The 56504-nt window shown below is 72.5% G+C and carries 52 protein-coding genes and 2 pseudogenes (2 of these 54 cut by a window edge); 10 read left to right on the forward strand and 44 right to left on the reverse strand.

Annotated elements, in window-relative coordinates; translation table 11 throughout:
* The 3 genes in view from ABD946_RS21925 to ABD946_RS21935 are tightly spaced (each overlapping or abutting the next) and all read left to right on the forward strand, a layout consistent with a single transcriptional unit that may run on beyond the window.
* Positions 1–196, forward strand: partial view of a phosphatase PAP2 family protein gene (locus ABD946_RS21925; RefSeq protein ID WP_345286121.1) — the 3' end only. The gene continues 341 nt to the left of window position 1, outside the view; the window shows 196 of its 537 coding nt (coding positions 342–537); its start codon lies off the left edge, out of view; it ends in the stop codon at positions 194–196.
* Positions 189–1154: a decaprenyl-phosphate phosphoribosyltransferase gene (locus ABD946_RS21930; protein WP_345286123.1), complete on the forward strand. Its 966-nt coding sequence runs from the start codon at positions 189–191 to the stop codon at positions 1152–1154. Before ABD946_RS21925 ends, ABD946_RS21930 begins: the two co-directional genes overlap by 8 nt.
* Entirely contained in the window at positions 1154–1606 is a 453-nt protein-coding gene (locus ABD946_RS21935; RefSeq protein WP_345286125.1) for a GtrA family protein, read from the forward strand. Before ABD946_RS21930 ends, ABD946_RS21935 begins: the two co-directional genes overlap by 1 nt.
* Before the next feature lie 90 nt (positions 1607–1696).
* Here ABD946_RS21935 and ABD946_RS21940 read toward each other — a convergent pair whose 3' ends face one another.
* The 3 genes from ABD946_RS21940 to ABD946_RS21950 all read right to left on the reverse strand — a co-directional run bounded on the left by ABD946_RS21940 (position 1697) and on the right by ABD946_RS21950 (position 5192).
* The gene (locus ABD946_RS21940) at positions 1697–2869 is read right to left on the reverse strand and encodes an acyltransferase family protein (RefSeq protein ID WP_345286127.1); all 1173 of its coding nucleotides are present in this window, start codon (positions 2867–2869) and stop codon (positions 1697–1699) included.
* A gap of 189 nt (positions 2870–3058) precedes the next feature.
* The gene (locus ABD946_RS21945; protein WP_345286129.1) at positions 3059–3757 is read right to left on the reverse strand and encodes a LuxR C-terminal-related transcriptional regulator; all 699 of its coding nucleotides are present in this window, start codon (positions 3755–3757) and stop codon (positions 3059–3061) included.
* Entirely contained in the window at positions 3750–5192 is a 1443-nt protein-coding gene (locus tag ABD946_RS21950; protein WP_345286131.1) for a PspC domain-containing protein, read from the reverse strand. Before ABD946_RS21950 ends, ABD946_RS21945 begins: the two co-directional genes overlap by 8 nt.
* Before the next feature lie 134 nt (positions 5193–5326).
* Between ABD946_RS21950 and ABD946_RS21955 the strand changes: the two genes are divergently transcribed.
* The gene (locus tag ABD946_RS21955) at positions 5327–6853 is read left to right on the forward strand and encodes a PspC domain-containing protein (RefSeq protein WP_345286133.1); all 1527 of its coding nucleotides are present in this window, start codon (positions 5327–5329) and stop codon (positions 6851–6853) included.
* Positions 6850–7092 (forward strand): hypothetical protein, encoded by a 243-nt coding sequence (locus ABD946_RS21960; protein WP_345286135.1) that lies wholly within the window; start codon positions 6850–6852, stop codon positions 7090–7092. Before ABD946_RS21955 ends, ABD946_RS21960 begins: the two co-directional genes overlap by 4 nt.
* A gap of 3 nt (positions 7093–7095) precedes the next feature.
* On the opposite strand, the gene ABD946_RS21965 is transcribed toward ABD946_RS21960, so the two are convergent.
* The 8 genes and pseudogenes from ABD946_RS21965 to ABD946_RS22000 form a co-directional block, all read right to left on the reverse strand.
* Complete coding sequence (locus ABD946_RS21965; protein ID WP_345286349.1) at positions 7096–7575, reverse strand: Rieske (2Fe-2S) protein; 480 nt, start codon at positions 7573–7575, stop codon at positions 7096–7098.
* Positions 7576–7608: 33 nt separating this feature from the next.
* A pseudogene (locus tag ABD946_RS21970) lies at positions 7609–8136 on the reverse strand (DoxX family membrane protein); the annotation flags it as partial.
* A 163-nt stretch (positions 8137–8299) separates the two neighbouring features.
* Entirely contained in the window at positions 8300–9895 is a 1596-nt protein-coding gene (gene guaA, locus ABD946_RS21975) for a glutamine-hydrolyzing GMP synthase (protein ID WP_345286137.1), read from the reverse strand.
* Positions 9896–10679: 784 nt separating this feature from the next.
* Positions 10680–12182, reverse strand: a complete 1503-nt coding sequence (locus ABD946_RS21980; protein ID WP_345286139.1) for a hypothetical protein — start codon at positions 12180–12182, stop codon at positions 10680–10682.
* Positions 12183–12260: 78 nt separating this feature from the next.
* Positions 12261–14027 (reverse strand): GMC oxidoreductase, encoded by a 1767-nt coding sequence (locus tag ABD946_RS21985; RefSeq protein WP_345286141.1) that lies wholly within the window; start codon positions 14025–14027, stop codon positions 12261–12263.
* 36 nt (positions 14028–14063) lie between these two features.
* A complete protein-coding gene (locus ABD946_RS21990) occupies positions 14064–15683 on the reverse strand; it encodes a succinic semialdehyde dehydrogenase (protein WP_345286143.1) in 1620 nt (539 codons plus the stop codon).
* A gap of 74 nt (positions 15684–15757) precedes the next feature.
* Entirely contained in the window at positions 15758–17308 is a 1551-nt protein-coding gene (locus tag ABD946_RS21995) for a serine/threonine-protein kinase (RefSeq protein ID WP_425558679.1), read from the reverse strand.
* Between the two features lie 80 nt (positions 17309–17388).
* The gene (locus ABD946_RS22000; RefSeq protein ID WP_345286147.1) at positions 17389–17874 is read right to left on the reverse strand and encodes a protein kinase family protein; all 486 of its coding nucleotides are present in this window, start codon (positions 17872–17874) and stop codon (positions 17389–17391) included.
* Between the two features lie 795 nt (positions 17875–18669).
* Here ABD946_RS22000 and ABD946_RS22005 point away from each other — a divergent pair.
* Positions 18670–20112, forward strand: coding sequence for a phytoene desaturase family protein (locus ABD946_RS22005; RefSeq protein ID WP_345286149.1), 1443 nt, complete (start codon positions 18670–18672; stop codon positions 20110–20112).
* 7 nt (positions 20113–20119) lie between these two features.
* On the opposite strand, the gene ABD946_RS22010 is transcribed toward ABD946_RS22005, so the two are convergent.
* The 5 genes from ABD946_RS22010 to ABD946_RS22030 all read right to left on the reverse strand — a co-directional run bounded on the left by ABD946_RS22010 (position 20120) and on the right by ABD946_RS22030 (position 26706).
* Complete coding sequence (locus tag ABD946_RS22010) at positions 20120–21778, reverse strand: serine/threonine-protein kinase (RefSeq protein ID WP_345286152.1); 1659 nt, start codon at positions 21776–21778, stop codon at positions 20120–20122.
* Positions 21779–22085: 307 nt separating this feature from the next.
* Positions 22086–23207, reverse strand: a complete 1122-nt coding sequence (locus ABD946_RS22015; protein WP_345286154.1) for a GuaB3 family IMP dehydrogenase-related protein — start codon at positions 23205–23207, stop codon at positions 22086–22088.
* A gap of 280 nt (positions 23208–23487) precedes the next feature.
* Positions 23488–24990, reverse strand: coding sequence for an IMP dehydrogenase (guaB, locus tag ABD946_RS22020; protein ID WP_345286156.1), 1503 nt, complete (start codon positions 24988–24990; stop codon positions 23488–23490).
* 265 nt (positions 24991–25255) lie between these two features.
* Positions 25256–25906 (reverse strand): RNA polymerase sigma factor ShbA, encoded by a 651-nt coding sequence (shbA, locus tag ABD946_RS22025; RefSeq protein ID WP_345286158.1) that lies wholly within the window; start codon positions 25904–25906, stop codon positions 25256–25258.
* Positions 25907–26094: 188 nt separating this feature from the next.
* Positions 26095–26706 carry a response regulator transcription factor gene (locus ABD946_RS22030; RefSeq protein ID WP_014136228.1) on the reverse strand — a complete coding sequence of 204 codons (612 nt, stop codon included), beginning with the start codon at positions 26704–26706 and terminating at the stop codon, positions 26095–26097.
* Between the two features lie 537 nt (positions 26707–27243).
* On the opposite strand from ABD946_RS22030, the gene ABD946_RS22035 reads away from it, so the two are divergent.
* Positions 27244–27570, forward strand: coding sequence for a WhiB family transcriptional regulator (locus tag ABD946_RS22035; RefSeq protein WP_345286160.1), 327 nt, complete (start codon positions 27244–27246; stop codon positions 27568–27570).
* Positions 27571–27639: 69 nt separating this feature from the next.
* Here ABD946_RS22035 and ABD946_RS22040 read toward each other — a convergent pair whose 3' ends face one another.
* From ABD946_RS22040 to groES, 3 genes are all read right to left on the reverse strand, one after another.
* Positions 27640–28641 (reverse strand): LysR family transcriptional regulator, encoded by a 1002-nt coding sequence (locus ABD946_RS22040; RefSeq protein ID WP_345286163.1) that lies wholly within the window; start codon positions 28639–28641, stop codon positions 27640–27642.
* 267 nt (positions 28642–28908) lie between these two features.
* Positions 28909–30537 carry a chaperonin GroEL gene (gene groL, locus ABD946_RS22045; protein ID WP_345286165.1) on the reverse strand — a complete coding sequence of 543 codons (1629 nt, stop codon included), beginning with the start codon at positions 30535–30537 and terminating at the stop codon, positions 28909–28911.
* Positions 30538–30633: 96 nt separating this feature from the next.
* Complete coding sequence (gene groES / locus ABD946_RS22050) at positions 30634–30939, reverse strand: co-chaperone GroES (RefSeq protein ID WP_057231242.1); 306 nt, start codon at positions 30937–30939, stop codon at positions 30634–30636.
* 403 nt (positions 30940–31342) lie between these two features.
* Between groES and ABD946_RS22055 the strand changes: the two genes are divergently transcribed.
* A complete protein-coding gene (locus ABD946_RS22055) occupies positions 31343–32530 on the forward strand; it encodes a class I SAM-dependent methyltransferase (RefSeq protein WP_345286168.1) in 1188 nt (395 codons plus the stop codon).
* Here ABD946_RS22055 and ABD946_RS22060 read toward each other — a convergent pair.
* The 4 genes from ABD946_RS22060 to tsaB are packed head-to-tail and all read right to left on the reverse strand — an operon-like array spanning position 32506 to position 35645.
* A complete protein-coding gene (locus ABD946_RS22060) occupies positions 32506–33369 on the reverse strand; it encodes a polysaccharide deacetylase family protein (RefSeq protein WP_345286170.1) in 864 nt (287 codons plus the stop codon). The two genes, ABD946_RS22055 and ABD946_RS22060, sit on opposite strands and share 25 nt — an antisense overlap.
* A gap of 53 nt (positions 33370–33422) precedes the next feature.
* Positions 33423–34502 (reverse strand): tRNA (adenosine(37)-N6)-threonylcarbamoyltransferase complex transferase subunit TsaD, encoded by a 1080-nt coding sequence (tsaD, locus tag ABD946_RS22065; RefSeq protein WP_345286172.1) that lies wholly within the window; start codon positions 34500–34502, stop codon positions 33423–33425.
* On the reverse strand, positions 34495–35001 hold the full coding sequence (gene rimI / locus ABD946_RS22070; protein ID WP_345286174.1) for a ribosomal protein S18-alanine N-acetyltransferase: 507 nt from the start codon (positions 34999–35001) through the stop codon (positions 34495–34497). Before rimI ends, tsaD begins: the two co-directional genes overlap by 8 nt.
* Complete coding sequence (gene tsaB, locus ABD946_RS22075) at positions 34998–35645, reverse strand: tRNA (adenosine(37)-N6)-threonylcarbamoyltransferase complex dimerization subunit type 1 TsaB (RefSeq protein WP_345286176.1); 648 nt, start codon at positions 35643–35645, stop codon at positions 34998–35000. Before tsaB ends, rimI begins: the two co-directional genes overlap by 4 nt.
* Positions 35646–35996: 351 nt before the next feature.
* Here tsaB and ABD946_RS22080 point away from each other — a divergent pair, with 351 nt between their 5' ends.
* Positions 35997–36560, forward strand: coding sequence for a hypothetical protein (locus ABD946_RS22080; protein WP_345286178.1), 564 nt, complete (start codon positions 35997–35999; stop codon positions 36558–36560).
* A gap of 232 nt (positions 36561–36792) precedes the next feature.
* Here ABD946_RS22080 and tsaE read toward each other — a convergent pair whose 3' ends face one another.
* The 6 genes and pseudogenes from tsaE to glmS all read right to left on the reverse strand — a co-directional run bounded on the left by tsaE (position 36793) and on the right by glmS (position 43450).
* Positions 36793–37251, reverse strand: coding sequence for a tRNA (adenosine(37)-N6)-threonylcarbamoyltransferase complex ATPase subunit type 1 TsaE (gene tsaE / locus ABD946_RS22085; RefSeq protein ID WP_345286351.1), 459 nt, complete (start codon positions 37249–37251; stop codon positions 36793–36795).
* A 32-nt stretch (positions 37252–37283) separates the two neighbouring features.
* Positions 37284–38366 (reverse strand): alpha/beta fold hydrolase, encoded by a 1083-nt coding sequence (locus ABD946_RS22090; protein ID WP_345286180.1) that lies wholly within the window; start codon positions 38364–38366, stop codon positions 37284–37286.
* Positions 38363–39544 carry an alanine racemase gene (gene alr / locus ABD946_RS22095; protein WP_345286182.1) on the reverse strand — a complete coding sequence of 394 codons (1182 nt, stop codon included), beginning with the start codon at positions 39542–39544 and terminating at the stop codon, positions 38363–38365. Before alr ends, ABD946_RS22090 begins: the two co-directional genes overlap by 4 nt.
* A 183-nt stretch (positions 39545–39727) precedes the next feature.
* On the reverse strand, positions 39728–41140 hold the full coding sequence (locus ABD946_RS22100; RefSeq protein WP_345286183.1) for an NAD(P)H-hydrate dehydratase: 1413 nt from the start codon (positions 41138–41140) through the stop codon (positions 39728–39730).
* Between the two features lie 11 nt (positions 41141–41151).
* Positions 41152–41520, reverse strand: a complete 369-nt coding sequence (locus ABD946_RS22105) for a holo-ACP synthase (RefSeq protein WP_345286185.1) — start codon at positions 41518–41520, stop codon at positions 41152–41154.
* A 72-nt stretch (positions 41521–41592) separates the two neighbouring features.
* Positions 41593–43450: pseudogene (gene glmS, locus ABD946_RS22110) on the reverse strand (glutamine--fructose-6-phosphate transaminase (isomerizing)).
* An 88-nt stretch (positions 43451–43538) separates the two neighbouring features.
* Between glmS and coaA the strand changes: the two are divergent.
* Positions 43539–44531 carry a type I pantothenate kinase gene (gene coaA / locus ABD946_RS22115; protein ID WP_345286187.1) on the forward strand — a complete coding sequence of 331 codons (993 nt, stop codon included), beginning with the start codon at positions 43539–43541 and terminating at the stop codon, positions 44529–44531.
* Positions 44532–44602: 71 nt separating this feature from the next.
* On the opposite strand, the gene glmM is transcribed toward coaA, so the two are convergent.
* The 15 genes from glmM to secY form a co-directional block, all read right to left on the reverse strand.
* Positions 44603–45970: a phosphoglucosamine mutase gene (gene glmM / locus ABD946_RS22120; protein ID WP_345286188.1), complete on the reverse strand. Its 1368-nt coding sequence runs from the start codon at positions 45968–45970 to the stop codon at positions 44603–44605.
* A 187-nt stretch (positions 45971–46157) separates the two neighbouring features.
* A complete protein-coding gene (gene rpsI, locus ABD946_RS22125) occupies positions 46158–46664 on the reverse strand; it encodes a 30S ribosomal protein S9 (RefSeq protein ID WP_345286189.1) in 507 nt (168 codons plus the stop codon).
* A 43-nt stretch (positions 46665–46707) separates the two neighbouring features.
* Positions 46708–47151, reverse strand: a complete 444-nt coding sequence (rplM, locus tag ABD946_RS22130; RefSeq protein ID WP_345286191.1) for a 50S ribosomal protein L13 — start codon at positions 47149–47151, stop codon at positions 46708–46710.
* Between the two features lie 216 nt (positions 47152–47367).
* Entirely contained in the window at positions 47368–49032 is a 1665-nt protein-coding gene (locus ABD946_RS22135) for an ABC-F family ATP-binding cassette domain-containing protein (protein WP_345286193.1), read from the reverse strand.
* 184 nt (positions 49033–49216) lie between these two features.
* Entirely contained in the window at positions 49217–50113 is an 897-nt protein-coding gene (truA, locus tag ABD946_RS22140) for a tRNA pseudouridine(38-40) synthase TruA (RefSeq protein WP_345286195.1), read from the reverse strand.
* A gap of 74 nt (positions 50114–50187) precedes the next feature.
* On the reverse strand, positions 50188–50676 hold the full coding sequence (gene rplQ / locus ABD946_RS22145; RefSeq protein WP_345286197.1) for a 50S ribosomal protein L17: 489 nt from the start codon (positions 50674–50676) through the stop codon (positions 50188–50190).
* Positions 50677–50800: 124 nt separating this feature from the next.
* Positions 50801–51823, reverse strand: a complete 1023-nt coding sequence (locus ABD946_RS22150) for a DNA-directed RNA polymerase subunit alpha (RefSeq protein WP_030232516.1) — start codon at positions 51821–51823, stop codon at positions 50801–50803.
* Between the two features lie 128 nt (positions 51824–51951).
* Positions 51952–52359 carry a 30S ribosomal protein S11 gene (gene rpsK, locus ABD946_RS22155; protein WP_345286200.1) on the reverse strand — a complete coding sequence of 136 codons (408 nt, stop codon included), beginning with the start codon at positions 52357–52359 and terminating at the stop codon, positions 51952–51954.
* Between the two features lie 72 nt (positions 52360–52431).
* A complete protein-coding gene (gene rpsM / locus ABD946_RS22160; RefSeq protein WP_345286202.1) occupies positions 52432–52812 on the reverse strand; it encodes a 30S ribosomal protein S13 in 381 nt (126 codons plus the stop codon).
* A 184-nt stretch (positions 52813–52996) separates the two neighbouring features.
* Complete coding sequence (rpmJ, locus tag ABD946_RS22165) at positions 52997–53110, reverse strand: 50S ribosomal protein L36 (protein WP_003956441.1); 114 nt, start codon at positions 53108–53110, stop codon at positions 52997–52999.
* 38 nt (positions 53111–53148) lie between these two features.
* Complete coding sequence (gene infA, locus ABD946_RS22170) at positions 53149–53370, reverse strand: translation initiation factor IF-1 (protein ID WP_003956442.1); 222 nt, start codon at positions 53368–53370, stop codon at positions 53149–53151.
* Between the two features lie 161 nt (positions 53371–53531).
* The gene (gene mscL / locus ABD946_RS22175) at positions 53532–53954 is read right to left on the reverse strand and encodes a large conductance mechanosensitive channel protein MscL (RefSeq protein ID WP_345286206.1); all 423 of its coding nucleotides are present in this window, start codon (positions 53952–53954) and stop codon (positions 53532–53534) included.
* Between the two features lie 93 nt (positions 53955–54047).
* On the reverse strand, positions 54048–54884 hold the full coding sequence (gene map / locus ABD946_RS22180; protein ID WP_345286208.1) for a type I methionyl aminopeptidase: 837 nt from the start codon (positions 54882–54884) through the stop codon (positions 54048–54050).
* Positions 54885–54989: 105 nt separating this feature from the next.
* Complete coding sequence (locus tag ABD946_RS22185) at positions 54990–55643, reverse strand: adenylate kinase (RefSeq protein WP_345286210.1); 654 nt, start codon at positions 55641–55643, stop codon at positions 54990–54992.
* On the reverse strand, positions 55643–56504 hold the 3' portion of the coding sequence (gene secY, locus ABD946_RS22190) for a preprotein translocase subunit SecY (RefSeq protein WP_345286212.1). It continues 449 nt past the right edge of the window; 862 of the gene's 1311 nt are visible here — the last part of the coding sequence; the start codon falls outside the window, past its right edge; the stop codon is at positions 55643–55645. Before secY ends, ABD946_RS22185 begins: the two co-directional genes overlap by 1 nt.

Consider the following 56504-nt stretch of genomic DNA (forward strand, 5'->3'; position numbering starts at 1 on the left):
CGCCGCCGCGGCCGTCGCCTTCGCCCCGCTGCTGCCCACCACCGTGGTCGGCGCGGCGGCCGGCGCGGTCTGCTTCTCCCGCCTGGTCGTCGGCGTGCACTACCCGTCCGACGTGCTGAGCGGCGCCGCCCTCGGTGCGGCCGTGGCCGGCGCCAGCCGGAACTGGATCGCCAAGGGGACCACCAGCAATGTCTGAGACCAGCACGCTGCCGGTCGAGGCGGTGCTCCCGGCCCAGGCGGCCGCCCCGGTCGCCGACGACTGGGCGGTCCGCCCGTTCAAGCTGAGCGCGCTCCCCGGCGGGCTGATCCGCAACGCCCGCCCCCGGCAGTGGGTCAAGAACATCCTCGTGGTGGCGGCCCCCGGCGCCGCCGGCATGCTCGGCCACGCCGAGGTGATCAAGCAGACCGCGATCGTCTTCGGCCTGTTCTGCGCCGCCGCCTCGGCGATCTACTTCCTCAACGACGCGATGGACGTGGCCTCGGACCGCGCCCACCCCGTGAAGCGGAACCGCCCGATCGCCTCCGGCATCGTCCCGCTCCCGGTCGCGTACCTGGCCGCCGTGCTGCTGGCCGGCGGCGCCATCACCGGCGCGGTGCTGCTCTGCAACGGCCCGACCGCCGTCGCCCTCGGCTGCTACCTGGTGATGCAGTTCCTGTACTGCACCGGGCTCAAGCACGTCCTGGTGGTGGACCTGGCCTTCGTCACCTCCGGCTTCCTGCTCCGCGCGATGATCGGCGGCCTGGCCTCCGGCATCCCGCTGTCGCAGTGGTTCCTGATCACCGCCGGCTTCGGCTCGCTGTTCATGGTCTCCGCCAAGCGCTACTCCGAGCTGGTGCTGATGGGTGATCAGGCGGCCGAGTCCCGCAAGCTGCTGGCCGAGTACACCACCGGCTACCTGCGCTTCGTCTGGCAGGCCGCGGCCGCCGTCGCGGTGCTCAGCTACTGCCTCTGGGCGCTGGAGCCGAGCGGCGACCACCCGGGCCTGAAGCAGATCACCATCGTGCCGTTCGTCTTCGCGATGCTGCGCTACGCCGTCTTCGCGGACCGCGGTACGGCCGGTGCGCCGGAGGACGTGGTCCTCAAGGACCGCGCGCTGCTGGTGACGGGCGCCCTCTGGGTGATCCTCTTCGGCCTCTCCGTGGTCGGCGTCTGATGACCCAGGCACACGCCGGGGCACCCTCCGGGAGGCTCCGCGCCCTGCTGCCCGAGCTGATCAAGTTCGGTGTGGTGGGCGGCCTCGGCTACGTCACCGACGTCGTGCTCTTCCTGCTGCTGGACGACCCGATGGGAGTCATCCCGGCCAGGGTGGTCTCGCTGACGGCCTCCACCGCGGTGGCCTTCGTCGGGAACAAGTACTGGACCTTCCGCGAGCGGAGCGGGGCCGGCAGCCCCGCCGAGGTCGGCCGGGAGACCGCGATGTTCCTGGTGGTCAGCGTGGCCGGCGCCCTGATCCAGCTCGCCTGCCTGGGCACCTCGCACTACCTGCTGGGCTTCACCAGCACCACGGCGGACCTGGTCTCCGGCAGCGTGATCGGCATGGTGCTGGCCACCGCCGCCCGCTTCTGGGGCACCAAGGTCCTGGTCTTCCGCACCGCGTCGGCCTGACGGCCGCGCCGCGCACCACGAGGGCGGGGTCCGACGGAACGGCAGTCGCCGTTCCGTCGGACCCCGCCCTCATCCGCTGCTCCGCCCCGGTCAGCCCCGGCGGACCGGCGGCTGGGAGGCGGTCCTGACCTGTCGCAGGCCCTGCTCCATCTTCCGCTTCAGCAGGCTCCCCAGCGGCCGCTCGACCAGCCGGTGGAGCAGCCAGGCGACCAGCAGCATGGTGGCCATCAGCCCGGCCAGCAGCAGGTACGGGTTCATCCGGTCGTGCAGTTCGCGGATGACCCACCAGCCGAGCTGCTGGTGCAGCAGGTAGACCGGGTAGGTCAGCGCGCCGGCCACCGTCAGCCACTTCCACCGCACCCAGTCGAACTTGCCCAGCGCCACCCCGATCATGGCCAGGAAGGCCAGCGTGATCAGGGCGAAGGCGACGCCGAACGAGACGTGCTCCTTGGCGTCCCAGGAGTAGATGGCGACCACGCCGCGGAGCTGGTTCTGCGCGAGCAGCCAGTTGAGCCCGATCAGCCCCCAGAGCAGCAGGTTGGGCCCGAAGCGGTACATCAGGTACATCGCGACGCCGGAGATGAAGTACGGCGAGTACTGCGGGAAGGTCATCACCCCGATCAGCGGGATCGGGCTGTTGGTGGCGAAGACCGAGAGCAGCGTCCACACCCCGCAGAAGGCCACCACCCGGCGGTAGGTCAGCCCCCAGAGCGCCAGCAGGCCGATCAGCACGTAGAACCGCAGCTCCAGCCAGAGCGTCCAGTACACGCCGTCCAGGTCCTGGCCGCCGATGCCGTTCTGCATCATCGTCAGATTGGTCAGGATGTCGGTGAACTCCCAGTCCCGGGCGCCCTCGTCCCACACCGGCTTGACCAGGAAGAGCATCGCCGAGGTCATCAGTACGCCGGCCCAGTAGGCCGGGAACAGCCGGCTCACCCGCGAGGTGACGAACTGTCCGACGCTGCGCCCCCAGACGGACATGCAGATCACGAAGCCGCTGATCAGGAAGAAGAGCTCGACGCCGACCCAGCCGTACACGGCGAACGGGTGGAGCAGCGGGACCGCCTTGGCCGGTGTGGTGTCGCCCCAGATCGGGCTGAACCGCTGGAACCCGGCGTAGTGCCAGGTCATCGCCGAGACGGCGGCGATGAGCCGCAGCGCGTCCAGCACGTGGAGCCGTCCGCCGCGGCGCTCCGGGGCGGCGATCACGACGGGCTCGGCAAGGGGTGCGGAGCGGCTGCCCGCCCAGGGAGAGGTGAGCATGAGGACCTTCGGGGGTGAGGGTGCGGCCGACGGGGGGCACGGCCGAAAAGCGGTCTCACCCTAACCAACCCGCGGCCCGCTGTCCCGACGCTCCCCCACCGCCTTTACCCTCCCGTGGCACACGGACGGGCACCCGGCCTTGTGCCGCAGTGCCCGTTCGTGTCCACCCGAACGGGTGGTGGGTACCCGTCAGACCAGCCGGCGCGCGGTGGCCCAGCGGGTCAGCTCGTGACGGTTGCTCAACTGGAGCTTGCGCAGCACCGCCGAGACGTGCGACTCCACCGTCTTCACCGAGATGAAGAGCTGCTTGGCGATCTCCTTGTACGCGTAGCCGCGGGCGATCAGCCGCAGCACCTCGCGCTCGCGCTGGGTCAGCCGGTCCAGGTCCTCGTCGACCGGCGGGGTGTCGGTGGCGGCGAAGGCGTCCAGCACGAAGCCGGCCAGCCGGGGCGAGAAGACCGCGTCGCCGTCGGCGATCCGGAAGACCGCGTTGACCAGGTCGGTGCCGGTGATGGTCTTGGTCACGTAGCCGCGGGCACCGCCGCGGATGACCCCGATCACGTCCTCGGCCGCGTCCGAGACGGAGAGCGCCAGGAAGCGGACCCCGTTCGGGTCGGCCATCACCGGCGCGGAGCGGCGCAGCACCTCGACCCCGCCGCCGCCGGGCAGGTGGACGTCGAGCAGCACCACGTCCGGCCTGGTCTCGGCGACCACCTTGACCGCCGACTCGACGTCGTCGGCCTCCCCCACCACGTCGATGCCGGTCAGCTCCGTCCGGCCGATCTCGGCCCGGACCCCGGTGCGGAACATCCGGTGGTCGTCCACCAGCACCACCCGGGCCCGCCGCTCCGGCTCCGCCGCCCCCGTAGCCGACACTGCGTCAGTCATCTGCCCTCTCCATCTCCAGCTCGACCTCGGTCCCGCCGTCGGGCGCGGGCCGCACCTTCGCGGTGCCGCCGTTGCGCTTCATCCGGCCGATGATCGACTCCCGTACGCCCATCCGGTCCTCGGGCACGTCGTCCGGGTCGAAGCCGGGGCCGTGGTCACGGACGAAGACCGACACCGTCCGCCCCTCCACCTCGGCGTAGACCTGGACCGGCCCACCGCCACCGTACTTGGCGGCGTTGACCATCGCCTCCCTCGCGGCCTGCACCTGTGCCGAGATCCGCTCGTCCATCGGGCAGTCGCCGACGCAGACCAGCTCGACCGCGACCCCGTGCCGGTCCTCGACCTCGGCCACCACCGAGCGGATCCGCTCGGCCAGGGTGTCCGGCGCGGCCTCGGCGGCCGCCTCCGGGCGGTACAGCCAGAGCCTCAACTCGCGCTCCTGCGCCCGGGCCAGGCGCAGCACCTCCTTGGCGTCGTCGGCGTTGCGCTGGATCAGGGTGAGGGTGTGCAGCACCGAGTCGTGCACGTGCGCGGCGATCTCGGCCCGCTCCTGGGCCCGGATCCGGGCGGTCCGCTCGGCGCCCAGGTCCTGCCACATCCGCAGCGCGTACGGGCCGACCAGCACCAGCACCCCGGCCAGCACCGCCAGCGAGGCCTCCAGCACGGAGGCCAGCGTGGAGCCGCTGCCCTGCAGGATCAGGAAGGCCACGATGCCGGCCACCACCAGCAGCACCCCGGCGCCGATCCGGGTGTACGCGGCCCGCCGCCGGGTGCCCTCCACCCCGAACCAGCGCTGCCAGCGGGAGTCGTCGGCCTGCCGCCAGACCAGCGCGACGCCGACCCCGATGGTGAGCAGCGGCCAGACGTACGGCTTGGCCGGCTGGATGTTCAGCGCGCTGAGCAGCGCCATGATGCCGACCACCAGGCCGAGCAGCGCGAAGACCTGGCCGAGCCCGCCGCGCGGGACGGCGCCGGCCCGCTCCTCGGCGGGGGCTCCGGCGGCCACCGCCGCCTCGCCGTGGAAGGTCCGCTGGAGCAGCTCGCGCAGCCGCCCGAGCCGGGCCGGCCTCCCCTTCCTCAGCTCCTCGCCGCCGACCACCGCGTCGCCCGGCACGAAGCGGCCGTTGACGTACAGCCAGCGCGGCCCGCCGCCGGCCGGCTCGCCGATCCCTATCGGCACCACGAACCAGAACGCCGCGTACAGCAGCACCCCGACGGCCTGGGCGAAGAACAGCAGCACGAAGGCGACCCGCACCCAGGCCACCGGCAGCCCCAGGTGGACCGCGAGGCCGTGCGCGACGCCGCCGAGGATCCGGCCGTGCCGGCTGCGGTAGAGCCGCCGGTACGGCGGGCGTTCGACGCCGCCGTCCCCTGATCCACCGTCAGCGGGGAAGGGGCCGTCGAGGGCTCTGGGATCGGTTCCGGGGGCTGCCACGCCCCGAATGGTCACACGTGCGCGCCCCCGCGCGCATCAGGGTGCCACCCCGAACCCGTCTCAGGGACAGATCAGGGTACGCACCGGGCCCGCGCCGGTTGGGCCACGGCCGCGCGGGCAGCAGGATAAGGGGCATGACCGACGAGCAGACCACCGCGCCGGGGCCCGACGCCCCCACCGGGCCGGAGCAGCCGCCCCGCCCGCCGCTCAGCCGGAGCGAGAGGCACCGGGTGGTGGCCGGCGTGTGCGGGGGCCTGGGCCGCCACCTGGACATCGACCCGGTGGTCTTCCGGGTCGTCACCGCGGTGCTCTGCCTCTCCGGCGGTCTCGGCCTCTTCCTCTACGGCCTGGCCTGGCTGATCGTGCCGCGCGAGCCGGAGGACGGGACGGCCGGCCGGACCGAGCTGCAGCGCGTGCTGACCGGCCGGGTGGACGGCCAGTCGATCGGCGCGGTGCTGCTCACCGTGATCGGCACCGGCGTCTTCTTCTCCTCGATGGGCGACGGCGGCCAGCTCTTCCCGATCCTGCTTCTCGGCGGCCTGGTGCTGCTGGCGGTCCGCTACGACCCGGAGCGCCGCCGCCACCCGCGCCGGCGCGGCCGCCGCCGGGGCCACGACGGCCCGTACGACCGGCTCACCGACGAGACCGGGCACCCGTACGACGCCACCGGCGCCGCACCGGGCTGGCGCACCGTCAACGACCGGGCCGGCGACGGGGCCGGGGCCGGTTCCCCGCACTGGTGGGACCAGGCCGAGCAGCACATGAAGGAGGCCTGGCGGACCCACGAGGAGGCGATGCGCTCCGCCTTCGGACAGACCCGGGACAAGGCCCACCCCGACACCCCGCCGGCCGGCCCGAGCGGCTACCTCTGGGACCCGCGCCACCCGGAGCGCAACCCGTACGGCTCCACGCCCCCGCCCGGCGCGCCCGCGCGGCCCTGGTGGCAGCGGACCGACCTGCCGGAGGGCGACCCGCTGCGCAAGGCCGGGGCCCCGCCCTCCCCCGCGGACCCGCCGCTGCCGCCCCTCCCTCCGGTCCACCCGGTCCACCGGGGCCCGAACGTGCTTCCGCTGCTGGGCCTGCTGCTGGCCGCCGGCGGCGGTGCGCTCGCCTGGTGGGTGACGGAGCGTCAGGGCGGCTCGGTGCTGCTCTCCACCGTGCTGGCCGCCGCGCTCGCCGGGCTCGGGCTGGCGCTGCTGATCGGCGCCAAGTTCGGCCGGGCCCGCGGCCTGGCCCTCCCGGCGGCGCTGCTGGTGATCCTGCTGACCGCCACCACCGGCTCGGACTTCACCCTGGCGAGCAGCGCCGGGGACCGCTACTGGGCACCCACCTCGGTCTCCGAGGTGAAGCCCGAGTACACCCTGGGCGTGGGCGACATGAAGCTCGACCTCACCGACTTCGACCCGGCCGGAGCCACCGTGGCCACCACGGCGAAGCTCGGCGCCGGCGACATGCAGGTGACCGTGCCGGGCGACGTGGAGGTCCGGTTGACCCTGAAGAACGGCCTGGGCGAGATCCAGGTCGCCGACCGCCACCTGTCCTCCGGGGCGGGCAACGACGTGGAGTACCAGTTGCACCCGACCAACGGCCGGCCGTCCCGGGGGACGCTCGACCTCACCCTGACCGTGGGCCTCGGCGACCTCCAGGTGGTGCAGTCGTGAGGAAGCACCCGCTCGACCCGTTCTCGCTGATCGCGGGTCTGCTCTTCGGCACCCTGGCGGTGCTCTGCCTGCTCGCCTCGCTGAACGGCAAGGAGGTGAGCGGCCGGGTGGTGCTGCCGGTCACCTTCCTGGTGCTGGGCGGCGCCGCGGTGATCGGCGCGGTCACCGCGATGACCCGCCGCTCCCGGGAGCTGCGCCGGATCCGGGAGGCCCGGGAGGTGCGCTCCTCCTCCGACTGAGCGTCAGGCCTTCTGCTGCGCGCCGAGCTCCAGCTGGTCGCCCTTCCTGGTGACCGCGAACTTCGCCAGCGGCTTGGTGGCCGGCCCGTTGAGCACCGCGCCGGTGGTGGCGTCGAAGCGGGAGCCGTGGCACGGGCAGTACATCTGGTTGTCCTTCGGGGCGTCCACCGCGCAGCCGGAGTGGGTGCAGATCGAGGAGAAGGCGCAGTACTGGCCGGCCTTGGGCTGCACCACGTAGAGCGCGTCCCCGGTGGCCGGGTCCTTGACCTTCGCCGAGCCGCCGACCGGCACCGAGGCGGCGGGCACCGAGACGGCGCTGCCGGCACTCGCGCCCGCGCCCGCGCTCGGGCTGCCCGAACCGGTGGGCACAGGCGACGGGCCCGCCGCGTTGGCGGGCAGCTCGTCCCGTCCGAAGGTGGCGGTCAGCGAGCCGGCCAGCAGCCCGGCCCCGCCGAGCGCGACCGCCGCGATCCCGCCGTCCACCAGCGCCCGGCGGCCGACCTGGTCCTCCGTCAGGCCCCGGCGCCGGTCCCGCCCCGCGCGGGCGGCCAGGTAGCCGTCCACCGAGAGGTGGGGGGTGCCGGCCAGCAGCAGCGGGGTCCAGGCCATCAGGTAGGCCAGGTCGTTGCCGTAGTAGTACGGGGAGGTGTTCCAGCTGACGGTGAGCCAGAGGCTGAGGCTGAGCGCCGCGCCACCGGCCGCGGCCAGCCGCCCCCAGAGGCCGAAGAGGGTGCCGAGGCCGACCGCCAGCTCGCCGAAGGCGATGGCCAGCGCGGAGAAGGTGGGCGCGTCGAGGGCCGGGCCGAGCGCCCAGCCGATCGGGCTGTTCGCCTTGGCGGCGGTGGTCTGCGCGACGAAGGAGGCGGCGTCCGCCGCCCCGGCCAGGTAGTGCGGGTCGGCCAGCTTGTCCAGGGCGGCGTAGACGAAGGTCACCCCGAGGAACAGCCGGAGCGGCAGCAGTGCGTACCGGGTGGCCAACTCGCGCCGCTGGGCTGCCCGTTCGGCTCTGCCAGGACGTTCCGGCCCGCTCAGCCCCACCGCCATCGCCGACACCCTTCGCTCACGGCCCGTCAACTCCTGACGGGTCCGGTCCGATTCTGCCCGCTACCGAGCCGATTCGGGGGCACGGCCCCCGGTGGAAACGACCGCGCCGCCGCCCCCGATGCGGTCGGGGACGGCGGCGCGGCCGTTCAGCTGCGGGGAGCGGTCACTCCCACTCGATGGTGCCCGGCGGCTTGCTGGTGCAGTCCAGGACCACGCGGTTGACGTCCTTGACCTCGTTGGTGATCCGGGTGGAGATCCGGGCCAGGGTCTCGTACGGCAGGCGCGACCAGTCGGCCGTCATGGCGTCCTCGGAGGAGACCGGACGGAGCACGATCGGGTGGCCGTAGGTGCGGCCGTCGCCCTGCACGCCGACCGAGCGGACGTCGGCCAGCAGCACCACGGGGCACTGCCAGATCTCGCGGTCCAGGCCGGCCTTGGTGAGCTCCTCGCGGGCGATGGCGTCCGCGTCGCGGAGCAGGTCCAGGCGCTCCTTGGTGACCTCGCCGACGATCCGGATGCCCAGGCCCGGGCCCGGGAACGGCTGCCGCTGGACGATCTCCTCCGGCAGGCCGAGCTCCTGGCCGACCATCCGGACCTCGTCCTTGAACAGCTGGCGCAGCGGCTCGATGAGCTTGAACTGCAGGTCCTCGGGGAGGCCGCCGACGTTGTGGTGCGACTTGATGTTCGCGGTGCCGGTGCCGCCGCCGGACTCGACCACGTCCGGGTAGAGGGTGCCCTGGACGAGGAACTCGACCTCCTCGCCGTGCTCACCCGCCTCGGCGATGATCTCGGCCTGGGCCTGCTCGAAGACCCGGATGAACTCCCGGCCGATGATCTTGCGCTTCTCCTCGGGGTCGGTGACCCCGGCCAGCGCGGTCAGGAAGCGCTCCTGGGCGTCGACCACCTTGAGCTGGATGCCGGTGGCGGCGACGAAGTCCTTCTCGACCTGCTCGGTCTCGCCCTTGCGCATCAGACCGTGGTCCACGTACACGCAGGTGAGCTGGGAGCCGATGGCCCGCTGCACCAGCGCGGCCGCGACGGCCGAGTCCACGCCGCCGGAGAGACCGCAGATGGCGCGCTTGGTGCCGACCTGCTCGCGGATCGCGTTGACCTGCTCCTCCACCACGTTGGTGGTGGTCCAGGTCGGGGCGATGCCCGCACCGCGGTAGAGGAAGTGCTCCAGGATCTGCTGACCGTGGGTCGAGTGCAGCACCTCGGGGTGGTACTGGACGCCGTAGAGCTTGCGCTCGTCGTCCTCGAAGGCCGCGACCGGCACCACGTCGGTGGAGGCGGTGACGGAGAAGCCCTCGGGGGCGGCGGAGCAGGCGTCGCCGTGCGACATCCACACCGACTGCTCGGCCGGGGTGCCCTCGAAGAGGGTGGAGCCGGACTTGGAGACGTGCAGCGGGGTGCGGCCGTACTCGCGGGCACCGGAGTTGTCCACGGTGCCGCCGAGGGTGATGGCCATCAGCTGGAAGCCGTAGCACATGCCGAAGACCGGGACGCCGGCCTCGAAGATCGCGCGGTCCAGGCGGGGCGCACCCTCCTCGTAGACCGAGGACGGGCCGCCGGAGAGGATGATCGCCTTCGGGTTCTTGGCGAGCATCTCGGCCACCGGCATGGTGGACGGCACGATCTCGCTGTAGACCCGGGCCTCACGCACCCGACGGGCGATGAGCTGGGCGTACTGGGCGCCGAAGTCGACGACCAGCACGGTGTCGAGCTCGGCGGCGGACAGGTCGGGAGTAGCAGAGGACACAGACGGCCTTCCGGCAGCGATGTGGGGGTGTCGCCGCCGATTCTACCGGGCACCCACCGCGCGCCGTTTCACCCGCTTGCCGGGGCGGCGGGCCGTGACCGGCGTCACGGCAGGATCGTTGCACCCATCGACCGCACCGCGCGGGCCGCCCCGGCCAGGGGCGGGCCGGACGGCGCGGACACCGAACCATGCGCGTGGATCTCTCTTCAGTCCACCGGCGCACGTGGCGCCGCCGCTCCCGAACGGACCGGCCCGCCGTGGGACCGTGCGCGGGTGGGAGTGGCCGGGCCGGCAGGGGACAGCCGGGTCGGGCACGACTGAAAACGGTGAAGGAGGTGCGGCGGGCGACTCCCGGGACGCCGGGGACGGCCGCCGTACCTCCGCACGCCCGTCCCGGCGTGCCAGTACTACGGACAGTAGTCGACCAACGGGTCGGTATTCAGCGGCGTTCGACCGTCTCCGAACGGTCGGACAGGGTACGCCCGCCCCCGGAAGTACGCGCCGGACTGTACCGAACTGCGTCGAACCGGTTGCAGAGCCGGGGCTCCGTCCAGCACGATGCTGGATGTGGAGGTCGCCCTGACACCAGCCGGATGATCACGCTCCGTCATGGCCGACCGCTCCGCACCCATGACCATCTCTCCGAGACGGCGCTCATCCCCCGGCGCCGTCACCCAGCACCGGCGCCGCCCTGACGCCGTGTGCTGAACGACAAAGGGCCCCGTTCCCCCGCGGGGCCCTTTGCCCGTTCCGGGCCGGGCGGCCGGGCCGCACGCCCGCCCGCTCAGCGCTTCCCGAAGTCCAGCACCTCGCCGCCCTGCGGCGGCAGGTACCCGGAGGAGGCGGTCAGCTCCAGACCGGCCGGGTCGTACGCCTCCGGGTCCGGCTCCTCCACCCGGGCCGGACGGTCGCGCCCGCCGAGGCGGTCGAGCAGCTCGGGTACGGCCAGCACGCCGAGCGCCACCAGCAGCAGATGGACCGTCAGCAGCGGGAGCAGCCCCATCCCGGCCGCGGACTCGTTGGCGAGCGTGTGCACCTCGGCGCCCCGGCCGTAGGAGGGCATCCGGACGTCCATCGCGTAGCCGGCCCCGGCCACTGCGGTCAGCGCGGTGAAGAGCGGCCAGAGCAGGGCGGCCGCCCGCAGCCGGACGGGCCGCTCCAGCCGGCGCACCGACCAGGTGAGCAGCGCCAGGACGGCCGGCACCAGCAGGACGGCCAGCCGCCAGGACTCCGGCCAGCCCTCCAGGTCGACGAGCGAGACGGTCCGGTCGGTCCAGTTCTGTGCCGCCCCGCTCTCGTCCCGGCCGGAGGACTCCAGGTGGAGCCCTGCCCCGGCACCGAAGCCGAGCAGGGCGAGGCCGAGGTTGGGCAGCGCCAGCAGCCCGGCCAGGGTCGCCTTCCAGGGCGCGACCACCGCGAGCACCACCAGGGCCGCCAGCGCCGACAGACCCACCGTCAGGCCCGCGCCCCGGGCGGCCGCCACCACGGCGGCCCACCAGAGCGGGGCCCGCTCGCGCAGCGCCGGGGCGCCCCGGCCGGTCCAGGCCGCCACCAGTGCGGCCAGCACGGCGGTGCCGAGCAGCGGCCCGGCCTGACCGGCCGTCAGCACGACGTGCTCGGTGTAGTCGCGGGTGCCCTCGCTCGTGGTCCGGATCTGGTCGACCCCGGAGAACAGTGCGAGCAGCCCGCCGGTCAGCACCGCGAGCAGCACCGCACGGACCGCGTGCCGGACCGCCGGCCCGGCCCACCGGCGCAGCCCGAAGCCGAACAGCAGCGCCCAGAGCAGCGTGACGGTCATCGGCAGCACCTGGAGCGTCAGCGCGGTCTCGGTGCCGTAGAGCTCCGTCCGGTTGCTGCTGGCCGAGCTCAGCGGCCCGCCGAAGGCGGTCAGGGCGGCGGCCAGGCCGACGCCGTACCGGGACGCGAAGTCCGCTCCGCCCGGCCCCACCCAGCCCAGGTCGTCCAGGCCGAAGGCGAGCAGCAGCCCGGCGAGCAGCAGCAGGGCGGTCGGCGCGGCCACCACCTTCAGCGCGGGCAGCCAGTCCGGGTCGGCCACCAGGTCGAGCACCCGGCTCCACCGCCGGGGCGCCACCACCCGGCCGCCGCCCCAGGGCCGCGGCCCGTCCTCGGGGCCGCCGGCGTGGCCGCCCTCGAACTCCACCTCGCCGATCGCCGGTCCGGCCGCCGGCTCCGGGCCCGGTCGGACCGCCGTGAAGGCGGCCCCGCAGGCGGCGCAGTGCGCCGCCCCCACCGCCGAGGCCGCCCCGCAGGTCGTGCAGATCGCCATCTCGTCCCCCCTCTTCGAGGGGCGTTTATCCCACCGGCGCTGACGGGGTGTCAACCGGGCTCCGCACACCCGGTTCGCTCACGAGCGCTTCTTCGGCACCTCCGGCACCGGCAGCAGCAGCTCGCCGAAGGCGCCCTTGGGCACCGCGGGCGCGGCGGGGGCCACCGCGGCCACCCGGCGGTACGCCTCGCCCTGCTCCGGGCGGGGGTCGGCCTCGCCCTTGTTCGGCCACATCGACATGGCCCGCTCGGCCTGCGCGGTGATGGTGAGCGAGGGGTTGACCCCGAGGTTGGCGGAGACCGCCGAGCCGTCGACCACGCTGATCCCGGGGTGGCCGAAGAGCCGGTGGTACGGGTCCACCACGCCGTCCTCGGGCCGGTCAGAGATCGGGCAGCCGCCGAGGAAGTGCGCCGTCATCGGGATGTCGAAGATCTCGCCGACCGAGCTCCCGGCGAAGCCGTTGATCGAGGCGGCCAGCGCGTTGGCGCCCTGCTCGGCGGCCGGGATCCAGGTGGGGTTGGGCGCGCCGTGGCCCTGACGGGAGGTCAGCTTGCCCTTGCCGAGGCCGTCCTTCTTCAGCGAGACGGTGATCGAGTTGTCCAGCGACTGCATCACCAGGCCGATGATGGTCTTCTCGGACCAGCGGTGCTGGTTCATCGAGAGCGCGAAGATCCACGGGTGCCGGGCGGCGGTGACCGCGTAGCGCAGCCAGCGCGGGCCGCGCCCGGCGCCGCTGACCTGCTGCACCGAGAGGGCACCCATCGCGTTGGAGCCCTTGCCGTAGCGGACCGGCTCGATGTGGGTGTTGGCGTCCGGGTGGATGGAGGAGGTGATCGCCACCCCCTTGGTGAAGTCCACGCGCTCGCCGTAGCGCCGGTCGGTGGTCGAAGCCCCCACCAGCGCCTCGGAGTTGGTCCGGGTCAGCTCGCCCAGCTTGGCCGAGAGGCCGGGCAGGAAGCCCCGGTCGCGCATCCGGTGCAGCAGGTTCTGGGTGCCGTACGTCCCGGCCGCCACCACCACCCGGGCGGCGGTGATGGTCCGGGCCCCGGCCGCGACCCGGTCCTTGGACCGGGAGTTGGTGCGCCGGACGTCCACCGCGAAGCCCTCGCCGTGCGGCCGCAGCCGCTCCACGGTGGTGAGCGGGTGGATCTCGGCGCCGTTGCGCTCGGCCAGGTAGAGGTAGTTCTCGGTGAGCATGTTCTTGGCGCCGTGCCGGCAGCCGGTCATGCACTCCCCGCACTCGGTGCAGGCCCGCCGCCGGGGCCCTGCCCCGCCGAAGTACGGGTCCTCGACCTCGGCCCCGGGGGCGGCCTTCGCCTCCCCCTCGCCGTCCTTGCCGTCGCCGAAGAAGACGCCGACCGGGGCCATGTGGAAGGTGTCCGCGACGCCCATCCGCTCGGCGGCGTCCTTGAGGTGGACGTCGGAGGGGGTCATGGTGGGGTTCTCGCGGACCCCGAGCATCCGCTTGGCCTGGTCGTAGAAGGGCGCCAACTCCTCCTGCCAGTCGGTGATGTGGGCCCACTGACGGTCCCGGAAGAACGGCTCCGGCGGCACGTACAGGGTGTTGGCGTAGTTCAGCGAGCCGCCGCCGACCCCGGCGCCGGCCAGGATCAGCACGTTGGCCAGCAGGTGGATCCGCTGGATGCCGTAGAGCCCGAGCGCGGGGGCCCAGAGGTAGTTCCTGGTGTCCCAGGAGGTCTTCGGCAGCTCGTCCCGGCCGAACCGCCGGCCGGCCTCCAGCACCGCGACCTTGTAGCCCTTCTCGGTCAGCCGCAGCGCCGAGACCGACCCGCCGAAGCCCGACCCGACCACGACCACGTCGTAGTCGAAACCACCATCCGTCATGAGACCCACAACTCCCGGGAAGCGAGCACCAGTTGCTTACTTGAAGCGGAGCGCCTTCAGCGCCTTCAGGCTGGAGGTGAACAGCGCGGCGAACTTCTCGTCGCTGAGCCCGAAGGACGGGCCGAGCGGCATCACCCGCTGGGTGGAGATGGTCTGCGCCTCGGTGTAGCGCAGGATGCCGTCCGAGCCGTGCCGGCGGCCCAGGCCGGAGTCGCCCATGCCGCCCATCGGCGCGGAGACCGAGCCGTAGGCGGCGGCGTACGCCTCGTTCACGTTGACGGTGCCGGTGTGCAGCCGGGCCGCGACCGCCCGGCCGCGCCGGGCGTCCCTGGTCCAGACGCTGGAGTTCAGGCCGTACGGCGTGGAGTTGGCGGCCTCGACCGCCTCGTCCTCGGTGTCGAAGCGGTAGACCGAGACCACCGGGCCGAAGGTCTCCTCCGCGCAGACCGCCATCTCCCGGGTGACCCCGTCCAGCACGGTCGGCTCGTAGAACAGCGGGCCGAGGTCGGGGCGGGCCTGACCGCCGGTCAGCACCGTGGCGCCGGCCTTGACGGCCTCCTCCACGTGCCGGGTGACGACCTCCAGCTGGCGCTCGGAGACCAGCGAGCCCATGTCGGCGCCGTAGGCCAGGCCACCGCCGAGGCGCAGCGCGGCCGTCCGGGCGGTGAAGCGGGCGAGGAACTCCTCGGCCACCGCGCGGTGCACGTAGAGCCGCTCGATGGAGATGCAGAGCTGCCCGGCGGAGGAGAAGCAGGCCCGTACGGCGCCCTCGGCCGCCTTGTCCAGGTCGGCGTCCTCCAGCACCAGCAGGGCGTTCTTGCCGCCGAGTTCGAGCGAGGCGCCGATCAGCCGGGCGGCGGCCCGCTGGGCCACGTCGCGGCCGGTGCGGGTGGAGCCGGTGAAGGAGACGTAGTCGGCGTGCGCGACCACCTCGGGGCCGACCACCGGGCCGTCGCCGATGACGATCTGCCAGAGGTCGGCGGGCAGCCCGGCCTCGATCAGCAGCTCACGGGCCCACAGGGCGGTCAGCGCGGTCTGGGTGTCCGGCTTGTTGACCACCGCGTTGCCGGCCGCGAAGGCGGGCAGCGCGTCGCCGACGGAGAGCTCCAGCGGGTAGTTCCACGGCGAGATCTGGCCGACCACGCCCTTGGGGCGGCGGGCCTCCACGGTGTGGGTGAGCACCGGCACGGCCCCGCCGCGACGGCGGTCGCGCAGGTACGAGGCGGTCTTGCGGCCGTAGTGACGGGCGGCCAGCGCGGCGGCCAGCACCTCCTCGAAGGCGTGCAGCCTGGCCTTGCCGGTCTCCGCCTGGATGAGGTCGAGCACCTCGTCCTGGCGCTTCAGCAGCAGGTCGTGGAAGCGCAGCAGCACGCCCTGCCGGTGCCGCACCGGCAGCGCGGCCCAGGTCTTCTGGGCCCGCCGGGCCAGCTGGTAGGCCACCTCGACGTCGGCCGGGGTGGAGCGCGGCAGGGTGGCGAGGCGCTCACCGGTGAGCGGGGCGGTGGTGTGCACCAGGTCGGGCTCGCCGGTGGCGGTGACGCCCTTGGCCAGCCGGGCGACCAGCGCGGCCGGCACCGCCGAGGCGACGGTGCGGGCCGAGCCGGGGGCCGCGGGGTTGCGTCCGGTGGTCTGTCGGGCTGCCGTGGTGTCCGTCATGGGCGCAGCCTAGGGCCTGCGCCCCCGCTTGTGTACCCGCCGGTAACAGAAAACACCCGGAGGGGGTCGGCGTGTCAGGGCGTACCGAAACCGTTGAGCACCGTCGTGTAGAGGCGCTGCCCGTCGGTCCACTCGGCGTCGGGGTACGAGACGTAGATCGCGTACGAGGTGCCCTTGTCGTCCCGGAACTCCACCTCGCGGGCGTGCCGGCGGCCGTCCTTGCCCAGGTAGCTGAACTCCCAGACCGCGCCCTCCTGCCCGTGCACGTCCACCTCGTCGAAGGCGACCCGCTTGTACTCCTTGAGGCTCTTGGAGACCGTGGCCTCCATCTCCTTGAAGTGCGCCATCGGCGTCAGCGGCTGACCGACCGTCACGGCGAACTGGAGGTAGCGGTTGCGCTTGTCCGGCGAGTAGTAGATCTGGTTGTTCTCCACCGTCCGCTCCCAGGTGCCCGTGGTGGGCAGCAGGAAGCGGAAGCCGACCGGGTCGTCGGTCCAGCGGAAGCCCTTGGGCGCCGGCGCACCCGGGGTGACCGGGGCGGTCGGCGCGGCCGTTCCGGACTCGCCGCCGCCCCGGTCCGTGGTCATCGCGTACGTGCCGGCCCCGGCCAGCACCGCCACCAGCACCCCGGCCAGCAGCAGCCGGGGCCAGCGCCGCCTCGGCTCGGGAGCCGCCGCCACCGTCGGCTGCGGCGCCACCGGGACGGTGACCGGCTCGACGGGGGCCGTCTCCGGCTCCACCGTCTCGGCCCGGTCCACCACCGGCACGTTCTGGGTGGGCTGGGCCTGCGGCCGCTCCTGCCCCTGCGGCTTGATCGCCAGGGTGTGCCCGGACCGCACCTCGGCCAGCATCCGCATCGCCTGGTCCGCGTTCGGGCGCTCCGCCGGGTCCTTGGTCATCAGCGCGGCCAGCACCGGCCCCAGCGCCCCGGCCCGGCGGGGCTCCGGCAGCGGGTCGCCGACCACGGCGGCCAGCGTGGTGATCGGCGAGGTCCGGCGGAACGGCGAGTCGCCCTCCACCGCCGCGTACAGCGTCGCGCCCAGCCCCCACAGGTCGGAGGCCGGGCCCGGCCGCTCGCCCTGGGCCCGCTCCGGGGCCAGGTAGTCCGGCGAGCCCACCAGGTCTCCGGGGCGGGTCAGTTCGGTGGAGCCCTCGAAGGTGGCGATGCCGAAGTCCAGCAGCACCACCCGGCCGGTGCCGTGCTCCAGCAGCACGTTCGCCGGCTTCACGTCCCGGTGCAGCACCCCGAGTTGGTGCCCCCGGTGCAGCGCGGCCAGCACCTGGCAGCCGACCTCGGCCGCCTCCCGCGGCGACAGCGTCCCGTCCTGGCTGATCACGTCGGCCAGCGAACGGCCGTCCACCAGCTCCATCACGATCCACGGCCGGCCGTCCTGCTCCAGCACGTCGTGGATGGTGATCACGCCCGGGTGCTTGATCCGGGCGGCCGCGCGGGCCTCCCGCTTCATCCGGGACTGGAGGATCTCCAGGTCCTCCTCCGGAAGGTGGCTGACCGTCAGCTCCTTGACCGCCACCTCGCGGTCCAGCATCTCGTCACTGGCCCGCCAGACGGTCCCCATGCCGCCCCGGCCGAGCCGCTCACCGAGCCGGTATCTCCCCGCCAGCAGCCGCTGGCCGTCCTGCCCGTCCACAGCGACTGCTCCCCCCCGTACCCAGGTGTTCGAATTCCGTACCTGCACAGGTTAGATCAGCCCGCGAACGCGGCCACCGCCGCCACCGCCGCCAGCATCAGCACCAGCACCCCGCCCACCAACAGCGACCCCAGCACCGCGGGCGACACCCTCGACGGCCGCCGCTCCACCGCCCCCGCCCGCCTGCGCTCCACCGGCCCCCGCCGACGGGCCGTCACCACCCCCGGCCGGCGCACGACCGGCAGCACCTCCGCCACCCGGCCCGGGTCGTACGGCTCCGGCGCCCCGACCAGGAACGCGGCCAGCCAGGACCGCAACTGGCCCACCGTCAGCCGCCCGGCCAGCAGCCCGCCGACCACCCCGGCCAACGGCCCGCAGCCGTCCAGCGGCTCGTGCCGCCCGTCCCGCACCGCCGCCAGCAGCTCGCCCAGGTCCCGCTCCGGGTACGGCGCCCGCCCGGTCAGCAGACGGTGCATCAGCACCCCCAGCGCCCAGGCGTCCCCGGCCGCCCCGCCGTACGGCGCCCAGCGCTCCGCCCGCACCCCCCAGCAGCACCGCCCTGGTCTCGTACACCCGGCGCTCCACCACCCCGCCGAGCTCCCGGCAGTACGCCTCCTGCACCGCCCCCAGCAGCAGCCCGCCGAGCATCGCCGCGCCGTCCTCGCAGACCAGCACCGACTCCGGCGCCACGTTCCCGTGCACCACCCCGCCGCGGTGCAGCTCCGCCAGCGCCCGGGCCAGGTCCGCCGCCAGCTCCGCCACCCGGTACGGCGACCACGGACGCTCCGTCAACTCCGCGAGCACGCTCCCCGGCGGAGCCTCCTCCGCCACCCAGAGCCGGCGCCCCTCCACGAAGGCCTCGAAACCGCGCAGCAGCCGCGGCCCGACCGGCGCCCCGGCCAGCTCCCCCGCCACCCGCACCGCCAACCCCTCCCAGGGCTGCGGCCGGTCCCAGTCCTCCTGGTCCAGCACCTCCGGCAGCGCGATCCCCGTCAACCGGACCGGCTCGTCCCCCAGCACCCCCGCCAGGGCACCACCCATCGGACGGCCCGTCACCCGGTACCGCCCACCGACCACATCCCCCGGGGCGTGCATGTGTCCTCCCTCGAACGCCAGCGTACGCGCCCGCACGTCGAACGTGGTGAGGCCAGGGGCGCGAGGAACTGCGCGAGTGCGGAAGGCGGCCCACCGTGAGATCGGGGCAGGCGAGCCAGTTGCACGCGCTGCCGTTCCCCCCGCGCGCAGTTCCCCGCGCCCCCGGCGTGGCCACGAGCCCCGCGCCTATGCTCGTCCCGTACCGGAAGGGGTGTCACCCAGTGGTAGCCGAAGTCGTCGTCGTGGGAAGCGGACCGAACGGCCTCGCCGCCGCCCTCACCCTGGCCCGCGCCGGCCTCCGGGTCGAGGTCCGCGAAGCCGCCGACACCCCCGGCGGGGGCCTGCGCACGGAACCGCTCTTCCGCCCCGACGTCGTCCACGACATCTGTGCGGCGGTCCACCCGATGGCCACCGCCTCCCCCTTCTTCCGCGCCTTCGACCTCCCCGCCCGCGGCGTCGAACTCCTCACCCCGGAGATCAGCTACGCCCACCCCGTCACCCCCACCCGCGCCGCCCTGGCCCACCGCCGCCTCGACGCCACCTGCGAGCACCTCGGCCCCGAGGACGGCCCCCGCTGGCGCGCCCTGATGGAGCCCCTGCTGAGGCACAGTCAGGGCCTGGTCGACTTCGTGATGTCCGGCCAGCGCACCTTCCCCGCCGACCTGGCCGCCCCGCTCCTGCTGGCCCGCGGCCTGCTCGCCCACGGCACCCCGCTCGCGGCCCACCGGTTCCGCCGCCCCGAGGCCGCCGCCCTGCTCTCGGGCGTGGCCGCCCACGTGGTCGGTCCGATGCCCACGCCGTCCTCCGCCTCCGTCGCCCTGCTGCTCGGCCACCTCGCCCACACCGCGGGCGGCTGGCCGGTGCCCCGCGGCGGCAGCGCCCGCATCGCCGCGGCGATGACCGACGACCTCACCGCACACGGCGGCACCGTCACCACCGGGGCCCGCCTGGACGACCTGCGCGAACTCCGGGGCGCCCGCGCCGTCCTGCTCGACCTCGGCCCCAAGGAGTTCCTCCGCGTGGCCGGCCCGCTGATGCCCCCCGCCTACCGCCGCGCCCTCACCCGGTTCCGCCACGGCCCCGGCGCCGCCAAGGTGGACTTCCTCGTCAACGGCCCGGTCCCGTGGGCCGATCCGCTGGTCGGCCGGGCCGGCACCGTCCACCTGGGCGGCACCCAGCAGCAGGTCTTCGCGCAGGAGAGCCTGGTCGCCAAGGGGTTCCCCGGTGACGCCCCGTTCGTCCTCGTGGTGGACCCGTCGGCCGCCGACCGCTCCCGGGTCGCCGCCGACGGCCACCGCCCGCTCTGGGCCTACGCCCACGTCCCGCACGGCGACCGCACCGACCCGGCCGACGCGGTCACCGCCCGGATCGAGCAGTACGCCCCCGGTTTCGCGGAGACGGTGGTGGACCGCCGCTCGGTCAGCGCCGCCGCCCTGGAGGCGTACAACCCCAACTACGTCGGCGGCGACATCGCGGCGGGCGCCATGACCCTCCGTCAGGCCCTGTTCCGCCCCGTCCCCGCCTGGGACCCGCACCGCACCCCGTTCAAGGGCGTCTACCTCTGCTCGGCCTCCACCCCGCCGGGGCCCGGCGTGCACGGCATGTCCGGCTACCTGGCGGCCCGCTCGGCGCTGCGCCGCGAGTTCGGCGTCCGCACCGCGCCCGGGCTCTCACCCGCCCGCTGACGCCCGCTCAGGGAGCGGGCTGGAAGGAGTCGAACGAGGCCTGACGGGCCTGCACCTGCTCCGGCGAGTTCCAGACCGCGTCCGGGGCGATCCAGTAGATCGCGTAGCCGTACTTCCCGGTCACGAAGCCCCGGTTGAGCGCGTGCATGCGGACGCCGTCCTTGTCGTACGTCCACTCCCAGTCCGCCGAGTTGGTCCAGCCGCGGAAGGGCGCCGGACGGGTGCCGAGGCTCTGGTACCCGCGGAAGTTCGCCGGGCCCGCGGCGTCCGCCTCCTCCCAGTCCTTCAGCGCGCTCGGCCCGGGCGTGGTCGTCCAGTCGATGATCAGGCTGACGCCGTTGCCCCGGTACGCCTGCTGGGTCTTGCTCGCCGGCTGCGGCTTGAGCGCGTCCGGCACCGACACCGCGAAGCCCTGCGTGCCCCGCTGGCTCTGGTACCCGGCCGGGGCCGCCGGCGGCGTCTGCGCGGCCGGGGTCTGGCCCGGCTGCGTCTGCGTCTGGGTCTGCGTCGCGGTGGCCGTCACCGTGGCCGTGGCCGTCACGGTCGAGGTCGGCGCCGGGCTCTGCTGCTGGTCCTGCCCCTGGGCGGGCGGCGTCGGCGAGGGCGTCACCTGCCCGCTGCCCACCGGGGCCGCCGCTCCGGTCGGCTTCCCCTCGTCCCCGTCCCCCTTCGGCCAGAGCACCGCCCCGACCACCAGCGCCACCACCAGCGCGACGGCCGCCGCGACCAGCAGCCACCGCCTGCGCGCCGCGTCCCCTCCCGCCGGGGCCACCGGGGCCCCCGGGGCCGCCGACGGGACGGCCGCCGCGGCCACCACCGTGGTGGCCTCGGCCCGGGTGGTGGCCTCGGCCGCCACCCGGCGCAGCATGGCCCGGGCCCGGCCGGCGTCCATCCGGGTGGCCGGGTCCTTTTCCAGCAGCCCCTCGATCACCGGCCGCAGCAGCGGCCCGGCGTTCACCGGAGGCTCCAGGTCCTCGGTCATCACCGCCGTCAGGGTGGCCAGCGCCGAACCCCGGTCGTACGGCGGCTTGCCCTCGGTCATCGCGTACAGCGTGCCGCCCAGCGACCAGAGGTCGGCCGGCGGCCCGGGCTTCTGCCCCTTGGCCCGCTCCGGGGATATGTACGAGGGGGCCCCGACCAGCATCCCGGTCGAGGTGATCGAGGTGTCACCCTCGACGCTGGCGATCCCGAAGTCGGTGAGCACCACCCGGCCGTCGTCGTCGACCAGCACGTTGGAGGGCTTCACGTCCCGGTGCAGGATGCCCAACTCGTGCGCCTCGCACAGGACCCCGAGCACCTCCAGGGCGATCTCGGCGGCCCGGGCCGGAGCCAGCGGCCCGTCCTCCTTGATCACCTCGGCCAGCGAACGGCCGCCGACCAGCTCCATCACGATCCACGGCCGGCCGTCCTCCTCGACCACGTCGAAGACGGTCACCGCCGCCGCGTGCCGGATCCGCGCGGTGGCCTTGGCCTCCCGCAGCGTACGGGCGATCAGCCGGTGGCGGTCGGCCTCGTCCACGCCCTCCTGCATCCGCAGTTCCTTGACCGCGACCACCCGGCCGAGCATCTCGTCCTCGGCCCGCCAGACCGTCCCCATGCCGCCGCGGCCGAGCACACCGGTCAACCGGTACCGCCGCCCCAGCAGACGTCCGTCGGTCTCGGTCATCGATGTCCCCCAGCGTCCGGCAGCCAAGCCCCCATCATCTCGCGTCCACCCGACTCCCTGTCAGCCACCCCCGGCCACAACCGCGTTCGTACCCGACCCGTGGCCGGAAACCGCCGTTCCGCTCCGGCCACGCACTGCCGCCGTCCGCGGTCGTTCACACCACCACCCCGGGAGAGGCACACCCTGATCACCGCCCCGGCCCGGCCGGTGCTCCCGTCCCGGCTCCGACTCCACCCGGTGGCTCGCCACGGGCAAGCGGAAGGCCCCCGCTCCGAAGGGAGCGGGGGCCTTCCGTCTTGACGGACCGTCAGCGCTGGGCCGGGTTGACCGTCACCTCGACGCGCTGGAACTCCTTGAGCTCCGAGTACCCGGTGGTGGCCATCGCCCGGCGCAGCGCACCGAACAGGTTCATGGTGCCGTCCGGGGTGTGCGACGGGCCGGAGAGGATCTCCGCCGTGGTGCCCACGGTGCCCAGGTCGACGCGCTTGCCGCGCGGCAGCTCCTCGTGCACCGCCTCCATGCCCCAGTGGAAGCCCTTGCCCGGGGCGTCGGTGGCCCGCGCCAGCGCCGCACCGATCATCACCGCGTCGGCGCCGCAGGCGATCGCCTTCGCCAGGTCGCCGCTGTAGCCCACGCCACCGTCGGCGATCACGTGCACGTACCGGCCGCCCGACTCGTCCATGTAGTCACGGCGGGCCGCCGCCACGTCCGCCACCGCGGTCGCCATCGGCACCTGGATGCCCAGCACGTTCCGGGTGGTGTGCGCGGCGCCGCCGCCGAAGCCCACCAGCACGCCGGCCGCGCCGGTCCGCATCAGGTGCAGCGCGGCGGTGTAGGTGGCGCAGCCACCGACGATCACCGGCACGTCCAGCTCGTAGATGAACTGCTTCAGGTTCAGCGGCTCGGCCGCACCCGAGACGTGCTCCGCCGAGACGGTCGTCCCACGGATCACGAACACGTCCACGCCCGCGTCCACCACGGCCTTGGAGAACTCGGCGGTCCGCTGCGGCGACAGCGCCGCGGCGGTCACCACGCCCGAGTCACGGACCTGCTTGATCCGCTCCTTGATCAGCTCCGCCTTGATCGGCTCCGCGTAGACCTCCTGGAGCCGACGGGTCGCCGCGGCCTCGTCGGTGATCGTCGCGATCTCGTCCAGCAGCGGCTGCGGGTCCTCGTACCGGGTCCACAGACCCTCCAGGTTCAGCACCCCGAGACCACCCAGCTCACCGATGGCGATCGCCTGCGCGGGCGAGACCACGCTGTCCATCGGCGCCGCCAGGAACGGCAGCTCGAACCGGTAGGCGTCGATCTGCCAAGCGATCGAGACCTCCTTCGGGTCCCGCGTACGACGGCTGGGGACGACGGCGATGTCGTCGAAGGAGTACGCCCGCCGGCCGCGCTTGCCTCGCCCGATCTCGATCTCAGTCACTTCGAGCCCTTCCTGCACATGCTTTGCTGGTCGCCCCAGTATCCCGCACCGCGCCGCGCGGGCGCGCAAGTGTCCGCCGGGGCGGACGCCGAGGGGCGCGAGACTCTGCTCGATATGCGGGCGCACCCGGCAGGGCACACGCCAAGGGGCGCGAGGAACTGCGCGAGTCGGAAGGCAACCCACCTGCAACCCGGGCTCCGAGAGCCAGTTGCCGGTGCTGCCGTTCCCCTGCGCGCAGTTCCCCGCGCCCCTGGGCGCGCGTCAGCGTCAGCGGTCAGTCTCAGCGGCCGTGGTAGTTCGGCGCCTCGACGGTCATCTGGATGTCGTGCGGGTGGCTCTCCTTGAGGCCCGCCGAGGTGATCCGGACGAAGCGGCCCTTGGACTCCATCTCGGCGACGGTGGCCGCGCCGACGTAGCCCATGGTCTGCCGCAGACCGCCGACCAGCTGGAACAGCACGGCGGAGAGCGGCCCGCGGTACGGCACCTGACCCTCGATGCCCTCGGCGATCAGCTTCTCGTCCGAGGACACGTCGGCCTGGAAGTAGCGGTCCTTGGAGAAGGACTTCGCCTGGCCGCGCGACTGCATCGCACCCAGCGAGCCCATGCCGCGGTACGACTTGAACTGCTTGCCGTTGATGAAGAGCAGCTCGCCCGGCGACTCCTCGCAGCCGGCCAGCAGCGAGCCGAGCATCACGGTGTCGGCACCGGCGGCCAGCGCCTTGCCGATGTCGCCGGAGTACTGCAGGCCGCCGTCACCGATCACCGGCACCCCGGCCGCCTGACAGGCCAGCGCCGCCTCGTAGATCGCCGTCACCTGCGGCACGCCGATGCCGGCCACCACGCGGGTGGTGCAGATCGAGCCCGGCCCGACGCCGACCTTGACGCCGTCCACGCCCGCGTCGATCAGCGCCTGGGCGCCGTCCCGGGTGGCGACGTTGCCGCCGACCACGTCGACGCCCACCGCCGACTTGATCTTCGAGATCCAGGACAGCGCGTTGTGGCTGTGCCCGTGCGAGGTGTCGACCACCAGGAAGTCCACGCCCGCGCCGACCAGCGCCTGCGCCCGGTCGAAGGCCTCGGCCGAGGCGCCGACGGCCGCGCCGACCAGCAGCCGGCCCTCGGCGTCCTTGGCGGCGTTCGGGTACTGCTCGGCCTTGACGAAGTCCTTGACCGTGATCAGGCCCTTGATCCGGCCCTCGTCGTCGACCAGCGGCAGCTTCTCGATCTTGTGGCGGCGGAGCAGCGCCATCGCGTCCGTCCCGCTGATGCCGACCTTGCCGGTGATCAGCGGCATCGGGGTCATGATCTCGCGGACCTTGCGGCTGCGGTCCGACTCGAAGGCCATGTCCCGGTTGGTGACGATGCCGAGCAGCTTGCCCGTCTCGTCCGCGATCGGCACGCCGGAGATGCGGAACTTCGCGCAGAGCGCGTCCGCCTCGGCGAGCGTGGTCTCCGGGCCGACCGTGATCGGGTCGGTGACCATGCCGGACTCGGAGCGCTTCACCAGGTCGACCTGGTTCACCTGGTCCTCGACCGAGAGGTTGCGGTGCAGCACGCCGACGCCGCCCTGGCGGGCCATCGCGATCGCCATCCGGGACTCGGTGACCTTGTCCATCGCGGCGGAGAGCAGGGGGATGTTCACCCGGACGTTGCGGGAGACGCGGGAGGAGGTGTCCACCTGGTTCGGCATCACCTCGGAGGCCCCGGGCAGCAGCAGGACGTCGTCGTAGGTGAGTCCGAGCATCGCGAACTTCTCGGGTACGCCTGCGGCGTTGTAGGACATGAGTGGGGACCTTCCATGGCGGCCGTCGTCTGATCCCGCGCTCCCCGCTGAGGGTCCGGGGGAGCACGCTGCTCTCGAACCGGCACTAGCTCAGGACCGCCAAGCACACCCGAGGTCTTGGAGGAACCTCCGAGGGAACCTCGCCCACACCCGCGAAACTTTGGCGACCTGCCCAGGCGCCGATACCCCATGGTACTGGCAACCCGTATGCCGAACTCGCGCCCCCTTGACAACACCGCCCGGGCCGAATCCCTTCCGGCAGCCGCTACGAGCTCTCCTCGGCCAGCTCGGCCAACGCCCGCAGCCGGCTGAGCGCCCGGTGCTGCGCCACCCGGACGGCGCCCGGCGACATCCCGAGCACCTCCCCGGTCTCCTCCGCCGAGAGCCCGGCGGCGACCCGCAGCAGCACCAGCTCGCGCTGGCGGGCCGGCAGATTGGAGAGCAGCTCCTTGGCCCAGGCCGCGTCGCTGCTGAGCAGCGCCCGCTCCTCGGGGCCCAGCGCGTCGTCCGGCAGCTCCGGCAGGTCGTCCGGCGGGATCACCGTCGACCCGGGGCCGCGCATCGCGGCCCGCTGGAGGTCGGCCACCTTGTGCGCGGCGATCCCGTAGACGAAGGCCTCGAAGGGACGCCCCTCGTCCTTGTACCGGGGGAGCGCGCAGAGCACCGCGACGCAGACCTCCTGGGCCACGTCGTCCACGTGGTGCCGGGCCCCGCCGGGAAGCCGGAGCAGCCTGCCCCGGCAGTAGCGGAGCGCCAGCGGGTGGACGTACGCCAGCAGGGCCTCGATGGCCGGGCCCTCGCCGCGGACCGCCGCGGCGACCAGTTCGCCCAGCTCGACCGCCGACGCCGCGACGGCCGGTGCCTCGGCCGGGGCGCCGGGTGGGCCACCGGCCGGAGGAGCGTCGTCGTCGCGCATCGGTCCATGGTGCCTGGTCGGCACGGAAAACGCGGCACCGCCTCCGGAGTTGTGCATCGGAACGTTATGCGTCTCCCCCACCGCCCCCGCCTCCGCCCGCTGGTCCCCGAGGTGCTCCACTGCTCCATGGTGCAGCCTCGGGACCGTGACGTCATACGTCTGAGCGAGCGGTGACCGGTGCGGGCCGGTCAGCGGACCAGGCCCCAGCGGAAGCCGAGCGCCACCGCGTGCGCGCGGTCCGAGGCGCCGAGCTTCTTGAACAGGCGCCTGGCGTGCGTCTTCACGGTGTCCTCGGAGAGGAAGAGCTCGCGGCCGATCTCCGCGTTGCTCCGCCCGTGGCTCATGCCCTCCAGGACCTGGATCTCACGGGCCGTCAGGGTCGGTGCGGCGCCCATGTCCGGGCTGCGCAGCCGGCGCGGGGCCAGCCGCCAGGTCGGGTCGGCCAGCGCCTGGGTGACGGTGGCCCGCAGCTCGGCGCGCGAGGCGTCCTTGTGCAGGTAGCCGCGGGCCCCGGCGGCGACCGCGAGCGCGACCCCGTCCAGGTCCTCGGCCACGGTGAGCATGATGATGCGCGCGCCCGGGTCGGCCGAGAGCAGCCGGCGGACCGTCTCCACCCCGCCCAGGCCGGGCATCCGGACATCCATCAGGACGAGATCGGAGCGGTCGGCCACCCAGCGGCGGAGGACCTCCTCACCGTTCGTCGCCGTGGTCACCCGGTCCACCCCGGGCACCGTCGCCACCGCGCGGCGAAGCGCCTCCCGGGCGAGCGGGGAATCGTCGCAGACGAGTACGGATGTCATGACCGTCGTCCTCCGCAGCTGATCCGCGTCACGTTGAGCCTCCTGGCTGGTACGAATCTCTCCGACACGGCCGAATGGCGAGGGACTCCGGTCGCTCGCGGTCTCCCGCGATCGTTCCCGGCGCCCAGCGCCCGCTAACCGCCTCCGCACTTCCAACGACCGTCACTCGAATGAGTTACGGCCTTCAGGGCCATCTCCACCACTGTACGTGGCCGACCCGTTACCGATCAGCCGCATCGCGGTGCACACGCCGCACTTTCGTGCTGCTCACGCGCTTGCCGCGCACCACCGGCGCCGACGAACGACCCTCCGCGCGCCCGGAGCCACCCGATCGGCACGCCGACACACGCCAAACCTCATGCCCCCATTTGTCCGTTTTTATAGCTTCTGTGGGGTCATTGACTGTTGTGCACCGCTGTGAGTGACTTGTCCCAGTGGTTGCCGTAAGTCATATTTCCAGGTGTCCATATCGGCTCAGAGCAAGCTCGCCGGACGGACCGAGACCCTCGCCAGCAGTCCATGAAGGGAACAAGTGCCATGGCCGACTTCTCCCGCCTCCCCGGCCCGAACGCGGACCTCTGGGACTGGCAGCTCTCCGCCGCCTGCCGCGGCGTGGACAGCTCGCTCTTCTTCCACCCGGAGGGCGAGCGCGGAGCGGCCCGCAGCTCGCGCGAGGCCAGCGCCAAGGAGGTCTGCATGCGCTGCCCGGTACGGGCCCAGTGCGCGGCGCACGCGATGGCGGTCCGCGAGCCCTACGGCGTCTGGGGCGGCCTGACCGAGGACGAGCGCGAGGAACTGATGGGTCGTTCGCGCAACCGGCTGGTCGAGGTGCCGCTCACCATGCCCGCCACCATCAGGCGCTGACGGCGCGTCACTCCTTCGCCGTAACCGCAGAAACGTTTTTTCGCCCGGGTCCTCCACAGCACCACGCCTTCAGCGCGCGGCGGCCGCCCCGGCCAGCTGGTCCAGCATGAGCGCGACGGCCGGCACCCCGGCCAGGTCCGGCAGCGTCAGCGCGACCACCTGACGCACCGCCGGTGCTCCCGAGGCGGCCCGCACCGGCACCGCCGCGACGCCCTCGTGCCGGGCCGCCTCCAGCGCCAGCCCCGGCAGCACCGCGACCCCGAGCCCGGCCGCCACCAGACCGACCACCGCCGGGTAGTCGTCGGTGGCGAAGTCGATCAGCGGCTCGAAGCCCGCGTCCGCACAGAGCCCCACCAGGTGCCCCCGGCACTGCGGGCAGCCGGCGATCCACTGCTCCCCCGCCAGCTCCACCAGCTCCACCGGCCTGCTCTCGTCCCGGTCCGCCAGCGGGTGCCCCGCCGGGAGCAGGCCCACCAGCGGGTCGTCCAGCAGCGGCCGCACCACCAGGTCCGACCAGTCGCTCGCCGCCTGGCTGGCGGCCGCCTCCAGGGTCGCCTCGGCCCGCGCCTGACGCGCCGTCACGTGCGGCGCCGGCACCGTGGTCACCCCCTGCGAGTCCGGGTACCGGAACGCCAGCGCCACCTCGCACTCGCCCCCGCGCAGCATCGCCAGCGACTCCGGCGGCTCCGCCTCCACCAACGACACGCGCACCCCCGGACGGGCGCCCCGCAGACGGGCGACGGCGGGCGGCACCAGGGTGGAACTCGCGGTCGGGAACGACACCAGCCGCACCCGCCCGGCCCGCAGCCCGGCGATCGCGGCGACCTCCTCCTCGGCGGCCGACAGGCCCGAGAGGATCCCGTTCGCGTGCTTCAGCAGCACCTGGCCGGCCTCGCTCAGCTGCATCCCCTTGCCGGAGCGCACCACCAACGGGGTGTCCACCGACTTCTCCAGCGCCTTCATCTGCTGGCTGACGGCCGGCTGGGTACAGCCGAGCTCCCGGGCGGCGGCGGAGAACGAACCGGTGCGGGCGACGGCGCGCAGGACGCGCAGGTGGCGGGCCTCGATCATGACTCCGTTATAAGCGATCCTTTGGGCAAACGCCCAACTCGCCAGGGCTCAGCGAAGGTGGCTACGCCTTCGGGGGCGCGAGGAACTGTGCGAAGCGGAAGGCGGACCAGTGTGGGATCGGGGCACGTCAGCCAGTTGCACGCGCTGCCGTACCCCCGCGCGCAGTTCCTCGCGCCCCTGGCATGACCACCTCCCGAAGGTTCTCCACACGCCGGAGGCCCGGCTCCCCCGCAGGGGAACCGGGCCTCCGGTCGGGCTGACGGTGCGTCAGTGGGAGTGGCCGTGGCCGCCGTGGCTGTGGCCGGCCGGCTCCTCGTCGGCCGGCTTCTCCACCACGAGGGTCTCGGTGGTGAGGAGCAGCGAGGCGATGGAGGCGGCGTTCTCCAGGGCGGAGCGGGTGACCTTGACCGGGTCGATGACGCCGGCCTTCACCAGGTCGCCGTACTCGCCGGTGGCGGCGTTGTAGCCCTGGCCGGCCTCCAGCTCGGCGACCTTCGAGGTGATGACGTAGCCCTCGAGGCCGGCGTTCTGGGCGATCCAGCGCAGCGGCTCGGCGAGCGCCTTGCGGACGACGGCGACACCGGTCGCCTCGTCGCCGGAGAGGCCGAGGCCGTCCTCCAGGACCTTGGCGGCGTGCACCAGCGAGGCGCCACCACCGGCGACGATGCCCTCCTCGACCGCGGCGCGGGTCGCGGAGATGGCGTCCTCCAGACGGTGCTTGCGCTCCTTGAGCTCGACCTCGGTGGCGGCGCCGACCTTGATCACGCAGACGCCGCCGGCCAGCTTGGCCAGGCGCTCCTGCAGCTTCTCGCGGTCCCAGTCCGAGTCGGTGTTGGCGATCTCGGCCTTGATCTGGGCGACGCGGCCCGCGACGGCGTCCGAGTCACCGGCGCCGTCGACGACCGTGGTGTCGTCCTTGGTGATGGTGACGCGGCGGGCGGTGCCCAGCACGTCCAGACCGGCCTGGTCGAGCTTGAGGCCGACCTCCTCGGAGATGACGGTGGCACCGGTCAGGGTGGCCAGGTCGCCGAGGATCGCCTTGCGGCGGTCGCCGAAGCCGGGGGCCTTCACCGCGACGGCGTTGAAGGTGCCGCGGATCTTGTTGACGACCAGGGTGGAGAGCGCCTCGCCGTCCACGTCCTCGGCGATGATCAGCAGCGGCTTGGAGGCACCGCCCTGCAGGATCTTCTCCAGCAGCGGGAGCAGCTCCTGGATGGAGGAGATCTTGCCCTGGTTGATCAGGATGTACGGGTCCTCGAGGACCGCCTCCTGACGCTCCGCGTCGGTGACGAAGTACGGCGACAGGTAGCCCTTGTCGAACTGCATGCCCTCGGTGAAGTCCAGCTCCACGCCGAAGGTGTTCGACTCCTCGACGGTGATGACGCCGTCCTTGCCGACCTTGTCGATCGCCTCGGCGATCAGGTCGCCGACCTGCTGGTCCTGGGCGGACAGGGACGCGACGGCGGCCACGTCCTCCTTGCCCTCGATCTCGCGGGCGATGGAGAGCAGGTGCTCGGAGACGGCGGCGACGGCCTTGTCGATGCCCTTCTTCAGGGCGGCCGGGCCGGCGCCGGCGGCGACGTTGCGCAGACCCTCGTTGACCAGGGCCTGGGCCAGCACGGTGGCGGTGGTGGTGCCGTCACCCGCGACGTCGTTGGTCTTGGTGGCCACCTCCTTGACCAGCTGGGCGCCGAGGTTCTCGTACGGGTCATCCAGCTCGACCTCACGGGCGATGGTGACGCCGTCGTTGGTGATGGTCGGCGCGCCGAACTTCTTGTCGATGACGACGTTGCGGCCCTTGGGGCCGATGGTCACCTTCACCGTGTCGGCCAGCTTGTTGACACCGCGCTCGAGCGAGCGGCGGGCGTCCTCGTCGAACTGCAGGATCTTCGCCATGGTTCCGTTTCCTCTGGGGATCTACTGACTGCGGGAGCCAACAACCGCGCCCCGGCCGCTGTCTGACGACACGTGACCGGGGCGGGCTGGAACGACTTACTTCTCGATGATGGCGAGAACGTCGCGGGCCGAGAGGACGAGGTACTCCTCGCCCTGGTACTTCACCTCGGTGCCGCCGTACTTGGAGTACAGAACGATGTCGCCGACCGCGACATCGAGCGGAAGACGCTGGCCATCCTCGAAGCGACCCGGGCCGACGGCCAGGACGACGCCCTCCTGGGGCTTCTCCTTGGCGGTGTCCGGGATAACCAGGCCGGAGGCCGTGGTGGTCTCGGCGTCGAGCGGCTGGACCACGATGCGGTCCTCGAGCGGCTTGATGGCAACCTTGCTGCTGGCGGTCACGTCCGAGCTCCCCTTCGGAGATTACGGGGTTGTTCTACAGGTAGGTGGCGATGTGCACGCGCCCGCCGTCGCGGGGGTCGGACACGCTCCATCGCGTTAGCACTCACCCGGTGGGGAGTGCCAGGAACGACCATAGGCTGCGGTTAGCACTCAGTCAACCAGAGTGCCAACGCCGCGCGTGGCGGCCCGCGTCCCTCGGCGGCCCGGAGGGCCGTCAGGGGCGCGGGGAACTGCGCGAAGCGGAAGGCACCCACCCGATCGCCGGGTACGGACAACCACCTGCAAGTGAGCGCCCGCACCCGGCCACCGGCGCGCATCCTCCGCTTCGCGCAGTTCCCCGCGCCCCTGGTGTGACCACTTCCCCCGCCGCCGCAGGCGTGCCCACCCCGCGGGAGCGGCGAGAATGGCCCCCGTGGAGATCGACGCGTTCAAGGCCCTGTTGACCGATCAGGGCCAGGCCCTGCTCGCCGAGTTGCGGGAGTTCAAGCCCGGCGAGGAGCTGGCGCTGGCCACCCGGCTGCGCAAGGAGCACCCGGCCGAGCTGGTGACCGCCGCGATCGGTCAGGCGCACCTGCGCCAGCGCGCCCGCGCGAAGTTCGGCACCGACGCCGACGCCATGTACTTCACCCCCAACGGAGTCGAACAGGCCACCCGCCGCAGCGTCGCCGAGTGGCGCGCCGGCCGCTTCGCGGCCCTCGGCGTGCGCCGCCTCGCGGACCTCTGCTGCGGGATCGGCGGCGACGCGATCGCCCTCGCCCGGGCCGGGGTGCACGTGCTCGCCGTCGACCGCGACCCGCTGACCTGCGCCGTCGCCACCGCCAACGCCGCCGCCCTCGGCCTCACCGACCTCGTCGAGGTCCGCGAGGCCGACGTCACCGAGGTGGACGTCGCCGGCTACGACGCGGTCTTCACCGATCCGGCCCGCCGGACCGCCCGGGGCCGGGTGTTCGACCCGGAGGCGTACTCGCCGCCGCTGTCCTGGGCGGTCGAGGCGGCCCGCCGCACCCCGTACGGGGCACTCAAGGTGGCCCCGGGCATCCCGCACGAGCTGGTGCCGGAGGGCGCCGAGGCGGAGTGGGTCTCGGACCACGGCGAGGTCAAGGAGGCCGTCCTCTGGTTCGGCACCGGCGCCACCGCCCCGCACCGGGCCACCCTCCTCCCCGGACCGCACTCGCTGACGGGCGGTCACCTCCCGGACCCGGAGGCGGGTCCGGTCGGCCGCTACCTCTACGAGCCGGACGGCGCGGTGATCCGCGCCCACCAGGTGGCCGAGGTCGCCGAGCAGGTCGGGGGCCGGCTGATCGACCCCAGGATCGCGTACGTCACCTCCGACCGGCTGGTCCGCACCCCCTACGCCCACGCGTACGAGCTCACCGACGTGCTGCCCTACAACGTCAAGAAGCTCAAGGCCCTGCTGAAGGAGCGCCGGGTCGGCACCGTGGTCATCAAGAAGCGCGGCGTCTCCGTCACCCCCGAGGAGCTCCGCAAGCAGCTCAGGCCCAGCGGCCCGAACGAGCTGACGGTCATCCTCGCCCGGACCGACCACGGCCCGCTCATGATGCTCGGTCAGCCCGCCGGCGCCGCGATGTAGTCCTCCAGCCGGGCCACCGCGAAGCCCTGCTCCTGGATCCGGCGCAGCATCTCGGCGAACATCTCGGTCATCGTCTCGCCCTTGAGGTCCTTCGGGCCGCGGAAGTGCGCCAGCACGATGTCGCCGGGCTTCAGCTTCTTGTCGGCGGCCTGGTACTGCATGTCGTGGATCTGCATCGACTCGCGCCAGAGCACGACGGCGCGCGGCCCGCACTGCTGCACCGAGGAGTTGAGCTGCGGGGTGTGCGCGCCGTCCCCGTACGGCGGACGGAACAGCAGCGGGGCCTTGCCGTACTGCTGGGTGAGCGCGGCCTGGGCGTCGCAGACCTCGGACTTCTGCTTCTCCGGCGAGACCTTGCTCAGCTGGGCGTGGTCCGTGGTGTGGTTGTGGATCTGGTTGCCCAGCTCCTGGAGCGGCTTGAAGTAGCCGTAGTCGTCCTTGACGATGTTCTTGGTCAGGAACATCGAGATGGGCACCTTCAGGTCCCGGATCATCTCGACGAACTTCGGGTCCTTCTCGGCCCCGTCGTCGATCGTCACGAAGACGACCTTGTCCTTGGTCGGCACCTCGGAGAAGACCGGCACCGGGCCGCTCGCGGTCAGCTTCACCGGCTTGTCGGCCGGGGCCGGCGGGGCGGCGGGCAGCGGCTTGATCCCCCACTTGGCCCAGGCGTCCGCAGAGGCCACCGGGCTGCCGCCCGCGGCCGGCTGACTCTCCTTCACCTGCGGCCGGGCACTGCTGGGAGCGGGCGGCGCGGGGCTGGACGGCGCCGTCGTCCCGCTCCCGCAGCCGGCCACCAGCAGCAGGGTCAGCGCCGCCACCCCGTACGTCCTCTTCACCGTGCTCCCCGTCGTCGTGCGCTCCCAGCGAACTCCCAGGAACACTACCGGGGTCAGCGCAGCGCTTCGTGCGCCGCCGCGTGCAGATCGGTGTGCGGGACGGAGACCTCGGTCACGGGCAGCGAGGAGTCCGCGGAGAGTTCGAGGGCCGAGGGGGCGCGGTTGCGCCAGACCATCTCGGCGCCGAGCGCCGCGACCATCGCGCCGTTGTCGGTGCACAGGCCCGGGCGGGGCACCCGGAGCACGATGCCGGCCTTGTCGCAGCGCTGCTGGGCCATCTCGCGCAGCCGCGAGTTGGCCGCCACGCCGCCGCCGATCATCAGGTGGTCGACGCCCTGGGCCTTGCAGGCCTTGACGGCCTTGCGGGTCAGCACGTCGGTGACCGCCTCCTGGAAGGACGCGGCCACGTCGGCCACCGGCACCTCCTCGCCGGCCCGGCGCTTGGCCTCCACCCAGCGGGCCACCGCGGTCTTCAGGCCGGAGAACGAGAAGTCGAACTCCGGGTCCTTCGGGCCGCTCAGCCCGCGCGGGAAGTTGATCGCCTTCGGGTCGCCCTCGCGGGCCATCCGGTCCACCACCGGGCCACCGGGGAAGCCCAGGCCGAGCACCCGGGCCACCTTGTCGAAGGCCTCGCCGGCCGCGTCGTCGATGGTCGCGCCCAGCGGGCGGACGTCGGTGGTGATGTCCTCGCTGAGCAGCAGCGAGGAGTGCCCGCCGGAGACCAGCAGCGCCATGGTGGGCTGCGGCAGCCGGCCGTGCTCCAGCTGGTCCACGCAGATGTGCGAGGCCAGGTGGTTCACCCCGTACAGCGGCTTGTCCAACGCCCAGGCGAAGGCCTTCGCCGCGGAGACGCCGACCAGCAGCGCACCGGCCAGGCCGGGCCCGGCGGTGACGGCGATGCCGTCCAGGTCGGTGCCCTTGATCCCGGCGGTGTCCAGCGCGCGCTGGATGGTCGGGACCATCGCCTCCAGGTGCGCCCGGCTGGCGATCTCCGGCACCACGCCGCCGAAGCGGGCGTGGTCGTTGACGCTGGAGGCGACCGCGTCGGCCAGCAGGGTGGTGCCCCGGACGATGCCGACGCCGGTCTCGTCGCAGGAGGTCTCGATGCCGAGGACCAACGGTTCGTCAGCCATGCTGCCGCTCTTTCGGGTTGTCGAGGCGCGGGTCGTCCAGACCCGGGTCGTCGAGGCGCATCACCAGCGCGTCCACGTTGGCGGGCTGGTAGTAGCCGCGCCGGATGCCGACGGGTTCGAAGCCGTGCCGCTCGTACAGCCGCTGGGCGCCGAGGTTGTCCACCCGCACCTCCAGCAGCAGCTCGGTGCAGCCCCGGCGGGCCGACTCGTCGATCAGGTCGGTGAGCAGCCGGGCGCCCAGCCCGGCGCCCTGGTGGCCCGGGGCCACCGCGATGGTCTGCACGTCGCCCTCGACGCCGATCGCCATCAGCCCGGCGTAGCCCACCAGCGCGCCGTCGAGCTCCGCCACCGTGTAGTGCCGGGTGCCTTCCGGGCCGGTGTCGGCCAGCTCGGACCAGAACATGCCGCGCGACCAGGCGTCCTCCGGGAAGAGCTCCTGCTCCAGCGCGATCACCGGCTCGATGTCCCACCAGCGCATCGGCCGCAGCCGCACGCTCATGCCGGGAGCACCGCCTTGTAGCCCGCGGGGACCTGGGCGTCCGGGCGGCGCAGGTACAGCGGCACGTTCGGCAGCAGCTCGCGGCCGGCCGCCAGCTCCTTGACGGCGAAGTCGGCCAGCGCACCCGCCGAGACGTGCTCGGGCGCGGCGGCGGCCGGGAAGGTCTCGGGGTACAGCAGCGCACCGGCGCCGAACGACACCTGGTGCGGCGTCAGATCCGCCGGGCGGCTGACGTCCGGGCCCTCGGTGCGGCGCCTGTCGCCGTCGTACGAGGCCCAGTAGACCTCCTTGCGGCGGGCGTCGGTCGCCACCGTGAACGGGGCGCCGTCGTTCTCGGCCTGGTGCGCGATCGCGTCGAGCGTGCAGACGCCGTGGACCGGCAGGCCCAGCGCGTGACCGAGCGTCGCGGCGGTGACCAGGCCGACCCGCAGGCCGGTGTACGGGCCGGGGCCGACGCCGACGGCGATGGCGGTCAGCGCGTGCTTGTCCACCCCGGCGTCGCGCAGCACCCGGTCGATCGACGGGAGCAGCAGCTCCCCGTGCCGCCGGGCGTCCACCTGGTGGGCCTCGGCGAGGATCCGCTCCCCGTCGTGGACGGCGGCGGTGACGGCAGGGGTCGCGGTGTCGAAGGCAAGCAGCAGCACGCCCCCAAGATTACGGCCTCTTCCGCAGGCACCCGGCCATCGGCGCTTCAGGGGCGCGGGGCTCCGCCGGGTGGGCGCTCGCCGGAATTGGTCACCCCGGGGGCGCGAGGCTCTGCTGATGTGCGGCTCCGCCGCGTGAGCGCGAGTCGGAAGACACCGACCCGTCTGCCGGGCGCGGACAGCCACGTGCACGTGAGCGCCCGTACCCGGCAAGCGGCCCGCTCCCTCCGCTTCGCGCAGTTCCTCGCGCCCCTGAAACCCGACGGCTGGGCTCCCGCCTGCCGGTGATGCTCCGCGGGAGCTGGCACGATGGCCGGGTAGCCCGATGTCCTACGAATGGCGGGAGCCGACGTGTCGCGTCCTGGAGTGGTGGTAGCCGGTCTGACCGTGGCGGCGTTGGCGGCCGTCGGGCTGCTGGCGTTCCAGGCGAACGGGGCGGCCTCCCGGACGCCGGTGGCGAAGCCGTCCGCTCCGGTGAGTTCGGCCGCGCCGAGCCCGTCCGCCTCACCGACCGTCACGGCCCCGGCCCTGCCCGCGAGTTCGGGCACCGGCCGCCGGGTCGTCTACTCGGCCGGCACCCACTGGGTCTGGCTGGTCGACCCGAAGAAGCCGACCCCCGTGCAGACGGCCTTCACCGTCACTCCCGGCACGGCCGAGCCGGCTCCGGGCAGTTACTCGGTCTACAGCCGGACCCCGGCCGGCACCGGCACCGACGGCGCCCAGATCGAGCACGTGGTGCGCTTCGCCCAGCAGAACGGCGTGGTGTTCGGCTTCAGCGCGGCCATGGACGCCGCCGCGGCGGCGCCGTCGGCCGATCCGAAGACCAAGACCGGCGGCATCCGTTCGAGCCGGACGGACGGCCAGAGCCTGTGGGACTTCGCCCCGAACGGGACGAAGGTCGTGGTCATCCCCTGACGGAGCCTCAGCGCTCGACCGGCTGCGGCGGGGGCGGTGTGGAGACCGCCCTCGCGGCCGCGCAGGCGGCGAGCAGGGCCCGCATCGGGCTGGGCGACTGGGGAGCGGTGGGCGTGGTGCTCGTCATGATGTGTCTCCCTGGTTAGGCACACCTAACTGCCAGGGTCATCCCACCACACCGGCGCACCCGCCCACAACCGCTTGCCGACAGCCCGTCGGCAAACACGAGGCGTCAGACCTCGGCCAGCGCCGTCAGGTCGACCCCGGCCCAGCGCTCGCCGATCCCGGTGAGCCGGACCTGCCGCGGGTCGGAGTCGTCCACCGCGTCCGCGCCGATCGCCCGTTCGATCCGGACCTCCAGCCGGTCGTCCGTCAACTGCTCGACCTTGCCCTCACCCCACTCGACCACCACCACCGACTCGGGCAGCGAGACGTCGAGGTCGAGGTCCTCCATCTCGTCCAGGCCGCCGCCGAGCCGGTAGGCGTCCACGTGCACCAGGGCCGGGCCGGTGCCCAGCGGCGGGTGCACCCGGGCGATCACGAAGGTCGGCGAGGTGACCGCGCCGCGCACGTCGAGGCCCTCGCCCAGGCCGCGGGTGAGGGTGGTCTTGCCCGCACCGAGCTCGCCCGAGAGCATCACCAGGTCGCCGGGGCGCAGCAGTCCGGCCAGCGCCTTGCCGAGGCGGTTCATCCGCTCCGGCGTGTCCACCGTGATCACCGAGGTCACTCCTTCTCTCCTACGGCGGCCAGCAGGTCCGCCAGCTGACGGTTCACCAGGTCGGGCCGCTCCAGCATCACCAGGTGCCCGGCCTCCGGCACCAGGACCAGCTCGCAGCCGGGCAGTTCGGCCGCGATGGCCTCGCTGTACTCGGGCGGGGTGAGCAGGTCCTTCGTCCCGGCCAGCACCAGGACGGGCAGTGCGGCCATCGCCCGCAGCGCGGCCACCTTGTCCATGCCGCTGAAGGCCGGGTAGAACTCGGCGACCACGTCGAAGTGGGTGGCCTCCAGCAGCTGTTCGGCGAACCGGACCACGCCCGGGTCCACGTCCTTGGTGCCGAAGGAGTACCGCCGGTAGAACACCGCGGTCAGGTCCGAGCCGGCCCGCCGGGTGGCCTCCACCAGCGCGGCCTGACGGCCCAGCAGCTTCACCACGCCGGGCGCCATCCGCTTGACCAGCTTGGAGCCGAAGGCGGGCAGTCCGAGGGTCACCTCGTCCCAGCCGCTGGCGAGCGTGCCGACCAGGGCGACGCCCACCACCCGGGGGCCGAACAGTTCCGGGTGCCGGTCGGCCAGCGCCATCACCGTCATGCCGCCCATCGAGTGCCCGACCAGCACCACCGGGCCCTCGGGCACGACGGCGTCCAGCACCGCCTTCAGGTCCTCGCCCAGCTGGTCGATGCTCGCGGGCTCGCCGGCCAGGTAGGTGCGGGAGCGCTCGGAGCGGCCGTGGCTGCGCTGGTCCCAGAGGACCAGCCGGGCCGAGTCGCGCAGCGCGGCCCGCTGGAAGTGCCAGCTGTCCTGGCTCAGGCAGTAGCCGTGGCTGAACACCACGGTCAGCGGGGCGCTCTCGTCGCCGTCCACCTCGACGTGCAGGACGGTGCCGTCGGACGCCGTCACCGGCACCGACCGCCCGCGCAGCGAGCCGTACGGGGCGGCGGCGTCCAGCTCCTCGCGGGCCCGGCGCCGGGTGGCCCGGCCGACGGTGAGCCGCTCGACCGCGACGCCGGCGGCCGCACCGGCGGCCAGCAGGCCGACCGAGATGCCGATCAGTCCCGCCGTCCGGCCGACCCCCTTGGCCTCGGTCACTCCGACGCCCCCAGGTAGCGGCGCGGGACCCGGGCCCCGATCCGGGTGATGATCTCGTACGAGAGGGTGCCGCAGGCCCGGCCCCAGTCCTCGGCGGTCGGCTCGCCGTGCTCGCCGTTGCCGAACAGCAGCACCTCGTCGCCGACCCGGGCGTGGTCGCCGCCGAGGTCGATCACGAACTGGTCCATCGCCACCCGGCCGGCCACCGTGTACCACTTGCCGCCGACCTGCACCGGGCCGGTGCCGCTGGCGTGCCGGGGGATGCCGTCCGCGTAGCCGACCGGCACCAGGCCCAGGGTGGACGGGCCCGGAGTGGTGTAGTGGTGGCCGTAGCTGACGCCGTGTCCGCCCGGCACGTCCTTCACCAGGGCGAGGCGTGCGGTCAGCGCCATCACCGGCCGCAGCCCGAAGTCCGCCGGGGCGCCGACCTCGGGCACCGGGGAGAGCCCGTACATCGCCAGGCCCGGCCGGACCAGGTCGTAGTGCGACGCGGGCAGCAGCAGGGTGGCCGGGGAGTTGGCCAGGTGCCGCACCTCCGGGCGCAGCCCGGCCCGCTCGGCGTGCGCCAGCGCCAGGGCGAAGGCGTCCTGCTGGAGCCGGATCGAGGGGTGGCCGGGCTCGTCGGCCGCCGCGAAGTGCGACCAGATCCCGACGACGTTCAGCATCCCCTCGGCCTCGGCGCGGCGGGCGGCGGCCACCAGGTCCGGCCAGTCGTGCGGCTGGCAGCCGTTGCGGCCCAGGCCCGTGTCGGCCTTCAGGTGCACCCGGGCCTGGACGCCGGTCTCGCGGACGGCGGCCAGCAGCTCGTCCAGCGCCCACTGGCCGCTCACCGAGATGTCGATGTCGGCCCGGAGCGCCTCGGCCCACGGGCCGCCCGGGATCCACAGCCAGCACAGGATGCGGGCCTCGGCCGCCGAGATCCCGGCCGCGCGCAGCGCCAGCGCCTCCTCCGGAGTGGCGGTGCCCAGCCAGCGGGTGCCGGCCGCGACTGCCTCGCGGGCGCAGTGCACCGCACCGTGGCCATAGGCGTCCGCCTTGACCACGGCCATCAGCTCGGGGCCGTTGGTGCGGGCGCGCAGGGCGTCGAGGTTCCCGCGCAGGGCGGCCAGGTCGATGGTCGCCTCGGCGCGGACCCCGTCGGTGAGCAGGGCCGTCCCGGTCGTGTTCGCAGTCGTCATCGCGTACCAGTCTCCCATCCCGCCCCGGCGCCCCCGCGCATACGCCTCTGCGACGCGGCGGGTGGAACGTTCGGTTCCGCGTGCAACTGGCTCATGTGCCCCGATCTAAAGGTCTGTACCTCCGAATCGCGCCCCGCGGCGGAGCCGCACATCAGCAGAGCCTCGCGCCCCCCGGGGCATGACCTAGGCCCCCGAAGCCAGATGCGCGGCGATCTCGGTGGCCGTGATCGGAGTCCCCTGCGCGGCGGCCCTCCTTCCGGCCAGTCCGTGCCGGTACGCCGCGACCGAGGCCGCGTCGAAGGGGCTCAGGCCGGCCGCCAGCAGGGAGCCGAGCAGGCCGGCCAGCACGTCGCCGCTGCCCGCCGTGGCGAGCCAGGAGGTGCCGGTGGGGTTGACCCGGGCTCGGCCGTCCGGGGTGGCGACCACCGTCGTCGAGCCCTTCAGCAGGACCACCGCGCCGTACCGCTCCGCCAGCCGCCGGGCGGTGCGCAGCCGGGTGGCCGCCAGGTCCGCGGCGGCGGGCGGCTCCCCATCCTCCGTCAGCAGCCGGGCCGCCTCCCCGGTGTGCGGGGTGAGCACCAGCGGCGGGCCGTCCTGCGGGCCGCGCCGGGCCAGCTCGGTGAGGCCGTCCGCGTCGACCACCACCGGCACGGTGCCCGCCAGGGCCTGGTCCAGTCGCTCCCCCGCTCCCGCGCCGCCGCCGGGCCCGACCACCCAGGCCTGCACCCGCCCGGCCGCGGCCAGCGTCCCCTCGGACACCAGCACCTCCGGGAAGCGCCGCACCACCTCGGCCGCCGCCGAGCCGGCGTACCGCACCGCACCGGCCCCGCCGCGCAGCGCACCGGCCACCGCCAGCACCGCGGCCCCGGGGTACTGCTCCGAACCGGCGGCCACCCCGACCACGCCCCGCCGGTACTTGTCGCTCTCCGCCCCGGGCACCGGCACCAGCGCCGCCACGTCCGCCTCCTGAAGCGCCGTCACCCGCGCCTGCGGCAGGTCCAGGCCGATCTCCACCAGGTGCACCACCCCGGCGTACGAGGCGCCCGGGTCGATCAGCAGGCCCGGCTTGTACGTGCCGAAGCAGACCGTCACGTCCGCCCGCAGCGCCGCGCCCGCCACCTCCCCGGTGTCCGCATCCACCCCGCTCGGCACGTCCACCGCGACCAGCGTGCCGCGCCGCTCGGCACCGGCCAGCCAGGCCGTCCCCGGGCGCAGCCCGCCGCGTCCGCCGATGCCGACGATCCCGTCCAGCACCAGGTCCGCGGTGGCGTACTCCCCCTGATCCGCCGTCACCCGGCCGCCGGCCGACCGCAGCGCGGCCAGCCCGCCCGCGTGCACCCGCTCGGGGCTCAGCAACAGTGCCCGCACCGAGGCGCCGCGCCGGGCCAGCAGCGCCCCCGCGTACAGCGCGTCCCCGCCGTTGTCCCCGCTGCCCGCGAGCACCAGCACCCGCGCCCCGTACACCCGCCCAAGCAGCCGGGCGCAGACCGCCGCCAGGCCGTACGCGGCCCGCTGCATCAGCGTCCCCTCCGGCAGACGGGCCATCAGCTCCGCCTCCGCCGCCCGGACCTGACCGACCGTGTGAGCGCTGCGCATGCGTCCTCCTGCTACCCCTCGGCGATGACCACCGCCGACGCTACGCCCGCGTCGTGGCTCAGCGACACGTGCCACGAGCGCACCCCGAGCTCCGCCGCCCGCGCCGCCACCGTCCCGCGCACCGTCAGCACCGGCCGCCCCGAGGCCTCCGTCGACACCTCGGCGTCCGTCCACCGCAGCCCGCCCGGCGCCCCCAGCGCCTTGGCCAGCGCCTCCTTCGCCGCGAACCGCGCCGCCAGCGAGGCCACCCCCCGCCGCGCCCCGCTCGGCAGCACCAGCTCCCCCTCCGTGAACAGCCGCTCCGCCATCCCGGGCGTCCGCTCCAACGCCGCCCCGAACCGCGCGATCTCCGCCACGTCGATCCCGACCCCGACGATCACCCTCTGCTCCTCTCGACCGTCCAAGGGTGTCACCCCGCCGGAGCGGGCCGACGGGGTGACACCGGGTCAGGGCTACTCGACGGTGACGGACTTGGCGAGGTTGCGGGGCTGGTCGACCTCGTGGCCCTTGGCGGTGGCCAGCTCGCAGGCGAAGACCTGGAGCGGGACGGTGGCCACCAGGGGCTGGAGCAGGACCGGGGTGGCTGGGATGCGGATCAGGTGGTCCGCGTACGGGGCCACGGCCTCGTCACCCTCCTCGGCGATCACGATGGTGCGGGCGCCGCGGGCGCGGATCTCCTGGATGTTGGAGACCACCTTGTCGTGCAGCACCGAGCGCCCGCGCGGGGACGGTGCCACCACGACCACCGGCAGGCCCTCCTCGATCAGGGCGATCGGGCCGTGCTTGAGCTCGCCGGCCGCGAAGCCCTCGGCGTGCATGTACGCCAGCTCCTTGAGCTTCAACGCGCCCTCCAGCGCCACCGGGTAGCCCACGTGCCGCCCCAGGAACAGCACCGCCCGGGCGTCCGCCAGCGAACGGGCCAGCTCGCGCACCGGCTCCATGGTCCGCAGCACCTGCTCGACCTGCTTCGGCGCGTCCCGCAGCTCCTCGATGACCGCGAGGATCTCGTCCCCCCACTTGGTGCCGCGCACCTGCCCGAGGTACAGCGCCACCAGGTAGCAGGCGACCAGCTGGGTGAGGAAGGCCTTGGTCGAGGCGACCGCCACCTCCGGCCCGGCGTGGGTGTAGAGCACCGCGTCCGATTCGCGCGGGATGGTGGAGCCGTTGGTGTTGCAGATCGCCAGCACCTTCGCGCCCTGCTCGCGCGCGTGCCGCAAGGCCATCAGGGTGTCCATCGTCTCCCCGGACTGCGAGATCGCGATCACCAGCGTCCGCTCGTCCAGGATCGGGTCCCGGTAGCGGAACTCGCTCGCGACCTCCACCTCGCACGGCACCCGCGTCCAGTGCTCGATCGCGTACTTGGCGATCGCCCCCGCGTGGTACGCCGTGCCGCAGGCGACGATCACCACCTTCTCCACCGCCCGCAAGTCCGCGTCGTCCAACCGCAGCTCATCGAGCGTCAGCTGCCCGTCGGCGCCGATCCGCCCGAGCAGGGTGTCCGCCACCGCCTTCGGCTGCTCGGCGATCTCCTTCAGCATGAAGTAGTCGTAGCCCCCCCTTCTCCGCCGCCGAGGCGTCCCAGTCCACGTGGTACTCCCGCACCACCGCCGGCCGCCCCTCGAAGTCCGTCACCGACACCCCGTCAGCCCGCAGCTCCACCACCTGGTCCTGCCCCAGCTCCACCGCCTCCCGCGTGAACGCGATGAACGCCGCCACGTCCGAGGCCAGGAAGTTCTCCCCCACACCCCTACCGACGACGAGCGGAGAGTTCCGCCGCGCCCCCACCACCACACCCGGCTGGTCCGCGTGCACCGCCACCAGCGTGAACGCACCCTCCAGACGCCGGCACACCACCCGCATCGCCTCCGCCAGATCCCCCGCGAAAACCTCCCCCAACAGATGCGCCACCACCTCGGTGTCCGTCTCCGAGCGCAGGGTGTGCCCCCGCCCCGCCAACTCCTCCCGGAGCTCGGCGAAGTTCTCGATGATCCCGTTGTGCACCACCGCCACCCGCCCGTGGTCGTCCAGGTGCGGATGCGCGTTCAGGTCCGTCGGACCGCCGTGCGTCGCCCACCGGGTGTGACCGATGCCGACCGTCCCGGCGGGGAGCGGTCGCTCGGCGAGCGCCTTCTCCAGATTGACCAGCTTTCCGGCCCGCTTCTCGGTGGCGAGGGCCCACCGTCCGTCAGGTCGCGGTGTCTGAACCGCCACACCGGCCGAGTCGTAACCGCGGTACTCCAGTCGTCGTAGGCCCTCGACGACCACGTCCATGGCTCCCTGAGAGCCTACATAAGCCACAATTCCGCACATAAGGTCAGCATATGCGTGCCCCCCGTGACCGGCCCTCCGCCGCTCGTGACCGACACCACAGCACCCGCCCGCCCCGGAACGGCCCACAATGGAGCACGTGCTGACCGAACTCTGTACGAGGGGCGCTCCCGCGACGCCCACCCCCTCCCCGTACGTGGATCTGGACCGGGCCGAGTGGAGCGCCCTGCGCGAGCGCACCCCGCTGCCGCTGACGGCCGAAGAGGTCGAGCAGCTCCGAGGCCTGGGCACCGCACTCGACCTGGACGAGGTCCGGGACGTCTACCTGCCGCTGTCCCGGTTGCTGAACCTCTACATCCACGCCACCCACGAGCTGCGCGGCGCCGTCGGTACCTTCCTGGACACCCCGGACACCGAGCGCACCCGCACCCCGTTCGTGATCGGCGTGGCCGGCTCGGTCGCGGTCGGGAAGTCCACCACCGCCCGCCTCCTCCAGGCCCTGCTGGCCCGCTGGCCCGAACACCCCCGGGTCGAGCTGGTCACCACCGACGGCTTCCTGCTCCCCAACGAGGAGCTCCGCCGCCGGGGCCTGATGGCCCGTAAGGGCTTCCCCGAGTCCTACGACCGCCGGGCGCTGATGCGCTTCGTGGCGGACGTGAAGGCCGGCAAGGACCGGGTCACCGCCCCGGTCTACTCGCACCTGGTCTACGACATCGTGCCGGACGAGCGCCTCGCCGTGGAGCGCCCCGACATCCTGATCGTCGAGGGCCTCAACGTGCTCCAGCCGGCCCTGCCCGGCACCGACGGCCGCACCCGCCTCGCGGTGGCCGACTACTTCGACTTCTCCATCTACGTGGACGCCCGCACCGACGACATCGAGCGCTGGTACCTGTCCCGCTTCAAGAAGCTCCGGGACACCGCCTTCCAGGACCCGAACTCCTACTTCCGCCGCTTCACCGAGGTCCCGGAGGAGGAGGCGATGGAGTACGGCCGCCAGGTCTGGCGCACCATCAACAAGCCCAACCTGCTGGAGAACGTCCTCCCCACCCGCGGCCGGGCCACCCTGGTCCTCCAGAAGGGCGCCGACCACAAGGTCCGCCGCGCCCTGCTCCGCAAGCTCTGAGCCGCGCAGGCCCCTGAAACGCCCTCAGGCCCCCACCACCGGTGGGGGCCTGAGCGTCGATCAGAACCGAATCAGCCGAGATACGTCCGCACGGCCTCCGCCAGCCGCTCCGCGACGGCCTTGGACTGCACCTCGTCGGCCGCCTCCACCATCACCCGCACCAGCGGCTCGGTGCCCGAGGGGCGCAGCAGCACCCGCCCGGTGGCGCCCAGCTCGGCCTCGGCGGCCGCGACGGCGGCGATCAGCTCGGCGCTGGTCGACACCCGGCTCTTGTCCACGCCCTTGACGTTGATCAGCACCTGCGGCAGCCGGGTCATCACGGCGGCCAGGTCGGCCAGCGGCTGCTTGGTGGCGGCCACCCGGGCACCGAGCATCAGGCCGGTGAGGGTGCCGTCGCCGGTGGTGGCGTGGTCCAGCAGGATCACGTGGCCGGACTGCTCGCCGCCCAGCGCGAAGCCGTGCTTCTTCATCTCCTCCAGCACGTAGCGGTCGCCGACGGCGGTCTGCACCAGCTCGACGCCCTCGCGCTCCATCGCCAGCTTGAAGCCCAGGTTGGACATCACGGTGGCCACCGCGGTGTTGCGGCGCAGGGTGCCGGCCTCCTTCATGGCCACGGCGAGGATCGCGATGATCTGGTCGCCGTCCACCTCGTTGCCGTCCGCGTCGGCGGCCAGGCAGCGGTCGGCGTCGCCGTCCAGGGCGATGCCCAGGTCGGCCCGGTGCTCCTTCATCGCCACCCGCAGCTTGTCCAGGTGGGTGGAGCCGACGCCGTCGTTGATGTTGAGCCCGTCCGGCTCGGCACCGAGCGTGTAGACCACCTCGGCACCGGCCCGGGCGAAGGCCTCGGGGGCGACCCGGGCGGCGGCGCCGTGGGCGCCGTCGATGACCACCCGCACGCCGTCCAGGCGGTTGGGCAGCACGGCGACCAGGTGGGCCACGTACCGGTCGAAGCCCTCGGTGTACTGGCGGACCCGGCCGACGGCCGCGCCGGTCGGGCGCTTCCAGTTCTCGTCCGTGCCGACCCCGTAGCGGCGGTAGTGCGCCTCGATGGCGTCCTCGATCGCGTCGTCCAGCTTGTGGCCGCCGCGGGCGAGGAACTTGATGCCGTTGTCGGGCATCGCGTTGTGGCTGGCCGACAGCATCACGCCGAAGTCGGCCCCGAGCGCACCGGTGAGGTACGCCACGGCGGGGGTCGGCAGCACGCCGACCCGCAGCACGTCCACGCCGGCGCTGGCCAGCCCGGCGATCACCGCCGCCTCCAGGAACTCCCCGGACGCCCTCGGGTCGCGGCCCACGACCGCCACCGGGCGGTGGCCGGCGAAGGCCCCCGCATCACCGAGCACGTGCGCGGCCGCCACCGAGAGGCCGAGTGCCAGTTCGGCGGTCAGGCCCTCGTTGGCCACACCGCGCACGCCGTCCGTACCGAAGAGTCGTCCCACGTTTTCCGTCCTTCGTCACCGTTGCACCGGAATTCTGACAGGCAGAATCTCTCGCGTTCACCAGCCTCCGCACAGGCGCTCGAACGCGGAAAGCACGACGCCCCGGAGCACACGGGGTGCTCCGGGGCGTACAAGCACACCCCGGGGGTGCGGACCATCGAAACGGTACGCCCCCCGGCGGGGATGCTTAGCGCTTGCTGTACTGCGGCGCCTTGCGGGCCTTCTTGAGACCGGCCTTCTTGCGCTCGACGGCGCGGGCGTCACGGGTCAGGAAGCCGGCCTTCTTGAGGGCGCCGCGGTTGTTGTCCACGTCGGCCTCGTTCAGGGCGCGGGCCACGCCGAGGCGCAGCGCGTAGGCCTGACCCGAGACACCGCCACCCGCGATGCGGGCGACGACGTCGTAACGGCCATCGAGCTCGAGGAGCTTGAAGGGCTCGTTCACGGTCTGCTGGTGCACCTTGTTGGGGAAGTAGTTCTCCAGGGTGCGACCGTTGATCTTCCACTTACCGGTGCCCGGGACGATCCGGACGCGGGCAATGGCCTCCTTGCGACGGCCGAGGCCGGCGCCGGGGATGGCCTCGCCGAAGCGGCCGGCCAGGGACTCGGAGGTGTAGGTCTCCTCCGAGGTGTAGTCGCCCTCGACGTTCTCGTCGAAGTCGACCTCAAGGGTGCTCTCGATGGCAGTCTCGGCCACGATGTTCCTCAGCTTTTCAGTGATGGGGGCTTGGTGGCCGGAATTACTGCGCGACCTGGGTGATCTCGAACGGCACCGGCTGCTGGGCAGCGTGCGGGTGCTGGTCGCCCGAGTAGACCTTCAGCTTCGAGAGCATCTGACGGCCCAGGCTGTTCTTGGGGATCATGCCCTTGATGGCCTTCTCGACGGCCTTCTCCGGGTTGTTCGCCAGGAGGTCGTCGTAGCGGACCGCGCGGAGACCGCCCGGGAAACCGCTGTGGCGGTACGCCATCTTCTGGGTCTTCTTGTTACCCGACAGGTGCACCTTGTCCGCGTTGATGATGATGACGAAGTCACCCGTGTCAACGTGCGGCGCGTAGATCGCCTTGTGCTTGCCCCGGAGGAGGTTGGCGGCCTGGGAGGCCAGGCGGCCGAGCACAACGTCTTGCGCGTCGATGACGTGCCACTGACGCTGGACGTCGCCGGGCTTGGGGCTGTACGTACGCACGGTCGTAGCCTCTGCTTTTCAGTGAGTGAGTCCTGACAGGAGCACCTGGGCGGGGGATCAGCCCGGTTCCACTTGGACGCAATTCAAGGGGAAGCCGCTGGTCATCGGCCTTGGTGTCTCCGGCGTACCGACCTCTCACGTGAGATGGAGCGAGCCAATACGCACAACAAGGGCCCAGCCTACCGGCAGGGTCCGTACGGGTCAAAAACGCTCGGCCTAGCGGTCCCGCTGCACCCGGGTCTCGTCCCAGACCGGCTCCTTGGACTCGTAGACCCGGCCGTCGGAGCCGAAGACCAGGAAGCGGTCGAAGGTCTTGGCGAACCAGCGGTCGTGGGTCACGCACAGCACCGTGCCCTCGAAGGCCTCCAGGCCCTGCTGGAGCGCCTCGGCGCTCTCCAGGTCCAGGTTGTCCGTCGGCTCGTCCAGCAGCAGCGCGGTGACGCCGTCCAGCTCCAGCTTCAGGATCATCAACCGGGCCTGCTGGCCACCGGAGAGCGACTCGAACTTCTGCTCCTCCTGGCGGTCCAGCTCGTACCGGCGCAGCGCCCCCATCGCGGCACCGCGGCTGAGCGCGTGCTCCTCCTCGATGATCGACCTGACGGTCCGTCCGAGCAGCTCCGGATGGGCGTGGGTCTGCCGGAAGTGGCCGGGCACCACCCGGGCGCCGAGCTTGAACGAGCCGGAGTGCTTCACCGTCTCGTCGCCGGCCAGCAGGCGCAGGAAGTGCGACTTGCCGGAGCCGTTGGAGCCCAGCACGCCGACCCGCTCGCCGTAGAAGACCTCCAGGTCGAAGGGCTTCATCAGGCCGGTGAGCTCCAGCTGCTCGATGGTGAGCGAACGCACACCGGTGCGGCCGCCCTTGAGCCGCATGGTGATGTTCTGCTCGCGCGGCGGCTCCTCCGGCCGGCCCGCCTCCTCGAACTTCTTCAGCCGGGTCTGCGCCGCCGCGTACCGGGTGGCCAGCGCATGGCTGACGGAGGCGGCCTGACGGAGGTTCACCACCAGCTTCTTCAGCTTGGCGTGCTCCTCGTCCCAGCGCCGGCCCAGCTCCTCGAAGCGCTCGAAGCGCTCCTTGCGGGCCTCGTGGAAGGAGTCGAAGCCCCCGCCGTGCACCCAGACCGAGCTGCCGCCGCCACCGAAGCCGGTCTCGACGCTGATGATCTTGTCGGCCGAGCGGGAGAGCAGCTCGCGGTCGTGCGAGATGAAGAGGACGGTCTTCGGGGTGGCCTTGATGGCCTCCTCCAGCCAGCGCTTGCCCGGCACGTCCAGGTAGTTGTCCGGCTCGTCCAGCAGCAGCACCTCCTCGGGGCCGCGAAGCAGCGCCTCCAGCACCAGGCGCTTCTGCTCACCGCCGGAGAGGGTGTTCAGCCCGCGGAACTGCGCCCGGTCGAAGGGCATGCCCAGCGCGGCGGTGGTACAGACGTCCCAGACCGTCTCGTAGTCGTACCCGTCGGCGTCGGCCCAGTCCGAGAGCGCCTGCGCGTACGCCATCTGCGACTTCTCGTCGTCCTGCGCCATCATCGCCAGCTCGGCGGCGTCCACCGCCTTGGCCGCGACGGCGATCCGCGGCGGCGCCACCGACACCAGCAGGTCCCGCACCGAGGCGTCGGCGGGCAGCGCCCCCGGCGTCTCCCGCTGGTCCTCCCGCCCGGTGGTCCCGACGAACTGGCGCATCACGCCCAGCCCGCCGCTCACCGTCACCGAGCCGCCGTGCGGCTGGGTGTCCCCCGCGATCATGCGCAGCAGCGTGGTCTTCCCGGCCCCGTTGGCGCCCACCAGCGCCACCGCGGAGCCCTCGCCGACCCGGAAGGACGCGTCGTCGAACAGCACCCGCCCGTCCGGCAGGTAGTACTCCAGGTGCGAAATCTCGACGTGTCCCATGGCAGGGATTGTGCCGCCTTCGGCCCATACGGCCCAAACGGATTTGGCCACCCCCGGCAGGGCAGCGCCCCAGGGGCGCGAGGAACTGCGCGAGTACGGAAGGCGGCCCAGCGCGAGATCGGGGCACGTCAGCCAGTTGCACGTGCTGCCGTTCCCCTGCGCGCAGTTCCCCGCGCCCCCGGCATCACGTTCCCGGAAGCGTCCGCATCCGCCGCGCGAGGCGGTTCCGCTCCGCGAGCTGGTCGTCGGCCGGGTAGCCGACCTCCTCCAGCGTCAGCCCGTACGGCCGGACCACGTTCACGGCCGAGTTCCTGACCCGTCCGGCCAGCACCTGCCCCGGGAAGTCCACCGGCCGGTGCCCGTCGCCGACCAGCAGCATCGCCCCGACCAACGACCGCACCATGTTGTGGCAGAAGGCGTCCGCCCGCACCGTCGCCACCGCCAGCGACCCCTCCTGCGAGGCGTAGGAGTCCACCGGCACCCGGTCCCACCGCAGCTCCAGCAGCGTCCGGATGGTCGTCGCACCCTCCCGCTTCTTGCAGTAGGCCGCGAAGTCGTGCTCCCCCAGCAGCAGCCGCGCCGCCTCGTTCATCTTCTCCACGTCCAGCGGCCGGTCGTGCCACAGCACGTGCCCCCGCAGCAGCGGGTCCACCCCGCCCGGGTGGTCGGCGACCCGGTACGCGTACCGCCGCCAGACGGCCGCGAACCGCGCGTCGAAGCCCGACGGCGCCTCCGACACCCGGTAGATCCGCACGTCGCCCGGCAGCCGCCCGGCGAGCCGCCGCAGCAGCTTCTCGCCGTGCTCGGCCCACAGCTCCGCCGGCAGGTCCACGTGCGCGACCTGGCCCCGGGCGTGCACCCCGGCGTCGGTCCGGCCGGCCACCGTGAGCGGGAAGAGGTCCTGACTGCGCGTCACGATCTGCAGCGCGCTCTCGATCTCCTCCTGCACGGTGCGCCGGCCCCGTTGCCGCGCCCAGCCGGAGAACTCGGCGCCCTGGTAGGCCAGGTCGAGCCGGATCCGCACGTACCCGTCCGCCGGGCCGTCCTTGACCGGGGGCTGCTCGGCGCAGTCGTTCACCACGTAAGTACTCCTAGAAAGGGAACGGGCCCGCCCCCCGGTGAAGGGAGCGGGCCCGGACGTCACCTGAGAAGGTGTCAGGCCTTGTCGGCCTCGACCTCGGTGGCCTCGGTCTCCTCGACCGCGGTCTCCTCGGCCTTGGCGTCGGCCTCCTTGACGGCACGCTTGGTGGCCGCCTCGGCCTCGCCGACGGCGGTCTGCGCGACGGTGAGGGCCTCGACCAGCTCGATCACGGCCATCGGCGCGTTGTCACCACGACGACCACCGATCTTGGTGATGCGGGTGTAACCACCGGGGCGGTTCTCGTAGCGGGGGGCGATCTCGGTGAAGAGGGTGTGCAGCACCGACACGTCGGTGATCGTCTTGCGGACGATGCGACGGTTGTGGATGTCGCCCTTCTTCGCCTTGGTGATCAGCTTCTCGGCCAGCGGGCGCATCCGACGGGCCTTGGCCTCGGTCGTGGTGATGCGGCCGTACTGGAACAGCTCCCGGCACAGACCGGCGAGCAGCAGCGGCTCGTGGTGCGGGCCGCCGCCGAGGCGGGCACCCTTCGTGGGACGCGGCATGCGTAACTCCTTGAATCACCGTCACCGGCCGTATCAGGTACCGGAACGGGCGTACGGGCACTGTGCCCGTACGGCTTTCATGAAGCGGAGCGGCCCGGTTGGGGGCCGCCCCGCCACAAATCTCTTAGTACTGCTCGGTCTCCGCGTAACCCGCGTCGTCCAGGTCGTCGGCGCCGAAGGCGTCGGCGGCGGCGGTCGGGTCGAACCCGGGCGGGCTGTCCTTGAGCGCCAGGCCCATGCCGGCCAGCTTCGCCTTGACCTCGTCGATCGACTTCGCACCGAAGTTGCGGATGTCGAGCAGGTCGGCCTCGGAGCGGGCGACGAGCTCACCCACGGTGTGGATGCCCTCGCGCTTGAGGCAGTTGTACGACCGAACGGTGAGCTCGAGCTCCTCGATCGGCAGCGCCAGGTCGGCGGCCAGGGCGGCGTCCGTCGGGGACGGGCCCATGTCGATGCCCTCGGCGTCGATGTTCAGCTCGCGGGCGAGACCGAACAGCTCCACCAGGGTCTTGCCGGCCGAGGCCATGGCGTCACGGGGGCGCATGGCGGGCTTGGTCTCGACGTCGACGATGAGCTTGTCGAAGTCGGTCCGCTGCTCGACACGGGTGGCCTCGACCTTGTAGGTGACCTTCAGCACGGGGCTGTAGATCGAGTCGACCGGGATGCGGCCGATCTCCTGGCCGGAAGCCTTGTTCTGCACGGCGGAGACGTAGCCGCGACCGCGCTCGACGGTCAGCTCCATCTCCAGCTTGCCCTTGCCGTTCAGGGTGGCGAGGACCAGCTCGGGGTTGTGCACCTCGACACCGGCCGGCGGCGCGATGTCGGCGGCGGTGACCACACCCGGACCCTGCTTGCGCAGGTACATCACGACCGGCTCGTCGTGCTCCGAGGAGACGACCAGCTGCTTGATGTTCAGGATGAGGTCGGTGACGTCCTCCTTGACGCCCGGCACGGTGGTGAACTCGTGCAGGACACCGTCGACCCGGATGCTGGTGACAGCGGCGCCGGGGATCGAGGAGAGGAGCGTGCGGCGGAGAGAGTTGCCGAGGGTGTAGCCGAAGCCCGGCTCCAGCGGCTCGATCACGAACCGCGAGCGGAACTCGTCGACGACCTCTTCGGTCAGCGAGGGACGCTGAGCGATCAGCATGTTTTCAGATCCTCCAGTTGGACTCGGCACCCACTATTTGATGCCGAACAGAACCAGCGTACGGGGTCCGGCCTCAGACCGGACCCCGTACGAGGTTTAAAACACCCAGACTGCCCGAAGGCGCTGCGTCAGACGCGGCGGCGCTTCGGCGGACGGCAGCCGTTGTGCGGGGTGGGGGTGACGTCCTGGATCGAGCCGACCTCGATGCCGGCGGCGGACAGCGAACGGATCGCGGTCTCACGGCCGGAACCCGGGCCCTTGACGAAGACGTCGACCTTGCGCATGCCGTGCTCCATCGCGCGACGGGCAGCGGCCTCGGCGGCCATCTGCGCGGCGAACGGGGTGGACTTGCGCGAGCCCTTGAAGCCGACGTGGCCGGCGGAGGCCCAGGAGATCACGTTGCCCTGCGGGTCGGTGATCGAAACGATGGTGTTGTTGAACGTGCTCTTGATGTGCGCGTGGCCGTGAGCGACGTTCTTCTTTTCCTTGCGGCGGATCTTCTTCGCGCCGGCAGCCTGACGACCCTTGGGGGGCATAAGTCTGTTCTCCTACTGAGGTGGTCGGTCCGCTAACCCGCGGGCCGGAGGGATGTCCGGTTAACGGGCGGACTACTTCTTGCCCGGCTTCTTCTTGCCGGCAATCGCGCGACGCGGGCCCTTGCGGGTACGCGCGTTGGTGTGGGTGCGCTGACCGCGGACCGGGAGGCCACGGCGGTGACGCAGACCCTCGTAGCAGCCGATCTCGACCTTGCGGCGGATGTCGGCGGCAACGGCGCGGCGGAGGTCACCCTCGACCTCGAAGTTCGCGTCGATGTACTGGCTCAGCTTGACCAGGTCGTCCTCGGTGATGTCGCGAACGCGGACATCCGGGTTGACGCCGGTCTCGGCGAGCGCGAGCTGCGCGCGGGTGCGGCCGATGCCGTAGACGTAGGTCAGAGCGATCTCGATCCGCTTCTCACGCGGGAGATCAACGCCTGCGAGGCGTGCCATTCAAGGCTCCTGTGGTTCTTTCAGAGGTCTGACGCGCTACCTACTCCGACACCTCTCGGTGTGGGAGCCCCGGCCTCTGAGCCGAGGGTGGCAGTCCGTCCCCGGAGGGGACGGATCGGGTAGCCCGCGTATGACGTTTTTTCGCGTCGCGCGAAGTACTACGAGAAATGCGGGGTGAGGCTGGTCAGCCCTGGCGCTGCTTGTGGCGCAGGTTGTCGCAGATCACCATGACCCGGCCGTGACGGCGGATCACCTTGCACTTGTCGCAGATCTTCTTGACGCTCGGCTTGACCTTCATGGTTCAGGTTCTCCGGGTCTAGATCTGACAGATGCTTGTTACTTGTACCGGTAGACGATCCGGCCTCGAGTCAGGTCATAAGGGCTGAGCTCCACGACGACCCGGTCGTCCGGGAGGATGCGGATGTAGTGCATCCGCATCTTGCCGCTGATGTGCGCGAGGACCTTGTGACCGTTCTGCAGCTCCACCTTGAACATGGCGTTCGGCAGGGACTCGATCACGGTGCCCTCGATCTCAATGGCGCCTTGCTTCTTTGCCATGAACTACGAGATCCACCTTCCGGGGAACGGCTACCGTATGCGGCACGCTCGTGCGAACCTGGGTTCACCCCCGCCCGAGTGGGTAGAGGGCGTGCAGAAGCACGCTACGAGTGAGCCGACGGTCCATCGTACGCCACGGGCCCAGCCACGCCAAAACCGGCTCAGAGGCTGGTGACGACCAGCGGCTCGACGTGCGCGGTGCAGTGCGCGCAGCGGCGGGCCGCCTCGGGGATCTCGCTCAGGCACTCCGGGCACGGGCGCTTCGCGGCCTTCGGCTTCTTCGGCAGGTAGCGGGCGGTCGCCTTGGTGACCGGCAGCACCACGCAGAAGTACAGCACCGCGGCGGTCAGCAGGAACGCGATCAGCACGTTCAGGAACTGGCCGTACGGGAAGGTGACCTCCAGCACGGTGAAGCTGTACGAGCGGAAGTCGCCGGCCGCACCGACCACCACGCCGACCAGCGGGGTGAGGAACGCGGCCACGAAGCCGGTCACCACCGCGGTGAAGGCCGAGCCGATGACCACACCGACGGCCATGTCGATCACGTTGCCGCGCATCATGAAGTCGCGGAATCCCTTGAGCACTTGCTCGTCCCCTTTTCAGCGGTTGTCAGCTGCTAAAAATAGGACAAACGGCCTGCAGGACGAAACCTGCAGGCCGTACGTGTGTCGAAGGGCTCAGCCCAGGGGATCCGGAGCCGCCACCACGCCCAGCTTCGCCAGCTCGGCCTTGCCGCCGTCGAAGGCGGTGAGCACCAGCGGGCCCTGCTCGGTGACGGCCACCGAGTGCTCCCAGTGCGAGGCCCAGGTGCCGTCGTTGGTGACGACGGTCCACTCGTCGTCCAGGATCGCGGTGTGCGGGGTGCCGAGCGAGACCATCGGCTCGATCGCCAGCACGGTGCCCGGGATCAGCTTGGGGCCCTTGCCCCGGCCGGCCACGTAGTTCAGCACGTGCGGCTCCATGTGCATCGCGGTGCCGATGCCGTGGCCGCCGTAGCCCTCGGTGATGCCCCACTTGCCCTTGGGCGGGAGCGGCTGGCGGCGGACGAAGCCCTCGATCGCCCGGGAGACGTCGACCAGGCGGTTGCCCTTCTTCATCTGGGCGATGCCGGCCCACATCGAGCCCTCGGTCACCTTGGAGAGCAGCTCGTTCTGCGGGGCGGTCTCCCCCACCGCGACGGTGATCGCCGCGTCGCCGTGCCAGCCGTCGACGATCGCGCCGCAGTCGATCGAGATGATGTCGCCCTCCTGGAGGACCCGCTCGCCGGGGATGCCGTGCACGACCTCCTCGTTGACGGAGGCGCAGATCACGCCGGGGAACCACAGACCGCCGTGGTGCGCGCGGAAGTTGGAGGTCGCACCGTGGCCGGTGATCACCTTGTCCGCGATGTCGTTCAGCTCCTGGGTGGTGATCCCCGGGGCCACCGCCTCCCGGCAGGCCTTCAGCGCCTCGGCCACGACCAGCCCGGCCACGCGCATCTTGGCGATCTGCTCGGGGGTCTTGATCTCCACCATCTGGGTTCCACGCCTTCCGTCCGTACTACAGCTACTCACCTACGGTACGACGCGACGACGGCCGGGAAGTCCACGAGGGGCTTCCCGGCCGTCGTCGTCAGACCGTCAGGCGTTCTTCTTCAGTGCGCCGACCGCGCGCTCGGTGACCTCGTCGACCTTGCCCAGCGCCGAGATGGTGACCAGTAGACCCTGGTCCGCGTAGTAGCCGATGATCGGCTCGGTCTTGGTGTGGTACTCCTCCAGGCGGACCCGGACGGCCTCTTCGGTGTCGTCCGAACGCTGGTACAGCTCGCCGCCGCACTCGTCGCAGACGCCCTCGGCCTTCGGCGGGTTGTAGACCACGTGGAAGACGTGGGCGCCGTTGTTGCGGCAGAGCCGGCGACCGGCGATCCGCTTCACGACCTCGTCCTCGGGGACCTCCAGGTCCAGCACGCCGTCCAGGGCGATGCCGGCCTCGGCCAGGATCTCGTCCAGGGCCTTGGCCTGGCCGAGGTTCCGCGGGAAGCCGTCCAGCAGGAAGCCGTTGGCGGCGTCGTCCTGGAGCATGCGGTCCTTGGCCATCCCGATGGTGACCTCATCCGGTACCAGGCGACCCGCGTCCATGTACGCCTTCGCCTCGAGCCCCAACGGGGTGCCCTGGCTGATGTTGGCGCGGAACAGGTCTCCGGTGGAGATGTGGGGAATGGACAGGGTCTTGGCCAGGACGTGCGCCTGAGTACCCTTCCCGGCCCCGGGAGGTCCGACGAGGACGATACGCATCAGCGGAGGAACCCTTCGTAATTACGCTGCTGGAGCTGGCTCTCGATCTGCTTCACAGTTTCGAGTCCGACACCGACGACGATGAGCACACTGGTGCCACCGAACGGGAAGTTTTGGTTCGCGTTGAAGGCGACCAGGGCGATCATCGGGATCAACGCGATCAGGCCCAGGTAGAGCGACCCCGGCCACGTGATACGGGTCAGCACGTAGTTAAGGTACTCGGCCGTCGGTCGGCCGGCCCGGATGCCCGGGATGAACCCACCATACTTCTTCATGTTGTCGGCAACTTCTTCGGGGTTGAAGGAGATGGCGACGTAGAAGAACGCGAAGAACACGATCAGCACGAAGTAGGTGGCCATGTAGATCGGGTGGTCACCGCGGACGAAGTTGGTGTTGATCCACTGCGCCCAGCCGGCCTGGCTGTTCGTCAACTGCGCCACCAGCGCCGGGATGTACAGCAGCGAGGAGGCGAAGATGACCGGGATGACACCCGCCTGGTTGACCTTCAGCGGGATGTAGGTCGAGGTGCCGCCGAAGGCGCGGCGGCCGATCATGCGCTTGGCGTACTGGACCGGGATCCGGCGCTGCGCCTGCTCGACGAAGATGACCAGGATCACGACGACGACGCCGATCGCGATCACGCTGAAGAACTCGACCCAGCCGCCACCGATCTTGCCGGAGAGCTTGATCGCCCACATCGAGCCCGGGAAGCCGGAGGCGATGGAGGTGAAGATCAGGATGGACATGCCGTTGCCGATGCCGCGGTCGGTGATCAGCTCACCGAGCCACATGACCACGGTGGTGCCCGCGGTCATGGTGATCACCATGGAGGCGATGCGGAAGATCGACTGGTCCGGCACC

Origin of the sequence: Kitasatospora albolonga (genome assembly GCF_039535905.1) — a bacterium.
GTDB classification, from domain to species: domain Bacteria; phylum Actinomycetota; class Actinomycetes; order Streptomycetales; family Streptomycetaceae; genus Kitasatospora; species Kitasatospora albolonga.

What these genes read in the sequence shown, in the direction of transcription:
- ABD946_RS22055 (WP_345286168.1), top strand. Translation starts at nt 31,343, where the DNA reads ATGGCCCCCGTGGAGATCGACGCGTTCAAGGCCCTGTTGACCGATCAG.
- map (WP_345286208.1), bottom strand. Translation starts at nt 54,884, where the DNA reads ATGGTGGAGATCAAGACCCCCGAGCAGATCGCCAAGATGCGCGTGGCC.
- alr (WP_345286182.1), bottom strand. Translation starts at nt 39,544, where the DNA reads ATGACGACTGCGAACACGACCGGGACGGCCCTGCTCACCGACGGGGTC.
- coaA (WP_345286187.1), top strand. Translation starts at nt 43,539, where the DNA reads ATGGAGCACGTGCTGACCGAACTCTGTACGAGGGGCGCTCCCGCGACG.
- ABD946_RS21980 (WP_345286139.1), bottom strand. Translation starts at nt 12,182, where the DNA reads ATGGCGATCTGCACGACCTGCGGGGCGGCCTCGGCGGTGGGGGCGGCG.
- groL (WP_345286165.1), bottom strand. Translation starts at nt 30,537, where the DNA reads ATGGCGAAGATCCTGCAGTTCGACGAGGACGCCCGCCGCTCGCTCGAG.
- ABD946_RS22035 (WP_345286160.1), top strand. Translation starts at nt 27,244, where the DNA reads ATGGCCGACTTCTCCCGCCTCCCCGGCCCGAACGCGGACCTCTGGGAC.
- ABD946_RS22100 (WP_345286183.1), bottom strand. Translation starts at nt 41,140, where the DNA reads ATGCGCAGCGCTCACACGGTCGGTCAGGTCCGGGCGGCGGAGGCGGAG.
- tsaD (WP_345286172.1), bottom strand. Translation starts at nt 34,502, where the DNA reads ATGGCTGACGAACCGTTGGTCCTCGGCATCGAGACCTCCTGCGACGAG.
- rpsK (WP_345286200.1), bottom strand. Translation starts at nt 52,359, where the DNA reads ATGCCCCCCAAGGGTCGTCAGGCTGCCGGCGCGAAGAAGATCCGCCGC.
- ABD946_RS22135 (WP_345286193.1), bottom strand. Translation starts at nt 49,032, where the DNA reads ATGGGACACGTCGAGATTTCGCACCTGGAGTACTACCTGCCGGACGGG.
- tsaE (WP_345286351.1), bottom strand. Translation starts at nt 37,251, where the DNA reads ATGAACCGCCTCGGCAAGGCGCTGGCCGGACTGCTGCGCCCCGGCGAC.
- rpsM (WP_345286202.1), bottom strand. Translation starts at nt 52,812, where the DNA reads ATGGCACGCCTCGCAGGCGTTGATCTCCCGCGTGAGAAGCGGATCGAG.
- ABD946_RS22030 (WP_014136228.1), bottom strand. Translation starts at nt 26,706, where the DNA reads ATGACATCCGTACTCGTCTGCGACGATTCCCCGCTCGCCCGGGAGGCG.
- ABD946_RS22150 (WP_030232516.1), bottom strand. Translation starts at nt 51,823, where the DNA reads ATGCTGATCGCTCAGCGTCCCTCGCTGACCGAAGAGGTCGTCGACGAG.
- ABD946_RS21945 (WP_345286129.1), bottom strand. Translation starts at nt 3,757, where the DNA reads ATGACTGACGCAGTGTCGGCTACGGGGGCGGCGGAGCCGGAGCGGCGG.
- ABD946_RS22185 (WP_345286210.1), bottom strand. Translation starts at nt 55,643, where the DNA reads ATGCGTATCGTCCTCGTCGGACCTCCCGGGGCCGGGAAGGGTACTCAG.
- ABD946_RS21930 (WP_345286123.1), top strand. Translation starts at nt 189, where the DNA reads ATGTCTGAGACCAGCACGCTGCCGGTCGAGGCGGTGCTCCCGGCCCAG.
- ABD946_RS21955 (WP_345286133.1), top strand. Translation starts at nt 5,327, where the DNA reads ATGACCGACGAGCAGACCACCGCGCCGGGGCCCGACGCCCCCACCGGG.
- shbA (WP_345286158.1), bottom strand. Translation starts at nt 25,906, where the DNA reads ATGCGCGACGACGACGCTCCTCCGGCCGGTGGCCCACCCGGCGCCCCG.
- rimI (WP_345286174.1), bottom strand. Translation starts at nt 35,001, where the DNA reads ATGAGCGTGCGGCTGCGGCCGATGCGCTGGTGGGACATCGAGCCGGTG.
- guaB (WP_345286156.1), bottom strand. Translation starts at nt 24,990, where the DNA reads ATGTCCTACAACGCCGCAGGCGTACCCGAGAAGTTCGCGATGCTCGGA.
- infA (WP_003956442.1), bottom strand. Translation starts at nt 53,370, where the DNA reads ATGGCAAAGAAGCAAGGCGCCATTGAGATCGAGGGCACCGTGATCGAG.
- ABD946_RS22010 (WP_345286152.1), bottom strand. Translation starts at nt 21,778, where the DNA reads ATGACCGAGACCGACGGACGTCTGCTGGGGCGGCGGTACCGGTTGACC.
- ABD946_RS21990 (WP_345286143.1), bottom strand. Translation starts at nt 15,683, where the DNA reads ATGACGGACACCACGGCAGCCCGACAGACCACCGGACGCAACCCCGCG.
- rpmJ (WP_003956441.1), bottom strand. Translation starts at nt 53,110, where the DNA reads ATGAAGGTCAAGCCGAGCGTCAAGAAGATCTGCGACAAGTGCAAGGTG.
- ABD946_RS21940 (WP_345286127.1), bottom strand. Translation starts at nt 2,869, where the DNA reads ATGCTCACCTCTCCCTGGGCGGGCAGCCGCTCCGCACCCCTTGCCGAG.
- rplQ (WP_345286197.1), bottom strand. Translation starts at nt 50,676, where the DNA reads ATGCCGCGTCCCACGAAGGGTGCCCGCCTCGGCGGCGGCCCGCACCAC.
- ABD946_RS21935 (WP_345286125.1), top strand. Translation starts at nt 1,154, where the DNA reads ATGACCCAGGCACACGCCGGGGCACCCTCCGGGAGGCTCCGCGCCCTG.
- ABD946_RS22040 (WP_345286163.1), bottom strand. Translation starts at nt 28,641, where the DNA reads ATGATCGAGGCCCGCCACCTGCGCGTCCTGCGCGCCGTCGCCCGCACC.
- ABD946_RS21985 (WP_345286141.1), bottom strand. Translation starts at nt 14,027, where the DNA reads ATGACGGATGGTGGTTTCGACTACGACGTGGTCGTGGTCGGGTCGGGC.